This is a genomic window from Sphaerotilus natans (assembly GCF_900156335.1).
Classification (GTDB): Bacteria; Pseudomonadota; Gammaproteobacteria; order Burkholderiales; family Burkholderiaceae_C; genus Sphaerotilus; species Sphaerotilus natans.
This window is the reverse complement of record NZ_FTMZ01000001.1, coordinates 166039-221305: the sequence shown is the minus strand read 5'-3', so window position 1 is coordinate 221305 and position 55267 is coordinate 166039. Positions and strand designations below refer to the sequence as shown.

The following is a 55267-nucleotide window of genomic DNA, read 5'->3' as shown; positions in this document are numbered from 1 at the left end:
ATCAGCGTGACGCCCTGCGTGGCACGGCCCATCTCGCGGATCTCGGACACGCGGGTGCGCACCAGCACGCCGCGGTCGGTGATCAGCATGATCTCGTCCTCGGCGCGCACCAGCGTGGCGGCGACCACCCGGCCGTTGCGCTCGGACTGCTGGATGGCGATCATGCCCTTGGTGCCGCGGCCGTGGCGGGTGTGCTCGGCGATCGCGGTGCGCTTGCCGTAGCCGTTCTCGGTGGCGGTCAGCACGCTCTGCGACTCGTCCTCGGCCACCAGCATCGCGATGACGTTCTGGCCGTCTTCGAGCGACATGCCGCGCACGCCGCGGGCGTTGCGGCCCATCGGGCGCACGTCGCCCTCGTGGAAGCGCACCGCCTTGCCGCCGTCGGAGAACAGCATCACGTCATGCTCGCCGTCGGTCAGCGCCGCGCCGATCAGGTGGTCGCCCTCGTCCAGATCGACCGCGATGATGCCGGCCTTGCGCGGATTGCTGAACTCGTCGAGCGCGGTCTTCTTGACCGTGCCCAGCGCGGTCGACATGAAGATGTAGTGGTCGGCGGGGAAGCTGCGGAACTCGCCCGTCAGCGGCAGCACCACGGTGATCTTCTCGCCCGGCTGCAGCGGGAACATGTTGACGATCGGCTTGCCGCGGCTGGCGCGCCCGCCCTGCGGCACCTCCCAGACCTTCAGCCAGTAGACGCGCCCGCGGTCGCTGAAGCACAGCATCCAGTCGTGCGTGTTGGCGATGAAGAGCTGGTCGACCCAGTCGTCTTCCTTGGTCTGCGTGGCCTGCTTGCCGCGGCCGCCGCGCTTCTGCGCGCGGTACTCGGCCAGCGGCTGGCTCTTGATGTAGCCGCCGTGGCTGAGGGTGACGACCATGTCGGTCGGGGTGATCAGGTCCTCGGTGCCGAGCTCCTGCACGTTGTGCTCGATGGTCGAGCGGCGCGCGCCCAGCTTGGTCTGGCCGAACTCGGCGCGCAGCGCGCCCAGCTCGTCGACGATGATCGCGGTCACCCGCTCGGGCCGCGCCAGGATGTCGAGCAGGTCGGCGATGGTCGCCATGATGTCGCGGTACTCGCCGACGATCTTGTCCTGCTCCAGCCCGGTCAGGCGCTGCAGGCGCATCTGCAGGATCTCGCCGGCCTGGTCGTCCGAGAGGCGGTAGAGCCCGTCGGCCTGCAGGCCGTACTGCGCCGGCAGCCCCTCGGGGCGGAAGGCCTCGCGGCCGCCCAGCGCGGCGCTGCCCGCGCGCTCGAGCATCTCGCGCACCAGCGCCGAGTCCCAGCCCTGCTCCATCAGCGCGGCGCGCGCCAGCGGCGGCGTGGGCGAGGTCTTGATGATGCGGATGAACTCGTCGATGTTGGCCAGCGCCACCGCCAGGCCTTCGAGCACATGGCCGCGCTCGCGCGCCTTGCGCAGCTCGTAGACGGTGCGGCGCGTCACCACCTCGCGGCGGTGCTCCAGGAAGATCTCCAGCAGCAGCTTCAGATTGCACAGGCGCGGCTGACCGTCGATCAGCGCGACCATGTTCATGCCGAAGCTGTCCTGCAGCTGCGTCTGCTTGTAGAGGTTGTTGAGCACCACCTCGGGGACTTCACCGCGCTTCAGCTCGATCACCACCCGCATGCCGGACTTGTCCGACTCGTCCTGGATGTGGCTGATGCCCTCGATCTTCTTCTCGTGGACGAGCTCGGCGATGCGCTCGAGCAGCGTCTTCTTGTTCACCTGGTACGGGATCTCATCGACGATGATCGCCTGGCGCGCGCCGCGGTCGATGTCCTCGAAATGGACCCGCGCGCGCATGACCACGCGCCCGCGCCCGGTGCGGTAGCCCTCGCGCACGCCGGCCACGCCGTAGATGATGCCGGCGGTGGGGAAGTCCGGTGCCGGGATGATCTCCATCAGCTCGTCGATGGTGGCGTCGGGCTGGCGCAGCAGGTGCAGGCAGGCGTCGACCACCTCGTTGAGGTTGTGCGGCGGGATGTTGGTGGCCATGCCCACCGCGATGCCGGCCGAGCCATTGACCAGCAGGTTGGGCAGCCGGGTCGGCAGCACCAGCGGCTCGCGCTCGCTGCCGTCGTAGTTCGGGCCGAAGTCGACGGTTTCCTTGCCGATGTCGGCCAGCATCTCGTGCGCGACCTTGCCCAGGCGGATCTCGGTGTAGCGCATCGCCGCGGCGTTGTCGCCGTCGATCGAGCCGAAGTTGCCCTGGCCATCGACCAGCATGTGGCGCAGGGAGAAGTCCTGGGCCATGCGCACGATGGTGTCGTAGACCGCGGTGTCGCCGTGCGGGTGGTATTTGCCGATGACGTCGCCGACGATGCGCGCGCTCTTCTTGTAAGGGCGGTTCCAGTCGTTGTTGAGCTCGTGCATCGCGTAGAGCACACGCCGATGCACCGGCTTCAGCCCGTCGCGCGCATCCGGCAGCGCCCGCCCGACGATCACGCTCATCGCGTAGTCGAGGTAGGAGCGGCGCATTTCCTCTTCGAGGCTGACGGGCAGGGTTTCTTTGGCGAATTGAGTCATGCGGTCGGGCCGTTGCACAGCGGGGACGCCCACAAAGACGCTGCAGCGCCGGGGCATCGAACCCGCCATTCTACGATCCGCGCAATGTCGTCATCGCGCAACAGCCCTGTCCTGGGGCGTCTTCCTGTGGCACAGGGCGACAAACCGCATATGGCACAATGAATTTGTCGGTCCCTGGTGCCGCGCTCTCATCGGCAAGCATGGGCCGCCGTCTTTTCTGCATTCTGCAGCCCGATCTGCGGCTTTTCTCGAGAGGAGAACCATGAACAAACTCAACAAGGTTGCACTGCTGTTCGCGTCGGCCGCTCTCGCCGCCTGTGCGACCGGTGGCTCGACCTCTGGCGCCGTCGACAACTGGCGCGCTGCCGATGGCACCGTGCTGAAGAACGGCACGAACGAACTGTGCTGGCGTGATGCCAACTGGACGCCGCAGACCGGCGTGCAGGGCTGCGACGGCGTTCCGGCTCCGAAGCCCGCTCCGGCTCCGGCCCCCGCTCCGGCCCCGGCTCCGGCCGTCGTCCCGGCAGCTCCGGCTCCGAAGCCCGCTCCGGTCCCCGTCCCGGCCGCTCCGGTCAGCGAGAAGGTCACCTTCGCCGCCGACGCGTTCTTCGACTTCGACAAGGCTGTCCTGAAGAAGGACGCCGGCGCCAAGCTCGACGACCTGGTCAGCAAGGTCAAGGGCGTGAACCTGGAAGTCATCATCGCCGTCGGTCACACCGACAGCCGTGGCTCTGACGCCTACAACCAGAAGCTGTCGCTGCGCCGCGCCGAAGCCGTCAAGAAGTATCTGGTCGGCAAGGGCATCGAAGCCAACCGCGTCTACACCGAAGGCAAGGGCGAGAAGCAGCCCGTCGCCGACAACAAGACCGACGAAGGCCGCGCGAAGAACCGCCGCGTGGAAATCGAGGTCGTCGGTACCCGCGCCAAGTAAGCAGCTCGCTGCTCGCTCCGAGAACCCCGCCCCGGCGGGGTTTTTTCTTGCCTGTCCGATTTCGCTACCATCGCCGGATGATGCAGAACGCCGACCCCAAGGAACTCGCCAAGTTCAGCGAGCTGGCCCACAAGTGGTGGGACCCGGAGAGCGAGTTTCGCCCGCTCCATCAGATCAACCCGCTGCGGCTCGAGTGGATCGAGCAGTGCGCAGGCTCGCTCGAAGGCCGTCAGGTCGTCGATGTCGGCTGCGGTGGCGGCATCCTCAGCGAGGCGATGGCCCGACGCGGCGCGCAGGTGCTGGGCGTCGATCTGGCTGAACGCTCGCTGAAGGTCGCCCAGCTGCACGCGATGGAGGCCGGCCTGCAGAACGTGCAGTACCGCGAGATCGCCGCCGAGGCCCTGGCCGCCGAGATGCCGAGGCGCTTCGATGTCGTGACCTGCATGGAGATGATCGAGCATGTGCCCGATCCCGGCGCGATCGTCGAGGCCTGCGCGAAGCTGGTGCGCCCGGGCGGCTGGGTCTTCCTGTCGACGCTGAACCGCAACCCGAAGTCCTTCCTGTTCGCGATCGTCGGCGCCGAGTACGTGCTGAACCTGCTGCCACGCGGCACCCACGAGTACGCCAAGTTCATCCGGCCCAGCGAGCTGGCCTCCTGGTGCCGCCACTGCGGCCTGGACCTGCAGCACACCCGCGGCCTGGAATACAACCCGCTGACCCGCCGCTACTGGCTCAGCGGCGACACCAGCGTCAACTACATGATCGCCTGCCGCAAGGAAGCACAGTGAGTCGCGGTCGTCCTGTCCATGCGGTCTTGTTCGATCTTGACGGCACCCTGGTCGACAGTGCACTGGATCTCGGCGGCGCGGGCAATGATCTGCGCGCGCGCCGCGGTCTGCCGCCGCTGCCGCTGGAGGTCTTCCGGCCGCTGACTGGCACCGGTGCCCGCGGCATGCTGCGGGTGGCGCTGGGCACCGCGCAGGAGGATGCGGACTTCGAGGCGCTGAAGGACGAGTATCTGGCGATCTACGCCACCCGTCTGACCCGGCTGACACGGGTGTTCGACGCGATGGCGCCAGTGCTCGATGCGCTGGACGCCGCCGCCCTGCCCTGGGGCATCGTCACCAACAAGCACAGCCGCTTCGCCGAGCCGGTCGTCGCCGGCACCGGTCTGGCCACGCGCAGCCGGGTGCTGGTCTGCGGCGACACCACCGCACGCGCCAAGCCCTTCCCCGATCCGCTGCTGGAGGCCGCGCGCCGTCTGTCGGTCGATCCGGCGCACTGCCTTTATGTCGGCGACGATCTGCGCGACATCCAGGCCGGCCAGGCCGCAGGCATGGGCACGGTGGCCGCTGCCTGGGGCTATCTGGGCGACGGCGAGCCGATCGAGGCCTGGGGCGCGGACCATCTCGCCCGCACGCCGGCCAGGCTGATCGAGGCGCTTCAGCTCGGCCACTGAGTAGATGATGCTAAGATGACGGGTTCAGGGGCCGACCTGGTTTCGACGTGGGTGCGGAATCGGAGCAGGGCATGCCGAGCACCAGTTCGCTCGTAAAACCACTGGAAACAAAGTAACTGCGAACGACGAACGTTTCGCCCTCGCCGCTTAACACCGGTGAGCCTCTCAACGGTTGGCCGATGGGCCGGGCCTGAGATCGCAAGGTCAAGGGCTGAGAGGTCATTCACATTGGCTGGATCTGAGCCGGGTCACACGGTTCAGGTCGAGATCTCGTGACTGGCGTGTCCAAGAGGGTGTTCCTGCCCGCTTGGCGCGCGAGACTCAAATCAGAGAACTACGCATGTAGAACTGCCTGAGGATGGCTTGCGGACGGGGGTTCAATTCCCCCCGGCTCCACCAGCTGCAACGACAAGGGCCCGGACAACCTCCGGGCCCTTTGTTCTTTTGCGCTCGCAGAAGCCCGAACTCAGTTCGCCGCGACGTGTTCCAGCGACGAGTGATGCACGACGATGCGCAGGCGGCCGGCGTCGTCCTTGACGAACTTCCAGGTCTTGTCGACGGTGGTGACCTTGCCGTCCTTGCCGGTGATGTGGACCTTGCCCATGGTGGTGGCGCTGTCGCCGGCGATGAAGACCGCGGCATTGACCGGCTCGCAGCGGGTCCAGCCCTTCAGCGCGAAGCCGCTGTCCTTCGGGAAAGCGGTGTCGCCGCCGACAAAGTAGGCCAGCGCGCCGGCACGGGTGGTGCGGAAGGTCTGCGGATTGACCGTCAGCGTCGGCTTGAACAGCACCGCGCCCATCTGGTAGCCGTAGGCGGCGTCGATCACCTTCTCGGCCAGCGCCTTGGCGGCCGGCTGGCCGTCGCGGGCATGGGTGCTGCTGATGTCGACCAGCGCCTGGCACCAGGCCTTCTGGGCCGAGAGCACCTCGGCTTCGGTGATGGCCTGGTTGACCACGACAGCCTGGGCGCTCGCCGCCAGCGGAATGCTGCCCATCGTCAGGACGGCCAGGGAGGCGGTCAGGGCGGAAATGATCTTCATGGTCGGTTCTCCGTGTCTCGCGCTCATCGCGACAGTGGCAATGCAGCCATTGCATCGGAACGCCCTGAACCTGCCGTGATCGCGGCATGAGCAGCCCCTGACCGAAAGATGAACGCCAGATGAACCGCAGCACCCCTGGGCCGGCGCGGAGACAATCGGCCGATGTTCCGTCGTCGCATCACCCTGGTCCTGGCTCTGTTCGCGCTGGTGATGGCGCTGGCTGCGCTGCTGGCCGCCGCCTCGCTGGCCGTCACCGAACGCCAGGTGCTGCGCGGACGGGTGGCCAGCGACATCGCCACCGGCTTCATCCAGCTCTCGGCGCAGAAGCAGCGCCTGCGCACCTGGGTCGCGCAGATGCAGCAGGGGGCGCATGCCGACAGCGGCGCACGGGCCGAGCTGCTCGCGGCCATGCAGGGCACGCTGCAGCGGCTGAAGGTGCTGACGCAGCAGGCCATCGAGCTCGACGGCAGCGCCGAGGCCCGCGAGGAGCACCTGCGCCGGCGCGAGACGCTGGTGGTGCTGGAACGCAGCCTGGCCGCCCTGGCGCAGGCGGTCGACCGGGTGCGTCCGCTGGAGCCGGGCGCAGACGCCCCGCAGGCCTGGGCGGCGCTGTCCCGGGTGTTCGACATGCCCCAGGGCCATGACGTGCGACGGCTGATCGCCGAGAACATCGCCCGCGAGACCGCCGCCGTGCAACGCGAGCGGGCGGCCGCCGACGTCACGCTGGCCTGGGTCCGCTGGCTGTGGCTGGGCGCCGCGGCGATTGTCTCGGTCAGCGCGATGGCCGTGGCCCTGCATTTCGGCCGTGCGCTGCACCGCCCGCTGCAGCAGCTCAGCGAAGGCGCACGGGCGCTGCAGGCAGGCCGGCTCGGCCACCGCATCGCGCTGACCGGCCAGGACGAGTTCGCCGAGGTGGCCGGCAGCGTCAATGCGCTGGCGGCCGAGCTCGAGCAGCACCGCGAGCGCGAGTCGGCGCAGCGCCAGCGACTCGAGGTGCAGGTCGACACCCGCACCCGCGAGCTGGCCGATGCGCTGGCCTCGCTGCACCAGGCCGACGCGCAGCGCCGCCGGCTCTTCGCCGACATCAGCCACGAGCTGCGCACGCCCACCACCGTCATTCGCGGCGAAGCCGAGATCACCCTGCGCGGACGAGACAAGCCCGCCAGCGAATACAAGGAGGCGCTGTCGCGCATCGTCAGCACCGCGCGCCAGCTCGGTGCGGTCATCGACGACCTGCTGGCGATGGCGCGCAGCGACATCGACTCGCTCTCGCTGGTGCGCGAGCCGGTCGATCTGGACGAGCTCGCCGCCGAGGCACTCGCCCAGGCCGGCGTGCTCGCGGCCCGTCAGGGCGTGCGGCTGGGCGAGCCGCCAGAGCGCACCGGCCACCATCTGGTCGCGGGCGATCCGCTGCGGCTGCGCCAGCTGCTGGGCGTGCTGCTGGACAACGCCACACGCTACTCGCGCGCCGGCGACCGGGTCGACATCACCCTCGAGGCCGAACCGACCGATCTGCGGGTGACCGTGCACGACCAGGGCATCGGCATTCCGGTGCATGAGCTGCCGCAGGTGTTCGACCGCCATTTCCGCGGTGCGCAGGCGCGCAGGCACAGCCCCGACGGCAGCGGCCTGGGGCTGTCGATCGCGCGCGCGCTGGCACGCGCGCACGGCGGACAGCTCGAGCTTCACAGCAATGACGCCGGCACCCGTGCGGTGCTGACACTGCCCCGCCTTGCAGCACAGCCCCAGGACACCGCATGAACATCCTGATCATCGAGGACGATCCGCGCATCGCCGACTTCCTGGGTCGCGGCCTGCGCGCCGAGGGCCACCGGGTCGAGCTGGCCAGCACCGGGCCGCAGGGCCTGGAGGCCGCCCGCCAGGCCGCACGCGAAGTGGCCGCCGGCGGCGCGCCGGTGGTACTGATCCTGGACCTGATGCTGCCGGGCATCGGCGGGCTGGAGATCTGCCAGACACTGCGCGCGCAAGGCGCGGCGCTGCCGATCCTGATGCTGTCGGCGCTCGGCGCGGTCGAGGACCGGGTCGCCGGGCTGCGGCTCGGCGCCGACGACTACCTGGCCAAGCCCTTCGACTTCGAGGAGCTGCTGGCGCGGCTGGAATCGCTGGCGCGGCGCGGCCGCGACTGGACGCCGGCGATGCCGAGCCAGCTGGTGGTGGCCGACCTGGTGTTCGACCGCGAACGCATGCAGGCCAGCCGCGCCGGTCAGCCTCTGGCGCTGACCGCGCGTGAACTGGCGCTGCTGGAGCTGATGATGAGCGCGCCGGGGCGGCTGTTCAGCCGCGAGCGCATCCTCGCCAATGTCTGGGGCGCCAGCGAGGATCCGCTGACGAATGTCGTCGACGTCTACATCCGCCGACTGCGCGCCAAGATCGACGAGGGCCACGCCCAGGCGCTGATCCACACGGTGCGCGGCCTGGGCTACCGGCTGGAGGCGCCGGCCTGAGGCGCGGCGCGCCTGAAGGTCAGAAGGTCAGCGTGCGCACGCCTTCCGACGTGCCGAGCAGGCAGACGCTGGCCTTGTTGCGGGCGAAGATGCCCACCGTGACCACGCCCGGCCACTGGCTGACGTCGGCCTCCATCGCGGCCGGATCGGTGATCTTCAGGCCGCGCACGTCCAGGATGTGGCAGCCGTTGTCGGTGACGCAGCCCGCACGCAGCGTGGCGTCGCCGCCGTACTGGGCCTTCAGGCGGCGTGCGACCTGCGCCGCGGCCATCGGGATCACCTCGACCGGCAGCGGGAAGTTGCCCATCACCTCGACCAGCTTGCTCTCGTCGGCGATGCAGATGAAGCGCTCGGCCAGGTCGGCGACGATCTTCTCGCGCGTCAGCGCCGCGCCGCCGCCCTTGATCATGTTGCCGGCAGCGTCGATCTCGTCGGCGCCGTCGATGTAGACCGGCAGCGACTCGACCTCCGAGGCCTCCAGCACCGGGATGCCCAGCGCCTTCAGGCGCTCGGTCGACGCCACCGAGCTCGACACCGCACCGCGGATCTGGTCCTTGATGGAGGCCAGCGCGTCGATGAACTTGTTGACGGTCGAGCCGGTGCCGACGCCGACGATGGCGCCCGCGGGCACATGCTGCACGGCCGCCTGGCCGACGAGGGTCTTGAGTTCGTCCTGGGTCATGGGAGGAATCTTCGAGGAGAGAGAGGTTGCGATCGGGGACAATTCACGATTATGGCCCTCGTCCCCTACGCCCTCACCCGCCCCTTCCTGTTCGGCCTCGACCCGGAGGCTGCCCACGAACTGACGCTCGACGCGATCGCGCGCTTCCAGAACACGCCGCTGCAGTGCCTGTGGGCCCATTCGCGCGTCAGCGACCCGGTCAGCGTCGCCGGCCTGAAGTTCCCGAACCGCATCGGCCTGGCCGCTGGTCTCGACAAGAACGGCCGCTGCATCGACGGCCTGGGCGCGATGGGCTTCGGCTTCATCGAGGTCGGCACCGTCACGCCGAAGGGCCAGCCCGGCAACCCCAAGCCGCGCATGTTCCGCCTGCCCGAGGCCGACGCGCTGATCAACCGCCTGGGCTTCAACAACGAGGGCCTCGACAGCTTCCTGGACAACGTCAGGCGCGCGACGAGCTTCCGCCGCAACGGCGGCATCCTCGGCCTGAACATCGGCAAGAACGCGGCGACACCGATCGAGAACGCGGTCGACGACTACCTGATCGCGCTCGACGGCGTCTATCCGCACGCCGACTACGTGACGGTCAACATCTCCAGCCCGAACACCAAGAACCTGCGCGCGCTGCAGAGCGACGAGGCGCTCGACGCGCTGCTGTCGCGGCTGCAGGAACGCCGGCAGCAGCTCGCGCGCCAGCACGGCCGCAACGCGCCGATGTTCGTCAAGATCGCGCCCGACCTGGACGAGGCGCAGGTCAAGGTCATCGCCGCGACGCTGAAGAACAACGGCATCGACGGCGTGATCGCCACCAACACCACCATCGGCCGCGACGCGGTCAAGGGCCTCAAGCACGCCGAGGAGACCGGCGGCCTGTCGGGGCGGCCGGTGTTCGAGTCCAGCAACCGGGTGATCGCGCAGCTGCGCGCCGAGCTGGGCGCGGGCTATCCGATCATCGGCGTCGGCGGCGTGCTGAGCGGCGCCGACGCGCAGGCCAAGCTGCGCGCCGGCGCCGATCTGGTGCAGGTCTACACCGGCCTCATCTACCGCGGCCCGGCGCTGGCGGGCGAATGCGCCCGGGCGATGCGCAGCCGCTGAAAGGCAGGGAACCGGCGCGCCTGGAATCGCTCCAATCCGACCATGAACACACCCTCCGAAGCCCTCGGCCGCCTGTTCCGCCTTGTCGTGCGACTGTTCCTGGTCGCCGCCGGGGCGGTGTTCTTCTTCAGCCTGCTGCTGGCCGGGGCGATCGCCGCGCTCGGCTTCACGCTCTGGAGCCTGCTGCGTGGACGCCGGCCGCTGGTGGCCGACATCTGGCGGGTGCAGCGCCAGATGCGCGAACGCGCCCAGGCCCGCGGCTTCGCCGGCGGCTGGTCGGCGCGATCCTCGCAGGGCCCGGCGGCGGCGGCCCCCGAGGACATCGTCGAGGTTCAGGCCCGGGAAGTCGTTGCGGGTCAGGGTCGCATCGGTCCTCAGTCCTGAGCGCGGGCGGACGCCCGTCCGCCACCATCCACCGACCAGCGCCCCGGCCCCCACAGCACCAGCCCGGCCAGCAGGCTGCCCCAGAACACATGCAGCATGAAGGCGGGCTCGGGCATCTCCGGCACGCTCAGCACCGCCACGACATTCACCACCGACAGCCCCAACGCCGCCACCCGTCCGCCCAGCCCGAGCACCAGCAGCACCGGCAGCAGCACCTCGCCGGCGGTGCCCAGCACCGCAGCGACCGCGGGCGACAGCAGCGGCACGCGGTATTCCTCGGTGAACAGCAGCAGCGTCGTCTCCCAGTCGCGCAGCTTGGTCAGGCCGGCCAGAAAGAACACCTGCGCGACGAACAGCCGTGCGGCGAGCTGCGCCAGCGGCTGCAGCGCCTCGGCCAGCGTGACGAAGGCGGCATGGGCACGCCGCAGCGGCGCGGGCAGCAGGGCATCGGGTCGGATCATCTCGGTCACTCCGGAAATTCAGGGAAACTCAGGAACAGGGCCGCGCAGATCCAGCCGCAGCACCAGGCCGTCGGCCACCGCCGGCGCCAGCCAGGCGGCGAAATCGAAGGCATCGCCCGCACGCTCCAGCGCCTCGGCCAGCGGCCGGGCCTCAAGCAAGGCGGATCGGACGAAGGCGGCCACGGCCGGCGCGACGACCGCCACCCGCACCGCCCAGCCCTGGCGCCAGACGATCACCGCCTCGCCGCGGCCTTCGGCCAGCGCCGCGCGGGCCTCGGCCCAGGCATCGGACTGGCCGTGCACCGCCGGTGCCTGGTGCGCCCGCCAGATCGAGCCGGCCGGATGGCGGCCCTCCAGCAGCGCCAGCCCGGGCGCCGCGCGCAGCACCAGCTGCTGCGCGTCGGTGTCGGCCAGGCGCAGCAGCGTGTCGGGCCGGGGCGCGTCGGCATCGGCGGCCGCCGCGGCCTGCGCCACCGCATCGTCCAGCCGAGCCACCTCGGCCAGATACGGCAGATCGACCAGCCGCTCGTCGTCGGCCAGCGCCGCCGGCAGCCGTTCGCCCCAGCGCGCCAGATCGCCGCAGGACGACGGCGCCTCGCGCCAGTGGCGCGCCGCGACCTGCGCGAAGGTGTCCTCGCCGAGCAGCGCCTGCACCGTCGGGTAGCGCGCCGCCAGCGCCCGCGCGGCGTGCTCGTCCGCATTGGCGGCATAGGCGACCAGCCCGCGTGCGGCGTTCGCGCGCGCCAGCGGCCGCAGCCAGCCGGCCACGCCGCGCACATCGCGCCGGCGCAGCGCATCCATCAGCAGCATCTGGCGCAGCCGCTCGCGGCGGATGGCCTCGTCGTCGGCCGGATTCATGCCAGCACCTCCTGCATCGCCGCATCCGCCCGCGCCGCCTCGTCCAGCAGCACGTCGAGCGCCGGCAGGTCGGTGTCCCATTCGATCAGCGTCGGCACGGCGCCAAAGTGCCGGATCGCGTGGCGGTAGACCGGCCAGACCGGCGCATGCACGCGGCTGCCGTGGTCGTCGACGACCAGGCCGTCGTCGTCCACCGTGTAGCCGGCCAGATGGATCTCGCCGACCGCACCGGCCGGGGCGGCGCCGGCCAGGCGGTCGATCCAGACGCAGGCCCGGCGGCTGGCCTCGGCATCGGCCGCTGCCGCCGGCGTGCCTGCCGGCTGCGCGTTCAGCGCGTTGACCACCAGGTTGTTGACATCGAGCAGCAGGCCGCAGCCGCTGCACCGCGCCAGCTCGGCGAGAAAGTCGGCCTCGGCCATCGTGTCGTCGGCCCAGGCCAGGCAGGCGCTCAGGTTCTCGACCAGCAGCGGCCGGCCGAGCCGCTCCTGCACGCGCTGCACATTGGCGACCATCACCGCCAGCGCCCCCCGCGTGAAGGCCACCGGCAGCAGGTCCGCGCCATGCCAGACCGGCCGGCCACGCCCCGGATCGACCCGGGCGAAGCTGGCGTGATCCGACACCCGCACCGGCTCGACCGCCGCCACCAGCGCCGCCAGGCGCTCCAGATGCTCGGCGTCCAGCCCGGTGGCGCTGCCCAGCGACAGACCGATGCCGTGCAGGCTGATCGCCTGGTCGGCGCGCAGGCCCAGCAGCGCGGCGCGCGCCGCACCACCCTCGGCGAAGAAATTCTCGCTGTGGACTTCGAGAAAGCCGAGCTCAGGCTGGCGGGTCCGCACCTCGGCAAGGTGCGGGGCACGCAGACCGATGCCGGCGGCGGGGGGCGATGCGGTGCGCGTCATCGGGCTTACTTCTTCATCGCCATCGCGGCCCGGGCCTCGTCGGCCGTCATGCCCTTGAGGTCCTTGCAGGTGCCCTTGGCGACGTACTTCCATTCGTCGGGCGCGTTGTCCATCTTGCTCTGGCCGGCGCAGGAGTGCGTGCCGGAGAGATTGCCGCAGTCGTTCTGGCCGGCCTTGGCGATGCCGTAGCACTTCTCCTTGGACTGCGCCGCGGCAGGCGCGACCAGGCCGGCGGCCATCACGGAGGCCAGGGCGGACGACAGGATCAGGCGGGTGGTGGTGCTCATGAAGGACTCCTCGAAAGGCTCAAAGATGCTCGGAAGGGTGAAACGTCGGGATCGACCTGACTCTGTCGCGCCAGGGGCTGCGGTCCTTACACTGCGCCCATCTTTTTTTCGGTGCCCCCTTCGATGAGCGATCTCATGAGCGACTTCGCCACCCGAGTCCAGGGCCTGCGCCCCGAGCTGCTGCGCTATGCCCGCCACCAGCTGCGCCAGGACATCTGGGCGGAGGACGCGGTGTCCGAGACGGTGCTGGCGGCGCTGGAGCGGCCGCAGGCCTTCCAGGGCGGCTCGCAGCTCAAGACCTGGCTGGTGGGCATCCTCAAGCACAAGGTCATCGACCAGATCCGCCGCCACCGCCGCGAGTTCGCCCTGCCCTCGCGCGATGATGCGGACGAATCGCAGGACCTCGACGAGCTGCTCTTCCACCCGGACGGCCACTGGCGCGAGATGCCCGCCGACTGGGGCCAGCCCGGCCCGGCGCTGCAGCAGCGCCAGTTCCTGACGGTGCTCGACGCCTGCATCGAGCGTCTGCCCGGCCAGCAGGGCCGAATCTTCCTGATGCGCGAGTGGCTGGAACTCGAGACCGAAGAAATCTGCAAGGAAACCGGCGTCAGCGCGACCAATCTGTTCGTGCTGCTGCACCGCGCGCGGCTGCGGCTGCGCGAGTGCCTGCAGATCCACTGGTTCGCGCCCGCAGCCGGACGCTGAGCCCCTTTTCCCTGACGGACACCCTCATGCGCAAGATGCCGCTGCTGCCCGACTGCAAGGAAACCACCCGCCTGGTGCTCGAGGGCGAGGACCGCCAGCTCCGGCTGCTCGAGCGCGCCGGGGTGCGGCTGCACTGGCGGATGTGCGCCGGTTGCGCCCGCTTCGGCCGCCAGGTCGAGCTGATGCGCGAGGCCATGGGCAGCTGGCGCCGCCATGCCGAGCCTCAGGAGAGCAAGCCGGCTGAATGAGGCCGCAGCACCGAAAGAAGCCCCCTGTTCACCCCTCTTTTGCACGGGACGGCACGCCCGCGACACGGCGCAATCACGGCACCACCCGGCTAGGGCGGATGTCATTCGCCACGAATTCCCATTGACCGCGCCCCGCCCTGAGATGGCCGCTCAAGTTGCCCGCGATGCTGTCCGACATCCTCCCCATGCCCGCCCGGCACCATCGCGTCCGCAGCCCTGCGCCCTGTCAGGCGATGCCACCGACGTGCACACGAGGAGTCGATTCCGAATGAGCCAGAACCTGATGCCCGACGAAACCCGCCAGCAGCTCGGCGGCATCGTCCGACAGCTCCATGACGCCCTGCAGGCACTCGGCTATGACGCCGTTCTGCACGAGGTCACCCAGGAAATCCCTGACGCACGCGAGCGACTGGCCTATGTCGGCGCCATGACCGAGCAGGCGGCAGACCGGGTGCTGACCCTGGTCGACATGGCCAAGCCGGAATGCACCTCGCTGGTGGAGCAGGGGCGCGCGCTGCTGACTGCCAATCCGCCGCCCGACCAGCTCAAGGCGTTTGCCGAGCGCTCGGTCGAGGTGGCCAGCCTCCAGCAGGACGCGCTCAACGACATCATGATGGCGCAGGACTTCCAGGACCTGTCCGGTCAGGTGATCAACAAGGTCATCAAGATCATCACCCGCACCGAGAAGCAGCTGCTGGAGCTGCTGGTCAGCCACACCCCGCCACCGAAGGTCGAGCCTGCAGCCAAGCTCGAGGGCCCGCAGACGCCCGACAAGGCGATGAAGCAGGACGACGTGGACGACCTGCTGGCCTCGCTGGGCTTCTGAGCCCGCCTACGTTCCCGCTTTCTCTCGTTTTCTCCCTGTCGTCTCCGACTTGACGCCGGCCCTTCTTCAGGAGGGCTGGCGTCTGTTTTGCATGCCCAAACAACAAGGGCGCTCCCCTTCGGGAGCGCCCTGGCATGCGCAGAGAGGCAACTCGCGCAATCAATACCCGAGGAAATCCACCTCGAACACCAGCGTCGCGTTCGGCGGGATGACGCCGCCGGCGCCGCGGGCGCCATAGCCCAGGTTCGGCGGGATCACCAGCACGCGGGTGCCGCCGACCTTCATGCCCTGCACGCCCTCGTCCCAGCCCTGGATGACCATGCCGGCGCCCAGGCCGAAGCGGAAGGGCTGGCCACGGTCCTTGCTGGAGTCGAACTTGCGACCGCGGCCGTTCGGCTGCGCCGGATCGTGCAGCCAGCCGGTGTAGTGGACGCTGACCTGGCGGCCGGCGACCGCCAGCTCGCCGTTGCCCTCGACGGTGTCTTCGTACTGCAGACCGGAAGCGGTGGTGATCATGAGATCAGCCTTTCTTGTGTGTGGGGGGTGAACTGATAGAAAAGGCCGCGATGATGCCACCAGCCGCGGCCGGCCGCATCCGCATCACTCCCGCTCCAGCCGCAGGCGCCACTGCCGAAGCGCCTCGGCGCGCACCGCGTCGGCGCTCAGTCCCTCGGCCAGATCCAGACCCAGCGCACGCGCGGCGGCGGTCAGCACCTCGGCCGGACGGCCGGTGTCGACCGGCGCGGCGCCGTTCTGCTTCGACAACTTCTGGCCGTCGGCGGCCAGCACCAGCGGCGTGTGCAGGTGGCGCGGCTGCGGCAGGCCGAGATGGCGGCGCAGCAGGATCTGGCGCGGCGTGTTGTCGGCCAGATCCTCGCCGCGAACGATGTCGGTCACGCCCTGCGCCGCATCGTCGACCACCACCGCGAGCTGGTAGGCCCACAGCCCGTCGGCGCGGCGCAGCACGAAGTCGCCGACCTCCCGGCTGACGTTCTGGCGCTGTCGCCCCAGGCGACGGTCCTGCCAGTCGATGACGGTGTCGCACCCATCGTCGGCGCAGGTCAGCAGCCGCACCGCCCGGGCCTCAAGCCACGGCACCGGCTGCGGCCCGCCGGGCCGGCAGGTGCCGGGATAGACCAGATCGCCGTGGCGCTCGCGGTCCAGGCCGCGCGCCTGCAGCGCCTGCGCGATCTCGCGTCGCGTGCAGCGGCAGCCGTAGGCCAGGCCGGCCGCCTGCAGCCGCTCCAGCGCCTGCGCGTAGAGCGCGCCGCAATCGGACTGGCGCAGCGGCGGCGCATCAGGATGCAGCCCGCAGTCGGCGAGCTGGCGCAGGATCGCGTCTTCGGCGCCGGCGATGCAGCGCGGGCCGTCCACATCCTCGATGCGCACCAGCCAGCGCCCGCCATGCGCGCGCGCGTCCAGCCACGAGGCCAGCGCCGCGACCATCGAGCCGGCATGCAGCCAGCCGGTCGGCGATGGCGCAAAACGGCCGACATAGAGCTCGCCGGGGCGCACGCTCACAGGATCAGCCCCGCATGCTGCTCCAGCAGCGCCCGGCGCGTGATGTCGCTGCCGAGCTGCTCGAGCCACCAGCCGAGCGCGCGGCCCCGGCCCGGCGCATCGCGCCAGACATAGTGCAGCTCGACCACCGTGGGCGGCGACTCGGTGTGCTTGACCACCAGCCGCCCGGCCTCGACATGCGGGCGCAGCAGCGGCTCGGGCAGCCGCCCGCAGCCCAGGCCGCGGATCTGCGCCTCCAGCTTGGCCACCAGCGAGGGCACCGTCAGCACGTCCTGCCCGGGCAGGATGCCGGTGGTGAGCCGGTCCATGCGCTGGGCGGTGTCGGCGATGGCGATGACGCGGTGCTGCGCCAGCGTCTGCGCCGACAGCGGCTCGCTCGCCTCGGCCAGCGGATGGTGCGGCGCCACCGCCATCAGCATCGGCAGCCGGCCGATCAGCTCGGAGCGCAGGCCTTGCGGCAGGCCGCCCGTCACCGGCACGCCGATGGCCAGATCGGCCTGGCCGCTGGAGAGCGCCTCCAGCGTGCCGGTCATCACCTCGGTGCGCAGCTTCAGTCGGGTGGGCAGCGGGCCGGCCTCGGCCTGATCGGAGCAGCGCAGCGACAGGAAGGCCTCGATCAGGTCGAACACCGCACGCGGCGCCAGGATGTTGTCGACCGCGATCGTCAGCGAGGGCTCCCAGCCGGTGGCCACGCGCTGCACCCGGTGCGCCACCGCGTCGATCTGCTGCAGCAGCCGCCGGCCCTCGCGCAGCAGCTCCTCGCCGGCGGCGGTGAGCTGCGCCTGGCGCGAGCTGCGGTCGAACAGCAGCACGTCGAGCGACTCCTCGAGCTGGCGCACGCTGTAGGTCAGCGCCGAGGGCACCTTGCCCAGCTCGCGCGCAGCCGCGGCGAAGCTGCCGGTGCGGGCGATGGTGTCCATCATCTCGAGGGCATCAGGGGTCAGGGCGCGGCGGCGCTCGGGCATGGGGTGGGCTCCCGGAAGTTCAATTCAATCTATTTGAATGATGCCATCATCGCCACGCCACCCACAGACGCCGCGGCCGGGCGACCATGAGGGCACAGAAAGAGAGTTCGCCATGATCGAGTTCCGCCCCTCCGCCAAGCGCGGCCACGCCCACCACGGCTGGCTGGAGAGCTACCACAGCTTCTCCTTCGCCGACTACTTCGACCCGAGCCGCATGGGTTGGGGCAATCTGCGCGTCATCAACGAGGACTGGGTGGCCGGTCACCGCGGCTTCGGCACGCACGGCCACCGCGACATGGAAATCTTCACCTGGATGCTCGGCGGCGAGCTCAGCCACCGCGACAGCCTGGGCAACGGCGCGACCCTCCGTCCCGGCGAGGCCCAGCGCATGAGCGCCGGCACCGGCGTGCGCCACAGCGAGATGAACCACGGCATCGAGGTCGCGCACCTGCTGCAGATCTGGATGCTGCCGAGCCAGGCCGGGCTGCCGCCGAGCTACGACCAGCACACGATCGACGACGCCGAGCTGCGCGGGCGGCTGCGCCTGGTCGGCGCCCCGGCCGGCAGCGCCGAGGCCGCGCAGGCGGCCGTCGCCCTCAACGCCGACGTGCGGCTGCACATCGGCCGCTTCGACGGCCCGGCCGAGCGCGCCGAGCTGACGCTCGACCCGGCCCGCAAGGCCTATGTGCACCTGGCACGCGGCCGGCTGACGGCAAGCGGCCAGGCGCTGAACACCGGCGACGCGCTGGCGATCGACGGCGAGACCGTGCTGAGCCTGCACGACGGCCAGGACGCCGAGGTGCTGGTGTTCGAACTGCAGCCCTGAACCGCCCCGGTCCCTTTGTCTTTTCTTCTCCCCCACCCCGTTCCCCTCTCTGAAAGGAACCCCGCCATGAGCAAGAAGATCGTCATCGTCCACCACAGCGGCTACGGCCACACCGCCAAGGTCGCCGCCGCCGTCGCCGAAGGGGCTGGCGCGGGCGCGAGCCTGCTGGCCATCGACGCCGAGGGCAACCTGCCCGAGGGCGGCTGGGAGCAGCTCGACGCCGCCGACGCCATCGTGTTCGGCTCGCCGACCTACATGGGCATGGTCAGCTGGCAGTTCAAGAAGTTCGCCGATGCCTCGAGCAAGGCCTGGTTCACCCGCAAGTGGCAGGACAAGCTGGCTGCCGGCTTCACCAACTCGGCCTCGCTGTACGGCGACAAGCACACCACGATGTCCTACCTGACCACGCTGGCGATGCAGCACGGCATGCTGTGGGTGGGCGCCGGCATGATGCCCGCCAACACCAAGGCCTCGACCCGCGACGACCTGAACAACCTGGGCATGTCCGCCGGCCTGATGACCGCCACCCCGTCGGACGCCAGCGTCGACGAGATGGTGCCGGGCGACCTGGCCACCGCGCGAGCCTTCGGCGCACGCGTCGCTGCCGCTGCCGCCCGCCTGGCCTGATGCCCGACCGGCTGGCGGCGCGCCTGGGCGCCGCAGCCGGTAAAGTCGCGCCATGGATTTCCTGCTGCGCGTGATTCAGGTGCTGCCGCTGGCCGACTGGCTGGCGCTGGGGGTGTTCTTCGCCGGCTGGGTGGGCTATGTGCGGTTCGCCAAGGCCCGCGCGGTGCGCCGCCCCTCGGTGCTGGCCAGCACCAATCGCATCCGCCAGGAGTGGATGCTGCAGACCACCTTCCGCGACAACCGCATCGTCGATGCAGCCGTGTCGCAGAGCATGGCCACCAGCCCGAGCTTCTTCGCCTCGACCACCATCTTCATCATCGGCGGTCTGATCGCGGCGGTGGGCGCCACCGACAAGACGGCGGAAATGGTGCAGGAGCTGCCCTTCGCCGCGCGCACCTCGATGCTGGTGCTTGACCTGAAGCTGCTGGTGCTGACCGGCATCTTCGTGCATGCTTTCTTCCGCTTCACCTGGTCGATGCGCCAGTACAGCTTCGGCGCGCTGCTGATCGGCTCGGCGCCCTCGCCCAAGGATTTCGAGCGTGCCGAGGACACCCAGCTGCGCCGGCGCTATGCCGAGCGCGCCGGCCGGGTCATGGGCCTGGGCGCCGAGACCTTCAACGACGGCCTGCGCGCGGTCTACATGAGCTTCGCCGCGGTGCTGTGGTTCCTGTCGCCGCTGGCGATGGTGGTGGGCACGCTGGCGGTGATCTGGGTGCTCTACCGCCGCGAGTTCCACTCCGACGTGCTGTCGCTGCTCAACGAGCCGATGTGATCCCCGCTCGCGGCCTCATGGCGCGACCGTGACCGACGCCACCACCTTCGGACGCTCCAGCCCCCGCCGGATCGTGTCCGCCAGCGTGTCGGCCACCAGCGTGGCCATGCGCTGCGCGCCTGCGTCCGTGAAGTGGACAAAGTCGGCGAAATTCTCGGCGCCCCCCGGCATCTTGGCCGAGGCATCGACCAGCGGCAGCTGGCGTGCCTGTGCCAGCGCCCGCATGCCTTCGGCGGCCCTGCGCTCCATGTCGAGCAGCCCCTCTTCGCGCAGCTCCGGATAGAAGGAGCGCCAGTTCGTCAGCATCAGGCCATCGCCTCGCTCGAAGCCGGGACCGAAGCGGGTCGCGTGCGTGACCAGCAGCGGCCGCGCGCCCATCGATTCGGCCACCCGCGCGGTGCAGGACAGGTCGGAGAGGAAGCGGTCCAGCTGCGCGTCGGGCAGCCGATCCATCACCTCGCCACGCGCCTCGAAGCGCTGGATCGACAGCTGCTTCAGCGCCACCGTCATCTGCAGCGGCATCAGCGGCTTGGCGATGTCCGTGAGCTTGCCGGCCAGGCGCAGATGCAGCTTGGGCGGCAGCGGGGCCATCTGCTCGGGTGACGGCGTCATCCTCACCGCGCGGGTCGAGCCCCCCTCCCGGCACAGCGTGTTCTCCGCCCCGATGTAGTTGGCCGGAGACGGATACAGCAACACCCACTGCGGCTGCAGCCGAGCGATCGCCTCGCGCAGATAGTCGGCGTGGCCGATGCGGATGCCTGGCAGCGCGATGTTGATCACCTCGGCATTCGACAGGCCGCGACGCTGCAGTTCGCGCTCGAGCTGGCGCGGATATTCGTTGCCCGCACTCTCGTAGAGCCCGAAGGTCTCGGAGGCCCCGAAGGTCAGGATGCGCACGCTGCTGTCGGGGCGAGGCTCGGGACTGCGGTAGCCCAGCGAGTTCATCGACCACTTGGCAAAGCGGGCTCCGGGCCGGCCCTGGCGGCCCTCCGGGCTGTCATGGAAGACCGAGTCGATGCTGTGCGGGCGGTTCATCGGCGCCTGCTGGCGAAGCTTGTCCTCCAGACGGGCACAGCACTCCAGGGTCAGCAGCGCCAGCAGCGCATAGGCGGTCCAGCGGACCGGACGATGCTTGAGCAGGGTCGTCATCATCAGCAGGTCTCCACGAGATCGGAGGTGGAATCAGAAGTGGAAGTAGGCGAAGGACTGCGGCTGGCCGCCCAGGAACAGGCACAGATAGGCCATGACGGCGTAGCCCGTCACCCGCAGCGGCGCGCCTCGCAGACGCCCGCCCCAGAGCAGCCGGGAGAAGTACAGCTCGCCCGTGCGCCACTGCACCCACTGCACCAGCAGCAGCGGCGCGACCAGCTTCAGCACCTCGCCCAGCGGCGCCCAGTCGAAGCCGCCCTGCGGCACCAGCAGCAGATGCGTCATCGAGGCGATCTGCTCCAGCGAGGTGGCGCGAAACAGCAGCCAGCCGTAGCAGGTCATGAGGAACATCGTCGCGATGCGGAGCGTCAGCCACAGGCTCGGCATCGCCTCGAATCGCTGGCCGATGCGCTCGAGCGCCGGCTGCGCCAGGCGGTGCAGCACCAGGATCAGGCCGTGGTAGAAGCCCCAGAGCACGAAATTCCACGCCGCGCCGTGCCACAGGCCGCCCAGCAGCATCGTGATCATCAGGTTGCGGCAGGTCATCCAGCGCGAGCCGCGGTTGCCGCCCAGCGGCTTGTACAGGTAGTCGGCCAGCCAGCTCGACAGGCTGATGTGCCAGCGCCGCCAGAAGTCCGACGGGTTGGTGGCGAAGTACGGCAGACGGAAGTTCAGCGTGAACTCGAAGCCCATCAGCCGCGCCACGCCGCGCGCGATGTCGGTGTAGCCCGAGAAGTCGCAGTAGATCTGGAAGGTGAAGGCCAGCACGCCGGTCACCACCGTCGCGGTGTCGGGCGTGGCGCCGGCGCGGAAGGCCGCGTCGACCCAGGGCGTCAGGTTGTCGGCGATGTAGACCTTCTTGAAGTAGCCCCACAGCATCAGGTGCAGGCCCTCGATCACCACGTCGCGCTGCATCGTGCGCGGGCGGATCACCTGCGGCAGCAGCGTCGAGGCGCGCTGGATCGGACCGGCCACCAGATGCGGGAAGTACAGCACCGCCAGGAAGAAGTCCCAGAACGAGTCGCAGGGATGCAGCTCGCCCCGGTAGACGTCGATCGTGTAGGACATCGCCTGGAAGGTGTAGAACGAGATCGCCACCGGCAGCACGATCTCCATCACCGGCAGCGACCAGTCCAGCCCGAGCAACCGGCCGGCATCGACCGCCGACTGGGCGAAGAAGTTGGCGTACTTGAAGAAGCCCAGCAGGCCCAGGTTCAGCGCGATGCTCAGCTGCATCCAGCGCTTGCGCACCTGCTGGGGCTCGCCGCGGCGCACCGACTCGGCCAGCTTCAGCGAGATCTGGTAGTCGACCCCGGTGGTGAACAGCAGCGGCAGCAGGAAGCGCCAGTCCCAGCTGGCATAGAACACGCAGCTGGCCAGCACCAGAAAGATGTTCTGTCCACGGTGCGGCAGCGCGTGATAGATCACCAGCACCACCGGCAGGAACAGCAGGATGAATTCCGCCGAGTTGAAAAGCATGACCCCCCCGAACAGGATGGAGGGGGCCGCGAGGTCGCCCGATTGCGCCCCGTTTTCTTGGCTTGTGACCCGGATCTTGTGCTGACCCGCCCCCTTAAATGAAAATAATCATAAAGAGATTTACAATGTAAAAGCGTGATTCATTAGCCCTTACCCCCTAGGCAGGCGGTGTAAAGAGATCACGACCGGAGCAGAGATCGCGCAGGATGCCCCGTCATGAGGCCGATGCAGCCGCCGAGGCCCCCACCGGGGTGGCACCCTCCGCTGCCCCCTCCCCGGCCCGCCCCGGTCCAGGCGAGCAGCGGAAGGGCGGCGGCTGGCGCAGCGGCGTCTCGCTGATCCAGATCTCGGCACGACGCTCCATCGTGGCCACCGGCGTCGCGTCCAGCCCGGCCGGACCGAGGCGACCGATGCCGCGCACCACATCGACCTTCACCCCGAGCTCGCCCAGCACCCGGGCGACCTCCGCAGCTCGTCGCTCCGACAGCGTGCGGTTGCCGCAGAAGCCGCCAGGATCGTTGGCGCTGGCCAGCACCAGAATCGCCGCGCCACGCGGAATCTGGCCGGCCGCCAGCAGACGGCCGAGCCGCTCGGTCTCGGCACGCGCCACCGCATCGAGCGTGTCGGCGCCGGCCTCGAAGCCGATGCGCCCCCCCAGCAGCCGCGCCTGGCGGATCAGCGCGGTCTGGTCACGCGGCAGGCGCGGTGCCGGCAGGGTCTCGGCGGTGGCGGGCTGACCGGCCGCCAGCAGCTGCGGCACCGCCGGCACCGCCAGCCGGGAGGCCAGGCGCTGCTGCGCCGCCGGCCCGGCCAGATAGCTGGCCAGGCGCTGCAGCCGTGCGTCCGAGCCCGCCGGCAGGTGCATGACCACCCGGTGCGTCAGCGGATAGCGCTCGGCGGCCAGGGTCTGCGCGTCGGGCATCCAGGCCGCCCCCGAGGCATCGGCCACCGGCAGCACCCGCGCGGTGCCGACCTCGGCCAGCGGCACCAGGCCGATGGCCTCAGGATCGGCCGCCACCGCCTTCAGCAGCTCACGGCTGTCGGCATGGGCGGGCAGCGCGGTGGGCAGGCCCTCGCCAGCGAGCAGCTGGCGCGACACCAGCGCCTGCAGTGCGGGATCGGCCGGCAGGTGCACCGCATCCGCCCGGCCGGCGCGGCCGAGCAGGCGCTGGCGCAGCTGCCCCGGCGTCAGCGAGCGCAGCGGGCTGTCCGGATGGACCACCACCGCCAGCGCGTCCAGGCCGAGGGTGATGTCGTCGACGCCGATGTCGTCACCCAGCACCGAGACCCGCCGCAGCCCGGCAGCACCCGAGACCGAGAGCGCCGGATCGAGCCGGAACTCGAGCCGTGCGCCGGCGGAGGTGCGCGCCACCAGCAGCGGCACGGTCGGGTCCGGCCGGCGCGCATCGTTCAGACCGTCGGCGCGCAGGAAAGCCTGGACCAGCTCGGCCATCAGGTCCGGGCCCAGCAGCGCGGCGCCATGCAGCGTCAGGGTCGCGGGCAGGCCGGCGGCAGGCGGCTGACCTTCGAGCGTCGCGCCCGCCTGGGTGACCAGCCCGGCGCCCGCCCCGGCCCGCACGCCGGACTCCGAAGCCGACTTGCCACCCAGCCCCGACAGGAAGAAGCCCGCCGTGGCCACCAGCACGACGCCGACGACCGGGACCAGCCAGCGCGCTGCGCCGGCCGGCGAGGCCTCGACCGCCGCATCGATCGGCAGCAGCGCGGCGCCGCATTCCGGGCAGCGATCGTCCGGTGACTTCAGCGGCAGCAGCGCACGGGAAGCCGCCTTGCTGCAGGCGGCGGGCAGATTGGTGCAGACAGCACGGCTCATCGGGGGCATTCCTGACGGATCAGCTTCATCGCCTCGCGGGCGGCTTCGTTCCAGTCGCGACTGATGGTGTCCCACTGGGTGGGCGGCGACTGCCGGCGCAGCATCTCGATGCGGTCGCGCATGCGGTCGCGCAAGCCGGCGATCGCCTCGGGCGAGCCGTGGCGACCGGACTGCAGCTCGGCGCAGACCTCATCAAAAAGATCATGCAGCACCCGCTCGCGGGCCTGGTCGACCGCCTCGAGCGGATCGCGACCGAGCCGCACCCGGGCGATCTCGAAGCCGTCGGCATCGAGGCTGACATGCACCAGCACCGGCGCGCCGGTCAGCGGCTCGGGCTCGTGGCGCAGCAGGCCCAGCGCCTCGGCCAGCAGCACGACGGTGCGCGCACGCGCCTGCTGCGCCTGCACGTCGACCGCCAGCAGCTCGGGCAGGCAGGCCGCCTCGTCGAGCTGCAGCCACAGCGCCGCGCGCCCCGCCTGCAGCCGATGCGCCTCATGCAGCCGGTGCAGTTCCTGCACCGGGCGCAGCGCCTGCAGCGGCAGGCCGCGCACCAGGCGTATCAGCACCAGCGCGCCCTCGCCTTCGGCGCGCATCTGCAGCGTCGGCGCGGTGCCGGCGCCGCCGGGCCGGCGCAGCAGCCGGGCCAGGTCCGCTGGCTGCAGCGTCGGCACGGCCCGCGCCGCGATGCCGCCGCCGCCCTCGTCCTCGTCGACATCGGCGCTCACTGCGTCACCGGGCTCCGGCAGCGCCGGCACCCTCAGGCATTCCTGGATGCTGGCGCCGGGCGCCTGCTCAGACGACCACAGCAGCGAGACCGCCGCCTGCGCGCGCAGCGCCGCCTGCTCGCGCGCCAGCCGCTCGGGCTCTGCCTGCAGCCCGGCCAGCCAGGCGTCCCAGGCCCCCGCGACCACCGGCTGAAGCTGCGCCGGCGGCAGGCGCTGCGCACAGGCCGCCAGCAGCGCGTCGCAGGTGGCCGCCTCGCCGATGCGCTGCGCGAAGATGCGGAAGCTCGCCTGCTCGCCGAGCCGGGCGAACAGGCCGGCGCGCAGCACCCGCAGATGCTCGCGCTGCATGGTCTCGCGGGTGATGAGCTGCTGGCGCCAGGGGTTGAGCAGCTCGCGCGTGTCCAGCCGGGACTCGCCGGCCTCCGGCCGGGCCGGCGGCAGCGCGGCGGCGGCGGCCGCATCGGTGGTCTCGACCAGCGCGGCCAGCTCCATCTCGCCCGCGTCGATCATGCCCTGCAGCGTGGTGAGCTGCGCCTCGATCTCGGCAACCAGCCGCAGCGTCAGCGTGACCGCCGCCGAGCGGGTGCGCGCCAGCGCGTACTCGCGCAGCAGCTCGATCAGCGCCTCGACATCGACCTGCGCGGTCTGGCCCCGCAGCCGCGCCAGCATGCCCGGACGCACCGCGGCGGCCTGCTCGGCCGCCTCGATCTGCTGCCACAGCAGCGCGGCCTGGGTCTCCAGCCCGTGCTGCTCCTGGCGCAGCGGCTCGACACGGTCAGCCAGATCGGCCAGCACCGCCGCCAGCAGCTGACCGCACTCATGCAGCGCGCGCCGACCCTCGCGCCAGTCCTCCCACAGCGTCGACTCGACCCGCTGGCGCACCACCACCGCGCGGCGGCGCAGCGCATGGTCGGGCAGATCGAAGGCTGCATCGATGCCTTGGCCGCGGAAGCGCTCCTCCAGCCCCTGCTCGAACAGGCGCCGCAGCTCGGTGGCGCGCCGGGCCGGCGCGACCAGATCGATCAGCTGCCGGTAGTGCGCCTCCAGCGCCTGCCATTCCTGCTCGATCGGCGTGCCCGGCGGACTGTCGCCGTCGATCTCGGACAGCGGTGCGGCCAGCTGCAGATGCGCCTCGCTCAGGCCCCAGCCGGCCAGCAGCGCCTCCATCGATTCCATCGCCTCGACCGGCACCGGGCGCGGATGGGTGACAAAGCCCAGGCCCGGGCGCCAGTGGTTGTAGCGCAGCTGGGCCAGCAGCCGCAGCAGCAGCTCATGGCTCAGATGGCTACGCAGCGCGACCCGGTCGGCCGTGCGCTCGGCCAGGCCGAAGGCGGCGAACTCGCCCCGGCGGGCGGCCTGGCCCGCGGCGCGCGGCGGCGTCAGCCACTCCGGCTCGCCGCTGACCCGCTGGAAGATCCAGTCGGCCAGGCGCTGCTCGCGTCCGGCCGCGTCCAGCGGCTGCAGGCCGCGCTCGTCGGTGCGCGCCGACAGCAGGCACAGCTCGAACAGACCCTCCTGCGCGGCGGCCTGCAGCTCGCGCAGCACCGCATAGGCCTGGACCTCGGCCAGCGGCGCGGGCCGGCCGGCGGCGGTGTCGTCCTGCGGCAGCAGCGCATGCAGATGCACGCTGCAGCGGGTGGCTGGCGGATGCTGGCGCAGCAGCTGCAGCAGGTCGATCAGCAGACCCGCGCCGGTGGCCCCGCCGAGCTGGACCACCAGATGCAGCGTCAGCGACGGATGCGTGTGGCGGGCCTGCAGCGCCTGCGAGACCGCATCGAGCGCCAGCCGCACCCGCCCTTGGCCGTGCGCCAGCAGCAGCCGGCCGAGCCGGCGCGAGGGCCAGCCCGGCAGCCGGGCCGCCACCTGCGACAGCGGCGCATCGAAGGCACCGAGCTCGAGCAGCCGCGCCTCCCAGTCGAGGCCCTCGAGCGCCAGACAGGCGCGCAGCTCAGGCCGAGCGCGCAGCAGCGCATGCAGCTCGGCGGCGCTGGCGCCCAGCAGCAGCCGCTGCGGGGCCGGCGGCACCAGACTGCTGCCAAGATGGCGCCAGCCGGGCGCATCGTCCCGGAACTCCTTCGGATCGGTGTCGATCAGCAGCGGCTCCAGCACCGCGCGGCGACCGGCGGGCTCGATGCGGCAGGCCAGCCTGCGGCACAGAGCCTGCCATACCCGGACACCGGCCCCCCCGAGCCCGAGATACAGATGATTCATGTCAGCGTCGTATCCAGCAATGTCGTCATGCCGGTTGCGGCAGCACTGCCGCCCGGCGGTCGCTATGGTCCCGGCAAACCGCCGGCCCCCCGCCGCCGGATCGCCCCGCATGGCCCCCGGAATTACGGGGTAATCGCGCGGCATTTTGCGTTATTTCCACTTCCAGTCCGGCACCCGAAGTTGCAGAGATCACGACATCTGACACGAGTTGCAACAGCCGCTGCCTACAATCCCGCGATGACTGCCCCGAAGAACTTCGTCCACCTGCGCTCCCACACCGAATTTTCCGTGGTCGACGGCACGCTGCGGATCGACGACGCGGTCGATGCCGCCGCGAAGGACGGCCAGGCCGCGATGGCCATCACCGACCTGTCCAACCTGTTCGGCGGCATCAAGTTCTACAACGCCGCGCGCAAGAAAGGCGTGCAGCCGATCATCGGCGTCGACATCTGGCTCGAGCCCGACGGCCCGGCCACCGCGGGTGACGCCCGCCCCGCCACCCGGCTGCTGCTGCTGGTGCAGGACCGCCAGGGCTATCTGAACCTGTCGGAGATCCTGTCGCGCGCGTGGATCACCAATGTGCAGCGCGGCAACCAGGCCTGGGTGAAGTGGGCGTGGCTGGAGGAGCTCGGCGGCGGGCTGATCGCGCTCTCCGGCGGCCTGATGGGCGCGGTCGGCCAGGCGCTGGCGATGGGGGACACGGCGCGCGCGCGCGATGTCGCGCAGCGGCTGGCGGCGGTCTTTCCGGGCCGCTTCTATCTGGAACTGCAGCGCGCGCAGCTGAGCGGCCACGAGGCCAATGTGCGCGCCACCGTGCCGCTGGCGGCCCGGCTCGGCCTGCCGGTGGTGGCCACCCACCCGATCCAGTTCCTGGAGCCCGACGACTTCGAGGCCCACGAGGCGCGGGTCTGCGTGGCCGACGGCGACACGCTGGCCAATCCGAAGCGCATCCGCCGCTTCAGCCGCGACCAGCATTTCAAGACACAGGCCGAGATGGCCGCGCTCTTCGCCGACATTCCCAGCGCGATCGCCAACACCGTCGAGATCGCGCGGCGCTGCAGCCTGACGCTGGTGCTGGGCAAGCCGCAGCTGCCCAACTTCCCCACGCCGCTGCTGGCCGACGGCTCGCCGATGCCGATGGCCGACTACTTCCGCCAGCTCTCCTTCGAGGGCCTGGAAGATCGCCTGAAGCTGCTCTTCCCCGACACCACGAAGCGCGACGCCGAGCGCCCGCGCTATGTCGAGCGGCTGGAGTTCGAGCTGACGACCATCCTGAAGATGGGCTTTCCCGGCTACTTCCTGATCGTGTCGGACTTCATCCGCTGGGCCAAGGCCAATGGCTGCCCGGTGGGCCCGGGCCGGGGCTCGGGCGCGGGCTCGCTGGTGGCCTACGTGCTGTCGATCACCGACCTGGACCCGCTGCAGTACAACCTGCTGTTCGAGCGCTTCCTCAACCCCGAGCGGGTCTCGATGCCCGACTTCGACATCGACTTCTGCCAGGGCAACCGCGACCGCGTCATCGACTACGTCAAGGACCGCTACGGCCGCCCGGCGGTGAGCCAGATCGCCACCTTCGGCACGATGGCGGCCAAGGCGGCGCTGCGCGACATCGGCCGCGTGCTGGGCATGGGCTACGGCCATGTGGACTCCATCGCCAAGCTGATCCCGGCCCCGCCGGGCAAGACGGTGACGCTGGCACCGCTGCCCGACAACTTCGACCCGGCCAAGTCCAAGCTGATCTACGCCCGCCACGAGGCGCCGGAAATCGAGACGCGAGAGAAGAACGACGAGGAAGTGGCCGAGTTGCTCAAGCTCGCCACCCGCGTGGAAGGCATGGTGCGCAACATCGGCATGCACGCCGGCGGCGTGCTGATCGCGCCGGGCAAGATCACCGACTTCTGCCCGCAGTACCAGCAGCCCGGCAGCGACTCGGCCGTCAGCCAGTACGACAAGGACGACGTCGAGGCCATCGGCCTGGTGAAGTTCGACTTCCTGGGCCTGGCGACGCTGACCATCCTGGAGCTGGCCAAGGAGTTCATCGTCGCGCGCCATGCGCACCGCCAGGACTTCGCCTTCGAGACGATTCCGCTCGATGACGCGCGCGTCTACAAGCTCTTCTCCGACGGCCTGACCGAGGCGGTGTTCCAGTTCGAATCGGGCGGCATGCAGCGCATGCTGCGCGACGCCAAGCCCAGCCGGCTCGAAGACCTGATCGCGCTGAACGCGCTCTACCGCCCGGGCCCGATGGACCTGATCCCCAGCTTCGTGGCGCGCAAGCACGGCCGCGAGGTGGTCGAGTACCCGCACCCGCTGGTCGAGCCGGTGCTGGCCGAGACCTACGGCATCATGGTCTATCAGGAGCAGGTGATGCAGACCGCCCAGGTGCTGGGCGGCTACAGCCTCGGCGGCGCCGACATGCTGCGCCGCGCGATGGGCAAGAAGAAGCCCGAGGAGATGGCGCAGCACCGCCTGCTGTTCCGCGAGGGCGCCGCCAAGAAGGGCATCGACCAGGACAAGGCCGACGAGGTCTTCGACCTGATGGAGAAGTTCGCCGGCTACGGCTTCAACAAGTCGCACGCCGCCGCCTATTCGCTCTTGGCCTATCACACCGGCTGGATCAAGGTCCACCACGCCGCCGAGTTCTTCGCGGCGAACATGACCATCGAGCTCGACGACACCGACAAGCTCAAGATCCTGCGCGACGACGCCACCCAGCACTTCGGCATCGCCTTCGAGGCGCCGGACGTCAACGTCGGCGTCTACCGCTTCGAGCCGGCGCCGGGCAAGGCGGGCGACCGGCTCATCCGCTACGGCCTGGGGGCGATCAAGGGCACCGGCCAGGGCGCGATCGAGGCCATCCTGCGCGCGCGCGCCGAGGGCGGCCCCTTCCACTCGATCTTCGACTTCGCGCACCGCGTCGACCGCAAGAGCCTGAACAAGCGCGTGGTCGAGGCGCTGATCAAGGCCGGCGCCTTCGACAAGCTGCATCCGCTGGGGCTGGACGGACGCGCACAGCTGCTGGCCAGCGTCGGCCTGGCCTTCGAGTACGCCGACAACCAGGCCGCACACGCCGACCAGGGCGGCCTGTTCGACTTCGGCGACGCCGACGCGCACGGCAGCTCCACCCGCGAGCCCGACTATCCGGCCGTCGAGCCCTGGGACGTGAAGACGCGCCTGGCGCACGAGAAGGTCGCCATCGGCTACTTCCTGTCGGGTCACCTGTTCGACCAGAGCGCGCCGGAGGTGCGCCAGTTCGTGCGCCGCGAGATCGCCGATCTGCAGGACAGCCGCGAGCCGCAGACGGTGGCCGGCATCGTCACCGACCTGCGCGTCGTCAACGGCCAGCGCGGCCGCGCGGCGATCTTCAAGCTCGACGACAAGAGCGGCGCGATCGAGGCGGTGGTGGCCGAGGAGCTGCTCAACGCCAACACCGAGCGGCTCAAGGACGACGAGCTGCTGATCCTGACCGGCAAGGTCCAGCCCGACCGCTTCAGCGGCGGCCTGCGCTTCAACGTGCAGCAGATCTCGGATCTGGCCGAGGCGCGCTGCCGCCATGCGCGCTTTTTGCGCGTGGTGGTCGGGCGCACGCTGCCGCCGCTCGACGCAGTGCTGGCCGCGCATCCGCCGAAGCAGGAAGACACCGAATTCGGCGAGACGCTGACGCGCGGCGTGCCGGTGCGCCTGCGCATCGTGCGCGAGCAGGCGGTGGGCGATGTCGACCTGGGCGAGCGCTCGCGCTTCTGGCCCAGCGACGAGGCGCTGGCGCAGTGGGCCGCGCAGTGCGGCGCGCAGAGCCAGCTCGTCTACACCGACGACAGCGCCGGCTGAGCCGAGGGCCGGGAACGCCAGGGAAGTGCGCAGGCCTTCACGCCGCCCCTTGTCCTCGGGAGACCGATCCGGAAAAGCGGGCTCGGCGTCAGGGATTCACGCTGCTAACCTTCATCCCAGGTTGACGAGTTCCTGCAGGCCGGCCTACTCAACCGGCCTGATCGTCACACCTGAACCCTTGATGAGCGCATGAAGCATGAAGGGCCGGACCTGCTCCCGGGGCCGGCCAGGGACGCCCCCGCGAGGGGGCGTCTTTTTTTGTTCAGGCCAGCGAGCTCGCGGGCGAATCGCGCCGCAGCGAGGCCAGTGCCTGACGCAGTCCAGCCTCCTGCTCGCGCAGGGCCATCGTCGCAGCGCCCAGCTGCTCGACGAAAGCAGCGTTCTGCTGCATGGTGCTGTCGATGTCCCGAAGGGACTGGCTCAGGGCTTCCAGCCGGGGCTGACCCTGCCTGGTCGCCTGCGCAGTCTGGTGCATCAGAGCCTGGGCGCGGGAAATCAGTCCCTCCATTTCGCCCAGCGCCTGGCCGGTGCCACGAGCGATCTGGTTGCCCTCGCCGACACTCGCCACCGCGGCCTGGATCAGGTCTCGCACGTCGCGGGCTGCAGCCGCGCTGCGCTGAGCCAGCGAGCGCACCTCGTTGGCCACCACCGCAAAGCCCCGCCCCTGCTCGCCAGCCCGGGCAGCCTCCACCGCCGCATTGAGGGCCAGAATGTTGGTCTGGAAGGCAATGCCGTCGATGGCCGAGATGATCTCGGACATGCGCCTGCTGTTGGCATCGATCTGCTGCATCGTGCTCAGCAACTGGTGCGTCGACGCCAGCACCGTCGAGACGGCCGCTGCCAGACGGTGATTGCTCTGCTCGGCTTCCATCGTGACCTTGAGCGTGTCACGTGACTGATCCACCACGGCCTCGATCTCGACCGAAGTGGACTGGGTGCGCGCCGCACTGGCTTCGGTGCGGGCAGCCAGATCGGCGGATCCGCAGGCGATCTCCTGAAGAGCTGAGCTGAGGTTGGCAGCGGCGCCATCGACCTGGCGCATCATCATGCCCAGTCGCGCCTGCATGCCCACCATCGCGGCGATCATTGGCGCATCAGCGCCGGCCGGCGGCGCGGACTCGAATCGACCCTCACTGATCGCACTGGCCATCGCGTTCACCTGGAAGGACCCCTGCACCAGATTCCGCAGCATGACGGCCAAGTAGGACAGCGCCAGAGCCTGGACCGTGCCGACGCCCGCATGAACCCAGAAATGGCTCCAGCCGCTGCGCTGGCTGTTCCACACGATCGCGCCAGACTCCATCTGTTGCAGCACCGTGAAACTACCGTGATGCAGGGCAATCAGGCCGAGCGCGAACACGATGGGCCGCCAGTCGCAGTAGACCACCAGCACCGACATCAGCACGAAAAAGCTGAAGTGTGCCTCCATGTCACCACCGGTCTGCTGGATGATCAGGGCGGTGAAGATCATGAAACCCGTGGCCATCGCCAGACGTGACAGCAGAGATGCCGGATCACGGTGTGCGAACCAAGCCGGAATCAGCAAGGCTGGCAGTCCGACCACCAGCGCCAGCATCAGCGTGGACGTCACCAGGCCCAGGCCCAGACACAGCAGCAGGTGGGCACTGGCACAGATGATCGCCACGCGGTGGGCCCGGCGATGAAACTGCCGGTTCTGAAGATCGACACTATCCAAGACCATCTCCTGCAGCAGCATCGGCAGACGCTGCGAATCAGCGCACGCGACAGATATCCGGGGACACGGACTCAGGACGCAGATGCCACAGCGCTGCACCGGAGAGGCCGATCCAGAGCAGCAGCATCAGCACCAGCAAGGCTGGCGATCTCGACGGTGAGGACGAGGTCATCGTCGGTGCAGCGACAGGCATGGTGCAGACGACATCATGAGCAAGGCCCTCCTATCGACGCTGGCCGGCAAGACTTGAGATCGTCCAGGACAAACCGGCTCAATTGCAACCATCAGCCAACGCGCGGGAGCGAACGCCACGCCATCGCCCCCTGCCCCGCCGCCCGGCCGCTGGCCAGACAGGCCGTCAGCAGATAGCCGCCGGTCGGCGCTTCCCAGTCGATCATCTCGCCGGCACAGAACACGCCCGGCAGCGCCGAGAGCATCAGCCGCGCGTCCATCGCCTCGAAGCGCACGCCGCCGGCGCTGCTGATGGCCTCGTCGATCGGGCGCGCGGCCAGCAGCCGCAGCGGCAGCGCCTTGATGCGCGCGGCCAGTGCCACCGGATCCGCGCACAGCGCCTGCCAGGCCGGCGCGTCCAGCCCCTCGCGCAGCAGCGCCGCGCGCACGCCGTGAATGCCGGCCTGCTCCTTCAGGTGGTTGATCATCGAGCGTGCGCCACGGCCGCGGGCCAGCGCGGCGGCCAGCGTCGCCTCGTCCTTGGCCGGCAGCAGGTCGAGTGCGACGTCGGCGTGGCCGCAGGCGGCGATCTCGTCGCGCAGCAGCGCAGAGGCCGCGTAGACCAGATTGCCCTCCAGCCCGTGGGCGCCCAGCACCGCCTCGCCGAGGCGGTCGAACACCTGGCCGGTGCGATCGGTGAACTTCAGGCGCACATTCTTCAGCGGCGTGCCGGCATGGCGCTCGCGCAGGAAGTCGCTCCAGGCGATGTCAAAGCCGCAGTTGGATGGCGCCAGCGGCGCCACGTCGACGCCCTGCCCGGCCAGCCACGGCTGCCAGGCGCCGTCCGAACCCAGCCGCGCCCAGCTCGCGCCGCCCAGCGCCAGCACGATCGCGTCATGCGTGCTGGCCTGCGGCCCGTGCGGCGTGTCGAAGCCCAACGTCCAGCCGCCGCCCTCGCCCTGCGCGGCCTCGATCCGTCCGCTCCAGCGGTGGCGCGCATGCAGCGCCAGCCCGGCCGCGCGCAGCCGGTGCAGCCAGGCGCGCAGCAGCGGCGCGGCCTTCATGCCCTCGGGGAAAACCTTGCCGGAACTGCCAACGAAGGTCGAAATGCCCTGCGCATGCACCCAGGCGCGCAGCGCCTCGGGCCCGAAGTCGTCGAGCCAGCGGCCCACCTCGGTGACGCGCTCGCGGTAGCGGCCACGAAAGGCCGCCTCGGGCTCGGCATGGGTGATGTTCAGCCCGCCCTTGCCGGCGAGCAGGAACTTGCGCCCGACCGAGGGCATGGCATCGAAGAGATCGACCTGCGCACCGGCGGCGAGCAGGACATCGGCGGCCATCAGGCCGGCGGGGCCGCCGCCGACGACGGCGACGCGGAAAGAAAATGGGGCAGACATGCGGCGAGTCTAGGGGCTCGCCGAAGGGCCGCGCGCGCGACGCCCGACAGGCGTCTCGGTCCGCCAGCCAGGTCACCGTTACTTGCGAGAGGGCGCCACCGCGCCGGAGCTGGCGCCATAATGTTCATCACAGTTCACCACAGTTCAGTCGGGCTATGCAGCCACGACTCCGCCCATGACAAAGACCACCTCCTTGGCCCTGTCACTCGCACTGACCCTGGGTGGCTGCCTACAGACTGTGCCCTCGGCCAACGTGCGCATCTGCGACGACAAGGGCTGCTCCGACCGACCGCGAGACACCGCCACCTTCGACGCCACCAAGGACGACAACCCCGAGGAAACCCGTCGCTTGGCCACGCTGAAGGACATCGCCGCCAAGGATCCGCGAGCGGCCTACGACCTGGGCATCCGCCTGATGCGCGGCGATGGCGTGCGCATGGACAGCTACCAGGCCATCCAGTGGCTGCGCCAGGCCGGAGAGCGTGGCGACCTGCGCGCCCAGGCGGCGCTGGGTCGCATCTACCTCACCGGCCTGCAGGAAATGGGGTCCGATCCCGCCGAGGCCGAGCGCTGGCTGTCGGTCGCCGCAGAACGCGGCGACAACGAATCGGCAAGGCTGCTGCCCGAAGCCACCAAGGCAAAGCAGGATGAACAAGCACGCTACCGCTGGCGCGAGCACTACCGCAAGAACGGCATCGCCTGGTGGTACAGCGCCTACCCGTACTACTGGGCCTGGCGCGCCGGCGTCTGGGTTCTGTACTGACACCCTCTTCCCCGACCTTCACCCCCAACGCACATCACCATGAAGAATCTGGCAAGCCCCTTCCACTGGACAGCCTTGGCCTGCACGCTCGCACTGGCCGGATGCGTGACACCCGGCGGTGGCCTCGTCTCCACCGGCACCGCCGCCACCGAAGCCAAGGGCGGTGCCGCGGGAGGCACGAGCGTCGGAGCCAACAGCAACCTGCAGCGCTGCGATGCACCGCTGGGCACGCTGGCCGTCGACGACGGGCGTGGCAAGCCGTGGTACGCGAGCTTCGGCCAGGCCACGCAGGTGACGTCGATCGAGCCGCTGCTGCGGCTGGCGGTGCAGCAGTCCAACTGCTTCGTGATCACATCCATCGGCAACAACCGCATGGAAGAGAAGATCTCCTCCATCACGGACAAGCAGCGCAACTCCGGCGAGTTCCGCGCAGGCTCGCAACAGCAGAAGGGGCAGCGCGTCGCAGCCGACTACTTCCTCGACCCGCAGATCATCATCAACAACGATTCCACCGGCAAGATCGCCGGCGCGCTGGGTGGCCTGCTCGGACGTGGGCTGGGCACGGTCGCCGGTTCGATGGAGTCGAAGGCCTCTGTCGTGACGCTCACGCTCATGGACATCCGCTCGGGTGTCCAGATCGGCATCTCCGAGGGCAGCTCCACCGCCACCAACTTCGGCGCTGCGCTCGGCGCCTTTGGCGGCGGTGCGGCGGGCGGGTTGAGCGGCTTCTCGCGCACGCCCGAGGGCAAGGCCACCGTGGCAGCCTTCATGGACGCCTACAACAACATGGTGATCTCGCTGCGCAACTACAAGGCGCAAGAGGTCAAGGGCGGCCTGGGCAAGGGCGGCGTGCTGAAGGTCGGCAACTGACGCTGCGCGGCGTCCAGCGCCGCAGCAGAGCCGGTCGCGCCAATCGGGGAGGCGCGCAGGAGCCGCCTCAGATCGCCATCAGCTGCCGCACGCCCTCGGCTTCCATGTCACGGCCGCGGCCGCGCTGGATGATCTCGCCGCGCTCCATCACCAGATACTGGTCGGCCAGCTCCGCGGCGAAGTCGTAGAACTGCTCGACCAGCACGATGGCCATGTCGCCGCGGTCGGCCAGCATGCGGATGACGCGGCCGATGTCCTTGATGATGCTGGGCTGGATGCCCTCGGTCGGCTCGTCGAGGATCAGCAGCTTCGGCCCCGGCGCCAGCGCCCGGGCAATCGCCAGCTGCTGCTGCTGCCCGCCCGACAGGTCGCCGCCGCGGCGGTGCATGAACTGCTTGAGGATGGGGAACAGCTCGAACAGCTCGGCCGGGATCGGCGTGCGTGCCGGGCGGCTGGCCAGGCCCATGCGCAGGTTCTCCTCGACCGTCAGCCGGCCGAAGATCTCGCGGCCCTGCGGCACGTAGCCCAGCCCCTTGCGAACCCGGTCGTAGGAGGTGTCCTTCGAGATGTCGGCGCCGTCGAGCAGCACCGCGCCGCTGCGGATCGGCACCACGCCCATCAGGCTTTTCAGCAGCGTGGTCTTGCCCACGCCGTTGCGCCCCAGCACGACCGTCACCTCGCCGAGCTTGGCCTCGAAATCCAGCCCGCGCAGGATGTGCGAGCCGCCGTAATACTGGTGCAGACCGGAAACCTTCAGCATCTCATCCCCCTCATCGGCCCAGATAGACCTCGACGACCTTCTCGTTGGCCTGCACCTCGGCCAGCCGGCCCTCGGCCAGCACGCTGCCCTCGTGCAGCACGGTGACCTTCTTGCGCCCCTCGGTGAGCTGGTCGACGAACTTCATGTCGTGCTCGACCACCACCAGCGAATGCTGGCCCTCCAGGCTCAGGAACAGCTCGGCGGTGCGCTCGGTCTCCTCGTCGGTCATGCCGGCCACCGGCTCGTCGAGCAGCAGCAGCTTCGGATCCTGCATCAGCAGCATGCCGATCTCCAGCCACTGCTTCTGGCCGTGGCTGAGGAGACCCGCGGTGCGCTGCGCCTCGCCCTTGAGGTGGATGAGCTGCAGGATCTCGCCGATGCGGTCGAGCTGCTCGCCCGAGAGGCGGTGAAAGAGGCTGGCGCGCGCGCGCCGGTCGGCCTTGAGCGCCAGCTCCAGGTTCTCGAACACGCTGAGCTGCTCGTAGACGGTGGGCTTCTGGAACTTGCGGCCGATGCCGATCTGCGCGATCTCGTTCTCGCGCAGGCGCAGCAGGTCGATGGTCGAGCCGAAGGAGGCCTTGCCCGCGTCCGGCCGGGTCTTGCCGGTGATGACGTCCATCATCGTCGTCTTGCCGGCACCGTTCGGGCCGATGATGCAGCGCAGCTCGCCGACGTTGATCGCCAGGCTCAGCTTGTTCAGCGCCCGGAAGCCGTCGAAGCTGACGGTGATGTCGTCCAGATAGAGCGCCACGCCCTGGGTGAAGTCGGGCTGGCCGGCCTGCAGCAGGCGGCCGAAGGAGGCGTCGCCACCCGAGGCGCCGGCCTGCTGGGCGCGCGCCTCGTGGCGCTCGCGCACCTCGTGCATCGATTCCATCAGGTCGGGCGTCATGCGCGGGTCTCCTTCTTCTTGGACGAGAACTTGTCGAACAGGCCGACGATGCCCTGCGGCAGGAACAGCGTCACCGCGATGAACAGCGCGCCGAGGAAATACAGCCAGAACTCCGGGAAGACCTGGGTGAACCAGCTCTTGGCGCCGTTGACGAAGAAGGCGCCCAGGATCGGGCCGATCAGCGTCGCGCGCCCGCCCACCGCGGCCCAGATGGCGATCTCGATCGAGGCCGCGGCGCTCATCTCGCCGGGATTGATGATGCCGACCTGCGGCACGTAGAGCGCGCCGGCCACCGCGCACATCACCGCGCTGAGCGTCCAGATCGCCAGCTTGTAGGCCAGCGGGTCGTAGCCGGTGAACATCACCCGGCTCTCGGCGTCGCGGATGGCCTGCAGCACGCGGCCGAACTTGCTGTGCACGATCCAGCGCGCCATCAGATAGAAGCCGATCAGCGTCAGGCCGGTGAGCACGAACAGCACCATGCGGGTCTCGGGCAGCGCGATCGGCACGCCCAGGATGCGCTTGAAGTCGGTGAAGCCGTTGTTGCCGCCGAAGCCCGTCTCGTTGCGGAAGAACAGCAGCATCGCCGCGAAGGTCATCGCCTGCGTGATGATCGAGAAGTACACGCCCTTGATGCGGCTGCGGAAGGCGAAGAAGCCGAACACCAGCGCCAGCAGCCCCGGCACCAGCACCACCATCGCCATCTGGAACAGGAAGCTGTCGGAGAAGGTCCAGTGCCAGGGCAGCGCCTTCCAGTCCAGGAAGACCATGAAGTCGGGCAGATCGCTCTTGTAGTTGCCGTCGCGGCCGATCTGGCGCATCAGGTACATGCCCATGCCGTAGCCGCCCAGCGCGAAGAACAGGCCGTGGCCCAGGCTCAGGATGCCGGTGTAGCCCCAGATCAGGTCCATCGCCAGCGCGCAGATGGCGTAGCACATGATCTTGCCGATCAGCGCCACCGCGTAGTCGCTGAGATGGAAGGCGTGGCCTTCGGGCACCACCAGGTTGAGCAGCGGCGCCAGCACCGTCACGGTGACGGCGGCGGCCATCACCGCCGCCCAGCCCTTCGGGCCGAGCAGCAGGCCGCGGCGCGGCGTCAGGTTCAGGGAGGTCATCGGGATGGCACTCATGCTTCGGCACTCCGGCCCTTCATGGCAAACAGGCCTTGCGGACGCTTCTGGATAAAGACCACGATGCACACCAGCACCATGATCTTGGCCAGCACCGCGCCGGCGAAGCCTTCGAGGAACTTGTTGAGCACGCCCAGGCCCAGCGCGGCGTAGACCGTGCCGGCGAGCTGGCCGACGCCGCCGGTGACCACCACCATGAAGGCGTCGACGATGTAGCCCTGGCCCAGGTCGGGCCCGACGTTGCCGACCTGGCTGAGCGCGCAGCCCGCCAGCCCGGCAATGCCCGCACCCAGGCTGAAGGCGTAGGTGTCGATGCGCGCGGTCGGGATGCCGACGCAGGCGGCCATGCGGCGGTTCTGGGTGACGCCGCGCACGAACAGGCCCAGGCGCGTCCTGTTGATCATCAGCGTGACGGCGCCCAGCACCAGGAAGGCGAAGACGATGATGGCCAGCCGGTTGTAGGGCAGGATCAGGTTGGAGAGCACCTGCACGCCGCCCGACAGCCAGGCCGGGTTCTCTACCGCGACGTTCTGCGCGCCGAACAGGCTGCGCACGCCCTGCATCAGCACCAGCGAGATGCCCCAGGTGGCCAGCAGCGTCTCGAGCGGGCGGCCGTAGAGCCAGCGGATCACCGAACGCTCCAGCGCCGCGCCCACCAGCGCCGACACCAGGAAGGACACCGGGATTGCCAGCACGATGTACCAGTCGAAGGCGCCGGGCAGGTACTGCCGGAACAGGTTCTGCACCACGAAGGTGGCGTAGGCGCCGATCATCATCAGCTCGCCGTGGGCCATGTTGATCACGCCCATCAGGCCATAGGTGATCGCCAGCCCCAGCGCCACCAGCAGCAGGATCGAGCCCAGGCTGGCGCCGGTGAACAGCACGCCCAGGCGCTCGCCCCAGGCCAGCTTGCCCTCGACCGCATCCAGCGCCGTCGTCAGCGCGCCGCGCACCGCCGCGTCCGTCTCGACGCCCGGGGCCAGGCGCTCCTGCAGCAGGCTCTTCACGGCCGGCTCGCTGCTGGCGGACAAGGCCTGCGCCGCAGCCAGGCGCTTGGCGACATCGGACGACGAGATCAGGATCGTCGCGCGCATCAGTTCCAGCCGCGACTTCAGGCCCGCGTCGCTCTCGGCGGCCCAAGCCTTCTCGATCAGCGGCAGCTGCGACTCGTCCAGGGTCTGCTTGCGCAGCTCCTCGATCGCCTCGGCGCGCACCTTCGCCTCGGGCGAGACCAGCTTGAGCGCGCCCAGCGCGGCTTCGAGCGCACCGCGCATGCGGTTGTTGTTGACGACGTCCTCGGCGGCTTCCGGCAGCTCGACCGCCTGCGCGGTGCCGGCGACGACCACCTTGTCGCCCTGCATCTGGAACACCCGGCCGTCGAGCACCTTGACCTCGCCGTCGAGCAGCGCGCGCACGAAGCCCGGCAGCTGGGCGTCGCCCGCGGCGGCGGCCTGGTTGAGCGCCTCGATGCGGGCGTCGGTCTCGCCGCTGGCGATGGCGGCGGCCTGCTCGGGCGTGAGCGCATGGACGGCCGGAGCAAGGCAGGCCAGCGCGAAGGTCAGGGTTCGCAGAAGTTTCACGGCAGGGATCTCGTGTCGAGGCCCCCGGAGCGGTCAAGCCGCGGCGGGGGCCGTCAGGAAGGCGACCGGCGCGGGCCGTTCAGGCCCGCCGCCCGCTCACTTCTTCTCGGGCACGTTCTTCTTGCCCTTGTTCTCGGCGATGTAGTCGCTCCACGGATCGGCGACCACCGGGCCCGGGGTCTTCCAGACCACGTTGAACTGGCCGTCGGCCTTCACCTCGCCGATGAAGACCGGCTTGTGCAGGTGATGGTTTTCCTTGTCCATCGTGCTGGTGAAGCCGCCCGGCGCCTTGAAGGTCTGGCCGGCCATCGCCGCGATCACCTTGTCGGTGTCGGTCGACTTGGCCTTCTCGACCGCCTGCTTCCACATGTGGATGCCGATGTAGGTGGCTTCCATCGGGTCGTTGGTCAGCGGCTTGTCCTTGTGGCCGGCGATGCCCTTGGCCTTGGCGTAGTCGCTCCACTGCTTGATGAAGGCGGCGTTGGTCGGGTTCTTGATCGACATGAAGTAGTTCCACGCCGCCAGGTGGCCGACCAGCGGCTTGGTGTCGACGCCACGCAGTTCTTCCTCACCCACCGAGAAGGCCACCACCGGCACGTCGGTCGCCTTCAGGCCCTGGTTGCCGAGCTCCTTGTAGAAGGGCACGTTGGAGTCGCCGTTGATGGTCGAGACCACCGCGGTCTTCTTGCCTTCGCTGGAGAACTTCTTGATCTTGGCGATGATCGACTGGTAGTCGGAATGGCCGAAGGGGGTGTACTCCTCCATGATGTCCGCGTCGGCCACGCCCTTGGACTTCAGGAAGGCGCGCAGGATCTTGTTGGTGGTGCGCGGGTAGACGTAGTCGGTGCCCAGCAGCACGAAGCGCTTGGCCGAGCCGCCGTCCTTGCTCATCAGGTATTCGACCGCCGGAATGGCCTGCTGGTTGGGCGCAGCGCCGGTGTAGAACACGTTCTTGCTGAGTTCTTCGCCTTCGTACTGGACGGGATAGAACAGCAGCGAATTCTTTTCCTCGAAGACCGGCAGCACCGACTTGCGCGACACCGAGGTCCAGCAGCCGAAGACCACCGAGACCTTGTCCTGGTCGATCAGCTGCTTGGCCTTCTCGGCGAACAGCGGCCAGTTGGAGGCCGGATCGACCACGACCGGCTCGAGCTTCTTGCCCAGCACGCCGCCCTTGGCGTTGATCTCGTCGATCGTCATCAGCGCGACGTCCTTCAGGACGGTCTCGGAGATGGCCATCGTGCCCGACAGGCTGTGCAGGATGCCGACCTTGATGGTGTCGGCGGCCTGGGCCAGCATCGGCAGCGTGGTCACGGCCACGCCCAGGGCGACGGCGCTGAGCTTGGCGGCAAAGGAGCGACGGGAAGCTTGCATGACAGGGTTGACTCCGGGAAGAGGCTGACGGGTTGTGTTGACAGCGTTGGCAGCGCTGGAATGGAGTCAGTGTCGAAGTCGCGGCCGATTCGTGAAATACGCCGGATGGCGTAGTGTTTCTCCCCCCTGGATGTGCGCGACAGCGCGCAGCAGCCGGTCAACTTTCATGCAGGCCACCCGGCTCTGGTGCAGACTGCATGGCAGCAGTCTTCCTTTCCCTCTGCCTTTCCCCTCTGCCTTTTTCCTTTCTTCTGCAACGTCAAGCCAAGAGCACGGAGCGCACACGTGATGACGACCAAGATCACCAAGGCCATCTTTCCCGTGGCGGGTCTGGGAACCCGCTTCCTGCCGGCCACCAAGGCCCTGCCCAAGGAAATGCTGCCGGTGGTGGACAAGCCGCTGATCCAGTACGCGGTCGAGGAGGCCTACGCCGCCGGCATCCGCGAGATGATCTTCGTCAACGGCCGCAACAAGCGCGCCATTCCCGACCACTTCGACACCGCCTACGAGCTCGAGACCGAGATGGAGGCCGCCGGCAAGACCGAGCTGCTGGAAACGGTGCGCTCGATCAAGCCCGACGACATGCACTGCATCTACCTGCGCCAGCCCAAGGCGCTGGGCCTGGGCCATGCGGTGCTGTGCGCCGAGCCGGTGGTGCGCGAGGAGCCCTTCGCGGTGCTGCTGGCCGATGACCTGATGGTCGGCGAGCCGCCGGTGCTCAAGCAGATGGTCGAGCAGTTCAATGACTGGCGCACCTCGATCCTGGCGGTGCAGGAAGTGCCGGCCGAGCACACCAGGCGCTACGGCATCGTCTCCGGCCGCCCGGTGGGCGAGCGCATGCTCGACCTGACCGGCATCGTCGAGAAGCCCGCGCCTGAGGTGGCGCCCTCGCGCCTGGGCGTGGCCGGGCGCTACATCCTGACGCCGGGCATCTTCAAGGAGATCCGCAACCAGCCGCGCGGTGTCGGCGGCGAGATCCAGCTCACCGACGGCATCGCCGGCCTGCTGCGCCGCGAGAAGGTCTTCGCCTACACCTACCAGGGCCAGCGCTACGACTGCGGCAGCAAGGAAGGCTTCCTGCAGGCCAATGTCGAGCTGGCGCTGGCGCACCCGACGCTGGGCGCCGAGTTCAAGCGCTATCTCGACGCCCGCTACGGCGTGGCCTGAGAAAGATCGCCCGATGCTGTGGCTGAAGGCCTGGGGCGCGGCGCTGCTGGCCGTCGGCGTGCTCGACGCGCTGTGGCTGGGCTGGCTGGCACGCGGCTTCTATGTGCGCGAGCTGGGCGACCTGATGACGCCGCAGGTGCGCGCGCTGCCGGCGCTGCTGTTCTATGTCGGCTATCCGGCCGGGCTGGTGACGCTGCTGCTGTGGCCGCGGCCCGACGCGATGGGCGAGGCGGTGCTGCGCGCCGCGCTGATCGGCCTGCTGGTCTACGGCACCTACGACCTGACCAACATGGCGACGCTGCGCCACTGGAGCCTGCGCCTGGCGCTGGTCGACATCGCCTGGGGCACGCTGGTCAGCGCCGCCGCCGGCGCGGCCGCCTTCGCGGCCACACGCCCCTGATTCCAGCCAAAATCCGGCCAAAAAAAAGCCGCTCCCGGCACGGGAGCGGCATCAAGGGTACGGATTGAAGAGACAAAAGAGCAAGAACAAAGAGCGACGGTCGGCAGGGGGACCGACCGGAAGATCGATCAGGCGCGCGGGCGCGACCTGACACGAACCAGCACGCCGAGGCCCAGGGCCATCAGCGCGAAGGATGAGGGCTCCGGCACCGAGGCGACGGAGAAGTCGATGGCCGCCAGCGGCGCATTGCTGCCATCGATGCTGTAGTGATTGGTCAGCGTGAACTGCAGATGCTGGGTGCCGACCGGCAGCGCAAAAGGCAGCCAGCCCGAGTCGCCCGACCAGCCGGCATCCAGGATGTCGGATGCCCGCCAGACATCGGGATTGGCGGTGTCGCCGTCGTAGACCACGGAAATGCTGTCGTCGTAGGCAGGAATGCCCGGGCCGGCGTCCGAGTAGAAATAGTCCGCCGTCAGCAGGCGCAGGAAGAGCTTGTCGCCGGCCGCCGAGGGCAGATCGAGCGTGAACTCGGCCTGGCTGCCGTGGCTCACCGGCGTGGTGGATGCGGTCGCGGGCATCGGGCCCATCTGCAGCAGGCCGAAATAGCCGCCGCTCACCGGCGTGACGGTGGTGGTGTACGCAAACGACGGATCACGGTCATCGGTCAGCGTGACGGTGTAGCTGCCCTGTGCCGTGAGCTGCACGCCATCGGCGCTGACCGTCCAGCCCTGGGCATCGCCCGACTCGAAGCCGGCGGCGGCGGCATGCACCGGCTGCGCAACCAGGCTCGAGACCAGCACCAGCGCGGCGGGCATCCACAGTGACGACAGTGACTTCAACATCGGCTTCCTCCTGAAACTGCAGGTCCGTGAGATCGGATGCTCTGCAGTCTAGAAAAAATGCCCCCTGTCGATGGACCGAATACATCGCGTCGCCCGGCCAATTCAAGTTTCGTGCCGACGTGATTCCTTCATTTCAGGGGGCAGATCCTGCAGATTCCCGAGTGGCTCGGGCCGATGGAGCAGGAAACCCAAGGCCTGGCTCAGGACCCATGCGGCCGCATCGGCGCGCGGGCCAGCGCCAGCGACGCGGCGGCGGTGCGGGTCTCCACGCCGAGCTTCTCGTAGACATGCTCGAGGTGCTTCTTCACGGTGGCCGGGCTGCTGCCGAGGATGTCGCCGATGTCGCGGTTGGTCTTGCCGCGGGCGACCCAGTAGAGCACCTCGGCCTCGCGCGGGGTCAGGCCGAAGGCCAGCGACAGCGCCTCCAGCGCGGCCGCATCGTCGGCCTCGCGCAGCACCAGCAGCCACTGGCCGTCGCCGGCAGCCTCGTGCAGCGTGAAGCGCAGACGCCGCCCGCTCGATGCGGCATCGACCACCAGCGAGGGCGAGCCCGGCACCGGTCCCTCCTCCAGCCCGGCCAGCCGCGCCGTCTCGCGCTGCAACCAGGCCAGCACCGCCACCGGCGCGCGCCGGCCGTCGGAGGCGAAATGCTGCTCCAGCAGCTGCCGCGCCAGCGCGGTCTGCCAGACGATGCGTCCGTCGTGCATGCGCACCATCAGCGTGGCATGGCCGAAGGCATCGAGCGCGTTGCGCGCCTGCTGCTGCTCGCGCGCGGCCAGCGAGTGCGCGGTGATGCGCGCGATCACCTCGCGGGCGCGGATCGGCTTGGTCACATAGTCGGTGCCGCCGGCGGCGAAGGCGGCCACCACATGCTCGGTCTCGGTGAGTCCCGTCATGAAGATGATCGGGATGGCGGCGGTGCGCGCCTCGGCCTTGAGCCGGCGCGCCACCTCGAAGCCGTCCATGCCCGGCATCATCGCGTCGAGCAGGATCACGTCGGGCTGGGCGCGCAGGGCGCGCTCGAGCGCACTGGGGCCGTCGGTGGCCACCAGCACGGTGTAGCCCGACTCGTCGAGCGTGTCGTGCAGCACCGCGAGGTTGTCGGGCACGTCGTCGACGATCAGCACCACATCGGCGCGGCGGTCAGCGGAAGCGTTCATCGGTGTTGTCATGGCCATCGCGGGGGTCATCCTCATGCAGCGTCCTGCGCAGCAGTCCGTTCATCGCGTCGAGCTGGAACTGGCGCGCCAGCGCGCGCAGCCGCCCGACCAGCGCAGCGCTTTCGGGCTGCGCGGCCTCGATGCGGTCGAGCTCGCGCATCACGCCGCGCACATGCCCGATGCCGATCGCGTCCCGCAGCGCGCGCAGCCGCTCCGGGTCGATGCGCGGCGGCACCTCGGGTGTCTGCGGCCGGGTCGGGGCGCTGGGCGCGGACGGGGCCGGCTCCGCGGCATGCGCCTCGGTCTCGATCCACTGCAGCGCCAGGCGCCGGCCCAGCCAGTCGAGCAGCTCGCTCATGCGCACCGGCTTGACGAGGAAGTCGCCCGGCTCGATGCCCACATCGTTGTCCAGCCCCTTGTCGAAGGCGTTGGCCGAGACGATCGCCGCCGGCGTGCCCGCCGGCAGCAGGCCTTGCGCGCGGATGCGGCGCAGCGTCTCCCAGCCGTCGATGCCGGGCATGGCCAGGTCCATGAAGATCGCGTCGGGCAGCGCACCGTTGTCGCCGGCCGCCTGCAGCGCGCGCAGGCATTCCTCGCCGCTGGCAGCCTGGCGGATCGTGAAGCCCAGCGGCTGCAGCAGGCTGACGATCAGGCCGCGATCGACCTCCTCGTTGTCGACCACCCAGATGCAGCGGGGCGGCCCGAGCACGCCGATGCGCCGACGCACCGGTGCCGGCCGCCCGGCCGCACCGTCGTGCACCTCGGGCAGGAACAGGCGCAGCCGGAAGGTCGTGCCACGGCCGGGCTGGCTGTCCACCGTCAGCTCGCCGCCCATCAGGTCGGCGAGCATGCGGCTGATCGTCAGCCCCAGGCCGGCGCCGCCGCTGACGCTGCCGCCGGCAGCGGCCGAGCCGCGCTCGAAAGGCTCGAAGATGCGCGCCAGCTCCTCGGGCGTCATGCCCGGGCCGGTGTCGGCGATCTCGAAGCGGGCGATCTCGCGGGCGTAGTTCAGCCGCAGCACCACCTCGCCCTCGCGGGTGAACTTGATCGCGTTGCCGACGATGTTGATCAGGATCTGGCGCAGGCGCTTGTCGTCGGCACGCACGCAGGCCGGCGCGCCGGCGATCTCGCTGCGGAAGACCAGGCCCTTGGCGGCGGCCTGCAGCTCCAGCAGCCGGGCGATCTCGTCCAGCGTCTCGGCGAAGCGCATCGGGCGCACGTCCAGGCGCAGCCGGCCGCTCTCGATGCGCGCCAGGTCCAGCGTGCCCTCGATCAGCGACAGCAGGTGGTCGCCGCCGCGGCGGATGACGCTCACCGCCTGACGGCGCTGTGGCGGCATCGTCTCGTCCTCCTCCAGCAGCTGCGCATAGCCGAGGATGGAGTTCAGCGGCGTGCGCAGCTCGTGGCTGATCGTGGTGATGTAGCGGCTCTTGGCCAGATTGGCCGACTCGGCCACCTGCTTGGCCTGCTGCAGCGCCAGATCGGTCTGGCGGTGCGACTCGATCTCGCGGCGCAGCGCCAGCGTCTGCGCGTGCAGCGCCTGGGTCTGGCGGTTGGCCTCCTCCTGCGCCACCTGGCGGCTCTTGTGCGCCAGCACCAGCCACCAGGCGATCACGCCCGACACCAGCGCCAGCGTCGGCAGCACCAGCTCGCGGCGCATGCCGGCCAAGAGCAGCAGCAGCGGCAGCAGCACCGCCATCATCAGCAGATAGTGGCCGAGACCGCGCTCCAGATAAGGCCAGACCGCACGCGGCAGCAGCCGCCTCAGCATCGCCACCCACTGGACCGACAGATGCGCCTGCGGCAGCTTGCACAGGTCATGGCAGCGCACGTCGAGCGTGCAGCACAGCGAGCAGATCGCACCGCGGTAGGCGGGGCAGTGCGTCATGTCCTCGCCCTCGTACTCGCGCTCGCAGACGGTGCAGCGCTGCGGCGCGGCGTAGCGTCGGTAGGTGCCGGCGTGCTCGCCCGCCTCGCCCACGCGCGGCGCCAGGTAGAAGCGCCCGCGCGTGGCCCAGGCCAGCAGCGGCGAGACAATGAGCGCCGTCACCAGCGCGATCGGTGCCGACCAGGCCTGCGCCATCGCGCCAAAGACGCCCAGATAGGCCGCCACCGACACCAGCGAGGCCGCCCCCATCGCGCCGACACCCACCGGGTTGATGTCGTAGAGATGCGCGCGGCGGAACTCGATGCCCTTCGGGCTCAGGCCCAGCGGCTTGTTGATGACCAGGTCGGCCACCACCGCCATCATCCAGCTGATGGCGATGTTGGAGTAGAGGCTCAGCACCCCACCCAGCGCCTGGAAGACCTCCATCTCCATCAGCATCAGCGCGATGCCGGTGTTGAACACCACCCAGACGACGCGCCCCGGATGGCTGTGAGTGATGCGCGAGAAGAAGTTCGACCAGGCCAGCGAGCCGGCGTAGGCGTTGGTGACGTTGATCTTCAGCTGCGAGATCACCACGAACAGCGCGGTGGCCGCGACCGCCCAGCCGTAGTGCGGGAAGACGTACTCGTAGGCGGCCAGATACATCTGGTTCGGGTCGACCGCGCGCTCGATCGGCACCATGTGGCCGATCGCCAGCGAGGCCAGCAGCGCGCCGCCCAGCATCTTCAGCACGCCGAACACCACCCAGCCGGGGCCGCCGGTGACCACGCCGACCCACCAGCGCAGCCGGTTGTCACGGGTGCGCTCGGGCATGAAGCGCAGGTAGTCGGCCTGCTCGCCCATCTGCGTGAACAGCGCGATGCCCACCGTCATCGCCGCGCCGAAGGCCTGCGGGTCGAAGCCGGTCAGGTCGGACTCGCCGCCGTAGGCCACGAGCGCATCGATCACGCCCGGGTTCTCGTGCAGCACGAAGGCATAGGGCAGCACCAGCATCAGCGCCCACAGCGGCTGGGTCCAGACCTGCAGCCGGCTGATCACCGTCACCCCGTGCGTGACCAGCGGCAGCACGACGCCCGCGCAGATCAGATAGCCCCAGGCCGGCGGAATGTCGAAGGCCAGCTCCAGCGCGTAGGCCATGACCGCCGCCTCGAGCGCGAAGAAGATGAAGGTGAAGCTGGCGTAGATCAGCGAGGTCAGCGTCGAGCCGATGTAGCCGAAGCCCGCGCCGCGCGTGAGCAGATCCATGTCGACGCCGTGGCGTGCGGCGTAGACGCTGATCGGCAGACCGGCCAGGAAGATGATCAGCCCGGTGGCCAGGATGGCCAGCGCGGCATTGACGAAGCCGTGCTGCACCAGCAGCGTCGCGCCCACCGCCTCCAGCACCAGGAAGGCGCCCGCACCGCCCAGCGAGGTCACCGCCACCCGGCCGATGCTCCAGCGCCGGCTGCTGCGCGGCGCGAAGCGCAGCGCGTAGTCCTCCAGCGTCTCGCTGGCGACCCAGTCGTTGTAGTCGCGGCGAATCTTGATGACGCGCTGCACCGGCTCGCCAGCCTCGGGCAGGCCGAAGGCTGGCCCGATTTCTGCCTGCAGGGCACTGGTCCCTGTGTCTCCGTCCGTGCGCATGCGGGCGGGACACACAAGAAACGCACCAGCCCGGCCGCGCAGCGCGTCGGGCCGGCCAATCTCATGTCCGCCCCTGCATCATGGAACTCACGCCCCGCGAGAAGGACAAGCTCCTGATCTTCACCGCCGCGCTGCTGGCCGAGCGCCGCAAGGCCCGTGGCCTGAAGCTCAACTACCCCGAGGCGATCGCGCTGATCACCGCCGCGATCATGGAAGGCGCGCGCGACGGCAAGTCGGTCGCCGCGCTGATGAGCGAGGGCAAGACCGTGCTCTCGCGCGCCGACGTGATGGAGGGCATCGCCGAGATGATCCCCGAGATCCAGGTCGAGGCCACCTTCCCCGACGGCACCAAGCTGGTGACCGTGCACCAGCCGATTGCATGAACCACACCGGTGCGCACCAGTGTGGCGCATCGATGATTCTTCCCCCTGCCTGCTTCCGACCATGAAGAAGACCGCCTCCCTGCTGTCCGCCGCGCTGCTGAGTCTCGGCGTCACGCTGCCTGCGTTTGCCCACGAGGGCCACGGCCTGCCTGGCAGCGCGCATTGGCACTCGACCGACGTGATCGGCTACCTGCTCGCCGCGGGCATCGTCGCGCTGCTGTGGTTCAACCGCCGCAAGTGATCCGGGCTGAACACCACCGATCGGCCATCACCCACGGAGACGCCGCATGATTCCCGGAGAACTCTTCACCGACGCGGGCGAGCACCCGCTCAACCCCGGCCGGCGCACGCTGACGCTGGTGGTCGAGAACGCCAGCGACCGCCCGATCCAGGTCGGCTCGCACTATCACTTCGCCGAGACCAATGCCGGCCTGCGCTTCGACCGCGCGGCCGCGCACGGCATGCGGCTGAACATCGCCAGCGGTCTGGCGGTGCGTTTCGAGCCCGGCCAGCAGCGCACCGTCGAGCTGTGCGATTTCGCCGGAGACCGGCAGGTGTGGGGCTTTCGCGGCCTGGTGCAGGGAGCGCTCTGACATGACGACATCGAAAGCCACCTTCCCCCGCCGCGCCTATGCCGAGATGTTCGGCCCGACGGTGGGCGACCGCCTGCGCCTGGCCGACACCGACCTGATCATCGAGGTCGAGCAGGACCTGACCCTGCGCGCCGGCGGCTACGGCGAGGAGGTCAAGTTCGGCGGCGGCAAGACCATCCGCGACGGCATGGGCCAGAGCCAGCGCCCCAACGGCCCCGGCCCCGGCGACGCGGTGGACTGCGTCATCACCAACGCGCTGATCCTCGACCACTGGGGCATCGTCAAGGCCGACATCGGCCTGCGGGGCTCGCGCATCGCCGCCATCGGCAAGGCCGGCAACCCGGACGTGCAGCCGGGCATCGACATCGTCATCGGCCCCGGCACCGAGGTCATCGCCGGCGAGGGCCTGATCGTCACCGCCGGCGGCATCGACACGCACATCCACTGGATCTGCCCGCAGCAGATCGAGGAGGCGCTGACCTCAGGCGTGACCACGATGATCGGCGGCGGCACCGGCCCGGCCACCGGCACCTTCGCCACCACCTGCACGCCCGGCCCCGAGAACCTCGCGCGCATGCTGCAGGCGGCCGACGCCTTCGCGATGAACATCGGCTTCCTCGGCAAGGGCAACGCCAGCCGCCCCGAGGCCCTGCGCCAGCAGGCCGAGGCCGGCGCCATCGGCCTCAAATTGCACGAGGACTGGGGCACGACGCCCGCGGCGATCGACAACTGCCTGAGCGTGGCCGAGGACACCGACATCCAGGTCGCGATCCACACCGACACGCTCAACGAATCAGGCTTCGTCGAGGACACGGTGGCCGCCTTCAAGGGCCGCACCATCCACAGCTTCCACACCGAAGGCGCCGGCGGCGGCCACGCGCCCGACATCATGAAGGTGGTGGGCGAGGCCAACGTGCTGCCCTCGTCCACCAACCCGACGCGCCCGTACACCGTCAACACGCTCGACGAGCACCTCGACATGCTGATGGTGTGCCATCACCTCGACGCGTCGCTCGCCGAGGACCTGGCCTTCGCCGAGTCGCGCATCCGCCGCGAGACCATCGCCGCCGAGGACATCCTGCATGACCTGGGCGCGATCAGCATGTTCTCCAGCGACAGCCAGGCCATGGGCCGCGTCGGCGAGGTGATCATTCGCTGCTGGCAGACCGCGCACAAGATGAAGACGCAGCGCGGCAAGCTGCCCGGCGACACCGATCGCCACGACAACGCCCGCGTCAAGCGCTACCTGGCCAAGCTGACCATCAACCCGGCCATCACCCACGGCATCAGCCACGAGGTCGGCTCGGTCGAGGTGGGCAAGTGGGCGGACCTGGTGTTCTGGCGACCGGCCTTCTTCGGCGTCAAGCCCAGCCTGGTGCTCAAGGGCGGCTTCATCGCGATGGCGGCGATGGGCGACCCGAACGCCTCGATCCCGACGCCGCAGCCGGTGCACTACCGGCCGATGTTCGGCTCGTTCGGCGGCGCGCTCTCGCGCACCTCGCTCACCTTCCTGTCGCAGGCCGCGCAGGCCGGCGGCGTGCCCGAGCGGCTGGGCCTGCGCAAGCAGACCGCCACGGTCAAGGGCTGCCGCACGGTGAAGAAGGCCGACATGGTCCACAACGGCTACACGCCGGTGATGGAGATCGACGCCCAGACCTACTCGGTGCGCGCCGACGGCCTGCTGCTGACCTGCGAGCCCGCCACCAGCCTGCCGATGGCGCAGCGCTACTTCCTGTTCTGAGCCAGGAGGCTGCTTGCCGCCGAAAGCCCCCGTCGGCGGCAAAGATCCTCACTATTCCAGCGTCAGACTGGCGTCAGCTTCGTTATCGTGCGAAGCATGGCTGCCCTCCCCCACCCCCGCACTCCGTCGCCTGCCGTGGTCCACGTCGGCGAGTTCGTCGACACGCTGGCGACGCTGCGGCGCGGCCATGTCATCGTCGTGATGGATCCGGACAAGCGCACCTGCATCCTCGACGGCATGGGGCTGCAGTGGTCCTTCCGCTCGCTCGACGCCTATGGCCTGATCGAGGAGTTCGACAACCCGGACGGCTTCGAGGGCCTGCACTACTACCGGCTGACGCCGGACGGCGCGCAGTTCGCCGACCGTGCGCTGGCGGCCTGGCGCGAGCGCCCCTGGCACCAGCGCCTGATGCTGCGCCTGCGCGGCTGAACGCGCCCCGCCGGGCGCAGCGTGCGGGCACGCGACTTGCCTCACAATGCGCCGATCATGCTGACCGTCAACAAACTCCTGCCCCAGGGCCGTGGCCTGGCCCGCGTGCTGCTGAACCGTGCGACGACCGTCGAACTCGACTGGGACGTGCGCCAGAAAAGCCGTTTCGACGCCACGGACAGCGGCGGCCGCCACCTCGGCGTCTTCCTGCCGCGCGGCACACTGGTGCGCGGCGGCGATGTGCTGGTGGCCGAGGACGGCTCGATGGTGAAGGTCGTCGCCGCCGCCCAGCCGGTGCTGGAGGTGCGCACCTGCGCCGCGCACGGCACGCCCTTCGACCTGCTGCGCGCGGCCTATCACCTCGGAAACCGCCACGTGCAGCTGGAGCTGCAGCCCGACCACCTCAAGCTCGAGCCCGATCATGTGCTGGCCGACATGCTGCGCCAGATGCACCTGATCGTCACCGAGACACAGGCAGCCTTCGAGCCCGAGGGCGGCGCCTATGCGGCCGGCGGCCACGGCCACGCGCATGAACATGCGCATGGACATGCGCACGACCATTCGCACGATCACGGCCATTCGCACGCGCCAGCGCCGAGCGCCCCGGCCCGAGGCCGCCCGATCGGCATCGCGGTGCGTTCCGAGGCCGCGCCGCATGTGCACGGCCCCGGCTGCGGCCACGATCACTGAGCCGAGACCCCGTTTCCGATGCCGAAGGTGATCTCCCGGCCGGCGCCGCTGACGGCGACCGCGCTGCTGCAGCTGATGTGGCTGGCCTCGCCGGCGCTGCCGGTGGGCGGCTTCAGCTATTCCGAAGGGCTGGAGGCGGCGGTCGACACCGGCCGCGTCCATGACGAGGCCTCGGCCGGCGCCTGGATCGTCGACCAGCTGCACCTGACGCTGGCGCGCGCCGACCTAGCGGTGGTGGCCGGCGCGCACCGTGCCTGGTCGCGCGGCGACAGCACGCGCATCGCCGAGCTCAACGACTGGGTCCGGCTGACCCGCGAGACGATGGAGCTGCGGCTGCAGACCGAGCAGATGGGCCGCTCGCTGGTCGAGTGGCTGCGCACGGTGGACGCCGCTGCCGTGGCCGACGGCAGCGAGCCCGACGGCCGCATCGCGCAGCTGGCGGCGCTGCGGCCCGCGCCGACCTGGCCGGTGGCCTTCGCGCTGGCGGTGCACCGCACCGGCGCACCGCTGCGCGAGGCGCTGCTCTCGCACGCCTTCGGCTGGGCCGAGAACATGGTCCAGGCGGCGATCAAGGCGGTACCGCTCGGCCAGAGCGCCGGCCAGCGCATGCTCGCCGCGCTGATCGCGACGATGCCGCAGGCGGTCGATCAGGCCATCGCGCTGCCGGATGCCGAGCGCCAGGCGCATGCGCCGATGCTGGCCATCCTGTCGGCCCGACACGAGACGCAGTATTCGCGGCTGTTCCGCTCATGAACCTGAAGACCGAGCGCACCGCCGCGACCTCCGGCGGCGTGCGCGCGCTGCTGGCGCGCCCCGCCTACGCCTGCTACTGGCTGACCCGCGTGCTGACCCAGATGGCCTCGCAGATGATGATGGTCGCGCTGGGCTGGCAGATGTACGACCTGACCGGCAGCGCCTGGGACCTGGGCCTGGTCGGACTGGTGCAGTTCCTGCCCGCGCTGCTGCTGACACTGCCGGCCGGCCACATCGCCGACCGCCATCACCGCGGCCGCGTGATGATGGCCGCCACCGCGCTGCAGGCGCTGGCGGCGCTGCTGCTGGCCGCTGGCACGCAGGGCGGCTGGATGGACCGCACGCTGATCCTGGCGATCTCGGCGCTGCTGGGCATCGGCAAGGCCTTCCAGATGCCGGCCTCGCAGGCGCTGCCGGCGCTGCTGGTGCGCGCACCGCTGCTGGCGCAGGCGGTGGCCTTCGGCTCGAGCGGCATGCAGGTGGCGATCATCGGCGGCCCCGCGCTGGGCGGTCTGCTCTATGTGCAGGGCGCCGCCACCGTGCACGCCTGCGGCGCGGCGCTGCTGCTCGTCGGCTGCGTGCTGGCCGCCGCGGTGCGCTACGACCGCCCGCCCGCACCGAAGGAGCCGGCGAGCTGGCGCAGCGTGCTGGCCGGCATCGGCTTCCTGCGTGGCCAGCCGGTGATGCTGGGCGCGATCTCGCTGGACCTGTTCGCGGTGCTGCTGGGCGGCGCGACCGCGCTGCTGCCGATGTTCGCCAAGGACATCCTGCATGTCGGCCCGTGGGGCCTGGGCCTGCTGCGCGCAGCACCGGCCGTGGGCGCGCTGCTGCTGTCGGTCTGGCTGGCCCAGCATCCGCTCGAGCGTCGGGTCGGGCGCACGCTGATCGGCGCGGTGGCGGTCTTCGGCGTGGCGATGCTGGTGTTCGCGCTGTCGTCCTCGTTCTGGCTGTCGCTGATCGCGCTGGCGGTCTCGGGGGCTGCGGACATGGTCAGCGTGGTGATCCGCCAGACGCTGGTGCAGCTGGAGACGCCCGACGCGATGCGCGGCCGGGTCAGCGCGGTCAACTCGGTCTTCATCGGCGCGAGCAACCAGCTCGGCGAATTCGAGTCGGGCGCCACCGCCGCGCTGCTCGGGCCGGTGGGCTCGGTGCTGCTGGGCGGCGTGGGCGTACTGCTGGTGGCCGGGCTGTGGACCCGGCTCTTTCCGGCGCTGTGGGCTCGCGACCGGCTGCATGCCGGTCCGGGCTGAGCTTCAGGAGGCGCTCTTCGGGCGCGAGATGTCGGCCGGATCGGCCTCGTAGTCGGCCGAGGCGTCCGGGCAGACCAGCTCGGCGCTGCGCGCCCAGGGCTTGTCGATGTAGAGCTGCCAGTCGACCGGATTGGCGGCGTAGTTCTCCAGACCGGTCGGATCACCGCAGGTCTGCGCCGACACCGACTGGCCCGGACCGACGACGACGATGGAGCCGGCCTTGAGCGTGCATTTCGCGACCCAGGTCAGCTCGTTCCAGCCGTTGCAGATCTCGTAGGCGGCGCGGTACTGCTGCACCGTGCCCTTGGGCGGGTCATAGGACCACCAGCCGCCCATGCGGTTGGTGTTGCCGCGCGCATCCAACTTGGCCGGACCGTTCCACATGCGCCAGACCGGAATGTCCTGCACGATGCGAATCACCATGCCCTCGGACACCCCGCCCTGCCCGGCCGGCTTGACCGCCGAGCCGATCACCGCGCGCTCGTAGCCGGCGTCGCCGGGCTGCAGCACCTCGGCGCTGGCGGCGATCTGCGGCTGCAGGCCGCTGCTGCCGCTGCCCGCGCAGCCGGCCAAGACCAGCGCGAACAGCAGCGCCGGAAGCGCCGGTCGGACCCGCGGCGCCTTCATCATCGTCATCATCGTCGTCTCCTGGGAAAAAGCACGCCTCAGGCCTGCAGCGTCAGCGCCGGCAGCCCCTGGATCTCGAAATGGCCGGTACCGCGCGGCGTGGCCAGACCATAGTGGCGGCCATCCGCATCCGGCCAGGCCTCATGGCCGTCGAAACCGAGACGGGCCGCCCGCTCGAAGGTCAGCCCATGCGCAGACACGGTCAGGCCGATCGGCCGGTCCAGCGACAGCAGTGCCGGCAGCGGCAGACCGGCCATGTCGCGCAGCCCCAGCAGCAGCGTGCTGCCTTCACGCTCGATCGA

At 69.9% G+C, this 55267-nt stretch carries 52 protein-coding genes and 1 other RNA gene (2 of these 53 running past the window's edge); 27 read left to right on the top strand and 26 right to left on the bottom strand.

Annotated features, from left to right (window positions below; all coding sequences use genetic code 11):
- A protein-coding gene (gyrA, locus tag BW996_RS01060) for a DNA gyrase subunit A (RefSeq protein ID WP_037479132.1) crosses the window boundary here: on the bottom strand, nucleotides 1-2522 show its 5' portion. 148 nt of this gene lie to the left of the window's left edge; 2522 of the gene's 2670 nt are visible here — the first part of the coding sequence; the start codon lies at nucleotides 2520-2522; the stop codon falls past the left edge of the window.
- A gap of 262 nt (nucleotides 2523-2784) precedes the next feature.
- Here gyrA and ompA point away from each other — a divergent pair, with 262 nt between their 5' ends.
- From ompA to ssrA, 4 genes are all read left to right on the top strand, one after another.
- Nucleotides 2785-3453 (top strand): outer membrane protein OmpA, encoded by a 669-nt coding sequence (gene ompA / locus BW996_RS01055; RefSeq protein WP_037479135.1) that lies wholly within the window; start codon nucleotides 2785-2787, stop codon nucleotides 3451-3453.
- Nucleotides 3454-3533: 80 nt separating this feature from the next.
- Nucleotides 3534-4241 (top strand): bifunctional 2-polyprenyl-6-hydroxyphenol methylase/3-demethylubiquinol 3-O-methyltransferase UbiG, encoded by a 708-nt coding sequence (ubiG, locus tag BW996_RS01050; protein ID WP_081837992.1) that lies wholly within the window; start codon nucleotides 3534-3536, stop codon nucleotides 4239-4241.
- A gap of 26 nt (nucleotides 4242-4267) precedes the next feature.
- Nucleotides 4268-4912, top strand: a complete 645-nt coding sequence (locus BW996_RS01045) for an HAD family hydrolase (RefSeq protein WP_241461848.1) — start codon at nucleotides 4268-4270, stop codon at nucleotides 4910-4912.
- A 27-nt stretch (nucleotides 4913-4939) separates the two neighbouring features.
- Nucleotides 4940-5311, top strand: a transfer-messenger RNA (tmRNA) gene (ssrA, locus tag BW996_RS01040).
- 67 nt (nucleotides 5312-5378) lie between these two features.
- Here the strand turns inward: ssrA and BW996_RS01035 are convergent.
- Nucleotides 5379-5951, bottom strand: a complete 573-nt coding sequence (locus tag BW996_RS01035) for a metal-independent carbonic anhydrase family protein (protein ID WP_037479144.1) — start codon at nucleotides 5949-5951, stop codon at nucleotides 5379-5381.
- Nucleotides 5952-6113: 162 nt separating this feature from the next.
- Here BW996_RS01035 and BW996_RS01030 point away from each other — a divergent pair, with 162 nt between their 5' ends.
- The gene (locus tag BW996_RS01030) at nucleotides 6114-7712 is read left to right on the top strand and encodes a sensor histidine kinase (RefSeq protein WP_037479148.1); all 1599 of its coding nucleotides are present in this window, start codon (nucleotides 6114-6116) and stop codon (nucleotides 7710-7712) included.
- Nucleotides 7709-8416, top strand: a complete 708-nt coding sequence (locus BW996_RS01025; RefSeq protein WP_037479151.1) for a response regulator transcription factor — start codon at nucleotides 7709-7711, stop codon at nucleotides 8414-8416. The genes BW996_RS01030 and BW996_RS01025 overlap by 4 nt, the downstream gene beginning before the upstream one ends.
- A 19-nt stretch (nucleotides 8417-8435) precedes the next feature.
- Here the strand turns inward: BW996_RS01025 and rpiA are convergent, their stop codons facing one another.
- The gene (rpiA, locus tag BW996_RS01020) at nucleotides 8436-9098 is read right to left on the bottom strand and encodes a ribose-5-phosphate isomerase RpiA (RefSeq protein ID WP_037479153.1); all 663 of its coding nucleotides are present in this window, start codon (nucleotides 9096-9098) and stop codon (nucleotides 8436-8438) included.
- 51 nt (nucleotides 9099-9149) lie between these two features.
- Here rpiA and BW996_RS01015 point away from each other — a divergent pair, with 51 nt between their 5' ends.
- Nucleotides 9150-10190: a quinone-dependent dihydroorotate dehydrogenase gene (locus BW996_RS01015; RefSeq protein WP_037479156.1), complete on the top strand. Its 1041-nt coding sequence runs from the start codon at nucleotides 9150-9152 to the stop codon at nucleotides 10188-10190.
- 42 nt (nucleotides 10191-10232) lie between these two features.
- A complete protein-coding gene (locus tag BW996_RS01010; RefSeq protein ID WP_037479159.1) occupies nucleotides 10233-10574 on the top strand; it encodes a hypothetical protein in 342 nt (113 codons plus the stop codon).
- Here BW996_RS01010 and BW996_RS01005 read toward each other — a convergent pair.
- From BW996_RS01005 to BW996_RS00990, 4 genes are read right to left on the bottom strand one after another with little or no spacing between them, the layout of a single operon-like run.
- Nucleotides 10565-11035 (bottom strand): DoxX family membrane protein, encoded by a 471-nt coding sequence (locus tag BW996_RS01005; RefSeq protein WP_051631666.1) that lies wholly within the window; start codon nucleotides 11033-11035, stop codon nucleotides 10565-10567. The two genes, BW996_RS01010 and BW996_RS01005, sit on opposite strands and share 10 nt — an antisense overlap.
- A gap of 18 nt (nucleotides 11036-11053) precedes the next feature.
- Nucleotides 11054-11893 carry an HvfC/BufC N-terminal domain-containing protein gene (locus tag BW996_RS01000; protein ID WP_037479162.1) on the bottom strand — a complete coding sequence of 280 codons (840 nt, stop codon included), beginning with the start codon at nucleotides 11891-11893 and terminating at the stop codon, nucleotides 11054-11056.
- Nucleotides 11890-12792, bottom strand: a complete 903-nt coding sequence (locus tag BW996_RS00995) for an MbnB/TglH/ChrH family RiPP precursor modification enzyme (protein WP_037479165.1) — start codon at nucleotides 12790-12792, stop codon at nucleotides 11890-11892. The genes BW996_RS01000 and BW996_RS00995 overlap by 4 nt, the downstream gene beginning before the upstream one ends.
- A 5-nt stretch (nucleotides 12793-12797) precedes the next feature.
- Nucleotides 12798-13079: a BufA1 family periplasmic bufferin-type metallophore gene (locus BW996_RS00990; RefSeq protein WP_037479168.1), complete on the bottom strand. Its 282-nt coding sequence runs from the start codon at nucleotides 13077-13079 to the stop codon at nucleotides 12798-12800.
- A 135-nt stretch (nucleotides 13080-13214) separates the two neighbouring features.
- On the opposite strand from BW996_RS00990, the gene BW996_RS00985 reads away from it, so the two are divergent.
- The 3 genes from BW996_RS00985 (at nucleotide 13215) to BW996_RS21565 (ending at nucleotide 14858) form a co-directional block, all read left to right on the top strand.
- Nucleotides 13215-13784, top strand: a complete 570-nt coding sequence (locus tag BW996_RS00985) for a sigma-70 family RNA polymerase sigma factor (protein ID WP_037479171.1) — start codon at nucleotides 13215-13217, stop codon at nucleotides 13782-13784.
- Nucleotides 13785-13810: 26 nt separating this feature from the next.
- Nucleotides 13811-14032, top strand: coding sequence for an anti-sigma factor family protein (locus BW996_RS00980; protein ID WP_037479174.1), 222 nt, complete (start codon nucleotides 13811-13813; stop codon nucleotides 14030-14032).
- 268 nt (nucleotides 14033-14300) lie between these two features.
- Nucleotides 14301-14858 carry a protein phosphatase CheZ gene (locus BW996_RS21565; RefSeq protein WP_051631653.1) on the top strand — a complete coding sequence of 186 codons (558 nt, stop codon included), beginning with the start codon at nucleotides 14301-14303 and terminating at the stop codon, nucleotides 14856-14858.
- 159 nt (nucleotides 14859-15017) lie between these two features.
- Here the strand turns inward: BW996_RS21565 and BW996_RS00970 are convergent, their stop codons facing one another.
- The 3 genes from BW996_RS00970 to BW996_RS00960 all read right to left on the bottom strand — a co-directional run bounded on the left by BW996_RS00970 (nucleotide 15018) and on the right by BW996_RS00960 (nucleotide 17344).
- Nucleotides 15018-15374, bottom strand: a complete 357-nt coding sequence (locus BW996_RS00970) for an FKBP-type peptidyl-prolyl cis-trans isomerase (RefSeq protein ID WP_037479177.1) — start codon at nucleotides 15372-15374, stop codon at nucleotides 15018-15020.
- Between the two features lie 84 nt (nucleotides 15375-15458).
- Nucleotides 15459-16379: a tRNA glutamyl-Q(34) synthetase GluQRS gene (gene gluQRS / locus BW996_RS00965; protein WP_037479180.1), complete on the bottom strand. Its 921-nt coding sequence runs from the start codon at nucleotides 16377-16379 to the stop codon at nucleotides 15459-15461.
- Complete coding sequence (locus tag BW996_RS00960; protein WP_037479183.1) at nucleotides 16376-17344, bottom strand: LysR substrate-binding domain-containing protein; 969 nt, start codon at nucleotides 17342-17344, stop codon at nucleotides 16376-16378. The genes gluQRS and BW996_RS00960 overlap by 4 nt, the downstream gene beginning before the upstream one ends.
- 112 nt (nucleotides 17345-17456) lie before the next feature.
- Between BW996_RS00960 and BW996_RS00955 the strand changes: the two genes are divergently transcribed.
- The 3 genes from BW996_RS00955 to BW996_RS00945 all read left to right on the top strand — a co-directional run bounded on the left by BW996_RS00955 (nucleotide 17457) and on the right by BW996_RS00945 (nucleotide 19569).
- Nucleotides 17457-18170 carry a pirin family protein gene (locus BW996_RS00955; RefSeq protein ID WP_037479186.1) on the top strand — a complete coding sequence of 238 codons (714 nt, stop codon included), beginning with the start codon at nucleotides 17457-17459 and terminating at the stop codon, nucleotides 18168-18170.
- Between the two features lie 66 nt (nucleotides 18171-18236).
- Nucleotides 18237-18797, top strand: coding sequence for a flavodoxin family protein (locus BW996_RS00950; RefSeq protein WP_037479188.1), 561 nt, complete (start codon nucleotides 18237-18239; stop codon nucleotides 18795-18797).
- 52 nt (nucleotides 18798-18849) lie between these two features.
- The gene (locus BW996_RS00945; protein WP_037479191.1) at nucleotides 18850-19569 is read left to right on the top strand and encodes a DUF599 domain-containing protein; all 720 of its coding nucleotides are present in this window, start codon (nucleotides 18850-18852) and stop codon (nucleotides 19567-19569) included.
- A 15-nt stretch (nucleotides 19570-19584) separates the two neighbouring features.
- On the opposite strand, the gene BW996_RS00940 is transcribed toward BW996_RS00945, so the two are convergent.
- The 4 genes from BW996_RS00940 to BW996_RS00925 all read right to left on the bottom strand — a co-directional run bounded on the left by BW996_RS00940 (nucleotide 19585) and on the right by BW996_RS00925 (nucleotide 26964).
- Entirely contained in the window at nucleotides 19585-20721 is a 1137-nt protein-coding gene (locus tag BW996_RS00940) for an SGNH/GDSL hydrolase family protein (RefSeq protein ID WP_037479194.1), read from the bottom strand.
- Between the two features lie 30 nt (nucleotides 20722-20751).
- Entirely contained in the window at nucleotides 20752-22197 is a 1446-nt protein-coding gene (locus tag BW996_RS00935) for an MBOAT family O-acyltransferase (RefSeq protein ID WP_037479197.1), read from the bottom strand.
- 214 nt (nucleotides 22198-22411) lie between these two features.
- Nucleotides 22412-24028: a hypothetical protein gene (locus tag BW996_RS00930; protein WP_037479200.1), complete on the bottom strand. Its 1617-nt coding sequence runs from the start codon at nucleotides 24026-24028 to the stop codon at nucleotides 22412-22414.
- Entirely contained in the window at nucleotides 24025-26964 is a 2940-nt protein-coding gene (locus BW996_RS00925; protein ID WP_037479202.1) for a tubulin-like doman-containing protein, read from the bottom strand. Before BW996_RS00925 ends, BW996_RS00930 begins: the two co-directional genes overlap by 4 nt.
- 237 nt (nucleotides 26965-27201) lie before the next feature.
- On the opposite strand from BW996_RS00925, the gene dnaE reads away from it, so the two are divergent.
- Nucleotides 27202-30792: a DNA polymerase III subunit alpha gene (dnaE, locus tag BW996_RS00920; protein WP_037479205.1), complete on the top strand. Its 3591-nt coding sequence runs from the start codon at nucleotides 27202-27204 to the stop codon at nucleotides 30790-30792.
- Between the two features lie 262 nt (nucleotides 30793-31054).
- Here the strand turns inward: dnaE and BW996_RS00915 are convergent, their stop codons facing one another.
- Together BW996_RS00915 and BW996_RS00910 are read right to left on the bottom strand one after the other, a co-directional pair.
- Entirely contained in the window at nucleotides 31055-32509 is a 1455-nt protein-coding gene (locus BW996_RS00915; protein WP_051631654.1) for a methyl-accepting chemotaxis protein, read from the bottom strand.
- Between the two features lie 263 nt (nucleotides 32510-32772).
- A complete protein-coding gene (locus BW996_RS00910) occupies nucleotides 32773-34053 on the bottom strand; it encodes a TIGR03862 family flavoprotein (protein ID WP_037479208.1) in 1281 nt (426 codons plus the stop codon).
- A 175-nt stretch (nucleotides 34054-34228) separates the two neighbouring features.
- Here BW996_RS00910 and BW996_RS00905 point away from each other — a divergent pair, with 175 nt between their 5' ends.
- Together BW996_RS00905 and BW996_RS00900 are read left to right on the top strand one after the other, a co-directional pair.
- Nucleotides 34229-34816, top strand: coding sequence for a tetratricopeptide repeat protein (locus tag BW996_RS00905; RefSeq protein WP_037479211.1), 588 nt, complete (start codon nucleotides 34229-34231; stop codon nucleotides 34814-34816).
- A 39-nt stretch (nucleotides 34817-34855) separates the two neighbouring features.
- Complete coding sequence (locus BW996_RS00900; RefSeq protein WP_037479214.1) at nucleotides 34856-35686, top strand: hypothetical protein; 831 nt, start codon at nucleotides 34856-34858, stop codon at nucleotides 35684-35686.
- A gap of 67 nt (nucleotides 35687-35753) precedes the next feature.
- On the opposite strand, the gene urtE is transcribed toward BW996_RS00900, so the two are convergent.
- From urtE to urtA, 5 genes are all read right to left on the bottom strand, one after another.
- Complete coding sequence (urtE, locus tag BW996_RS00895) at nucleotides 35754-36446, bottom strand: urea ABC transporter ATP-binding subunit UrtE (RefSeq protein ID WP_037479217.1); 693 nt, start codon at nucleotides 36444-36446, stop codon at nucleotides 35754-35756.
- A gap of 10 nt (nucleotides 36447-36456) precedes the next feature.
- Complete coding sequence (gene urtD, locus BW996_RS00890) at nucleotides 36457-37335, bottom strand: urea ABC transporter ATP-binding protein UrtD (protein ID WP_037479219.1); 879 nt, start codon at nucleotides 37333-37335, stop codon at nucleotides 36457-36459.
- A complete protein-coding gene (gene urtC, locus BW996_RS00885; protein ID WP_037479222.1) occupies nucleotides 37332-38465 on the bottom strand; it encodes an urea ABC transporter permease subunit UrtC in 1134 nt (377 codons plus the stop codon). The genes urtD and urtC overlap by 4 nt, the downstream gene beginning before the upstream one ends.
- Nucleotides 38462-40045: an urea ABC transporter permease subunit UrtB gene (urtB, locus tag BW996_RS00880; protein ID WP_051631655.1), complete on the bottom strand. Its 1584-nt coding sequence runs from the start codon at nucleotides 40043-40045 to the stop codon at nucleotides 38462-38464. Before urtB ends, urtC begins: the two co-directional genes overlap by 4 nt.
- A 96-nt stretch (nucleotides 40046-40141) precedes the next feature.
- The gene (urtA, locus tag BW996_RS00875; RefSeq protein WP_037479225.1) at nucleotides 40142-41419 is read right to left on the bottom strand and encodes an urea ABC transporter substrate-binding protein; all 1278 of its coding nucleotides are present in this window, start codon (nucleotides 41417-41419) and stop codon (nucleotides 40142-40144) included.
- Between the two features lie 288 nt (nucleotides 41420-41707).
- Between urtA and galU the strand changes: the two genes are divergently transcribed.
- Both galU and BW996_RS00865 read left to right on the top strand, forming a co-directional pair.
- Complete coding sequence (gene galU, locus BW996_RS00870) at nucleotides 41708-42586, top strand: UTP--glucose-1-phosphate uridylyltransferase GalU (RefSeq protein WP_037479227.1); 879 nt, start codon at nucleotides 41708-41710, stop codon at nucleotides 42584-42586.
- Between the two features lie 13 nt (nucleotides 42587-42599).
- Nucleotides 42600-42986, top strand: coding sequence for a DUF2177 family protein (locus BW996_RS00865; RefSeq protein WP_037479230.1), 387 nt, complete (start codon nucleotides 42600-42602; stop codon nucleotides 42984-42986).
- Between the two features lie 128 nt (nucleotides 42987-43114).
- Here BW996_RS00865 and BW996_RS00860 read toward each other — a convergent pair whose 3' ends face one another.
- From BW996_RS00860 to BW996_RS00850, 3 genes are all read right to left on the bottom strand, one after another.
- Complete coding sequence (locus BW996_RS00860; protein WP_081837987.1) at nucleotides 43115-43828, bottom strand: PEP-CTERM sorting domain-containing protein; 714 nt, start codon at nucleotides 43826-43828, stop codon at nucleotides 43115-43117.
- A 200-nt stretch (nucleotides 43829-44028) separates the two neighbouring features.
- Nucleotides 44029-44988, bottom strand: coding sequence for a response regulator transcription factor (locus tag BW996_RS00855; RefSeq protein ID WP_037479236.1), 960 nt, complete (start codon nucleotides 44986-44988; stop codon nucleotides 44029-44031).
- Entirely contained in the window at nucleotides 44972-48499 is a 3528-nt protein-coding gene (locus tag BW996_RS00850; RefSeq protein WP_081837989.1) for an ATP-binding protein, read from the bottom strand. Before BW996_RS00850 ends, BW996_RS00855 begins: the two co-directional genes overlap by 17 nt.
- 80 nt (nucleotides 48500-48579) lie before the next feature.
- Between BW996_RS00850 and ureA the strand changes: the two genes are divergently transcribed.
- From ureA to BW996_RS00810, 8 genes are all read left to right on the top strand, one after another.
- On the top strand, nucleotides 48580-48882 hold the full coding sequence (gene ureA / locus BW996_RS00845; RefSeq protein ID WP_037479239.1) for an urease subunit gamma: 303 nt from the start codon (nucleotides 48580-48582) through the stop codon (nucleotides 48880-48882).
- Between the two features lie 61 nt (nucleotides 48883-48943).
- Nucleotides 48944-49123 (top strand): hypothetical protein, encoded by a 180-nt coding sequence (locus BW996_RS00840; protein WP_037479242.1) that lies wholly within the window; start codon nucleotides 48944-48946, stop codon nucleotides 49121-49123.
- A gap of 46 nt (nucleotides 49124-49169) precedes the next feature.
- Nucleotides 49170-49475 (top strand): urease subunit beta, encoded by a 306-nt coding sequence (locus BW996_RS00835; RefSeq protein ID WP_037479245.1) that lies wholly within the window; start codon nucleotides 49170-49172, stop codon nucleotides 49473-49475.
- Between the two features lies 1 nt (nucleotide 49476).
- On the top strand, nucleotides 49477-51216 hold the full coding sequence (ureC, locus tag BW996_RS00830) for an urease subunit alpha (RefSeq protein WP_037479247.1): 1740 nt from the start codon (nucleotides 49477-49479) through the stop codon (nucleotides 51214-51216).
- A 135-nt stretch (nucleotides 51217-51351) separates the two neighbouring features.
- On the top strand, nucleotides 51352-51645 hold the full coding sequence (locus BW996_RS00825) for a hypothetical protein (RefSeq protein ID WP_037479250.1): 294 nt from the start codon (nucleotides 51352-51354) through the stop codon (nucleotides 51643-51645).
- A 57-nt stretch (nucleotides 51646-51702) separates the two neighbouring features.
- Nucleotides 51703-52335 carry an urease accessory protein UreE gene (ureE, locus tag BW996_RS00820; RefSeq protein WP_037479381.1) on the top strand — a complete coding sequence of 211 codons (633 nt, stop codon included), beginning with the start codon at nucleotides 51703-51705 and terminating at the stop codon, nucleotides 52333-52335.
- A gap of 18 nt (nucleotides 52336-52353) precedes the next feature.
- On the top strand, nucleotides 52354-53088 hold the full coding sequence (locus BW996_RS00815) for an urease accessory protein UreF (protein ID WP_037479253.1): 735 nt from the start codon (nucleotides 52354-52356) through the stop codon (nucleotides 53086-53088).
- Nucleotides 53085-54338, top strand: coding sequence for an MFS transporter (locus BW996_RS00810; protein ID WP_037479256.1), 1254 nt, complete (start codon nucleotides 53085-53087; stop codon nucleotides 54336-54338). The genes BW996_RS00815 and BW996_RS00810 overlap by 4 nt, the downstream gene beginning before the upstream one ends.
- 3 nt (nucleotides 54339-54341) lie before the next feature.
- On the opposite strand, the gene BW996_RS00805 is transcribed toward BW996_RS00810, so the two are convergent.
- A complete protein-coding gene (locus BW996_RS00805) occupies nucleotides 54342-54977 on the bottom strand; it encodes a hypothetical protein (RefSeq protein ID WP_051631656.1) in 636 nt (211 codons plus the stop codon).
- A 26-nt stretch (nucleotides 54978-55003) separates the two neighbouring features.
- Nucleotides 55004-55267, bottom strand: the 3' portion of a protein-coding gene (locus BW996_RS00800; protein WP_037479259.1) for a hypothetical protein. 126 nt of this gene lie beyond the right edge of the window; the window shows 264 of its 390 coding nt (coding positions 127-390); the start codon falls outside the window, past its right edge — the gene reads right to left on this strand; it ends in the stop codon at nucleotides 55004-55006.

Bases quoted from the DNA above. Each gene is read 5' to 3' on its own strand.
- ompA (WP_037479135.1), top strand. From the start codon at position 2,785: ATGAACAAACTCAACAAGGTTGCACTGCTGTTCGCGTCGGCCGCTCTC.
- ubiG (WP_081837992.1), top strand. From the start codon at position 3,534: ATGCAGAACGCCGACCCCAAGGAACTCGCCAAGTTCAGCGAGCTGGCC.
- BW996_RS01035 (WP_037479144.1), bottom strand. From the start codon at position 5,951: ATGAAGATCATTTCCGCCCTGACCGCCTCCCTGGCCGTCCTGACGATG.
- BW996_RS01030 (WP_037479148.1), top strand. From the start codon at position 6,114: ATGTTCCGTCGTCGCATCACCCTGGTCCTGGCTCTGTTCGCGCTGGTG.
- BW996_RS01025 (WP_037479151.1), top strand. From the start codon at position 7,709: ATGAACATCCTGATCATCGAGGACGATCCGCGCATCGCCGACTTCCTG.
- rpiA (WP_037479153.1), bottom strand. From the start codon at position 9,098: ATGACCCAGGACGAACTCAAGACCCTCGTCGGCCAGGCGGCCGTGCAG.
- BW996_RS01015 (WP_037479156.1), top strand. From the start codon at position 9,150: ATGGCCCTCGTCCCCTACGCCCTCACCCGCCCCTTCCTGTTCGGCCTC.
- BW996_RS01010 (WP_037479159.1), top strand. From the start codon at position 10,233: ATGAACACACCCTCCGAAGCCCTCGGCCGCCTGTTCCGCCTTGTCGTG.
- BW996_RS01005 (WP_051631666.1), bottom strand. From the start codon at position 11,035: ATGATCCGACCCGATGCCCTGCTGCCCGCGCCGCTGCGGCGTGCCCAT.
- BW996_RS01000 (WP_037479162.1), bottom strand. From the start codon at position 11,893: ATGAATCCGGCCGACGACGAGGCCATCCGCCGCGAGCGGCTGCGCCAG.
- BW996_RS00995 (WP_037479165.1), bottom strand. From the start codon at position 12,792: ATGACGCGCACCGCATCGCCCCCCGCCGCCGGCATCGGTCTGCGTGCC.
- BW996_RS00990 (WP_037479168.1), bottom strand. From the start codon at position 13,079: ATGAGCACCACCACCCGCCTGATCCTGTCGTCCGCCCTGGCCTCCGTG.
- BW996_RS00985 (WP_037479171.1), top strand. From the start codon at position 13,215: ATGAGCGACTTCGCCACCCGAGTCCAGGGCCTGCGCCCCGAGCTGCTG.
- BW996_RS00980 (WP_037479174.1), top strand. From the start codon at position 13,811: ATGCGCAAGATGCCGCTGCTGCCCGACTGCAAGGAAACCACCCGCCTG.
- BW996_RS21565 (WP_051631653.1), top strand. From the start codon at position 14,301: ATGAGCCAGAACCTGATGCCCGACGAAACCCGCCAGCAGCTCGGCGGC.
- BW996_RS00970 (WP_037479177.1), bottom strand. From the start codon at position 15,374: ATGATCACCACCGCTTCCGGTCTGCAGTACGAAGACACCGTCGAGGGC.
- BW996_RS00960 (WP_037479183.1), bottom strand. From the start codon at position 17,344: ATGCCCGAGCGCCGCCGCGCCCTGACCCCTGATGCCCTCGAGATGATG.
- BW996_RS00955 (WP_037479186.1), top strand. From the start codon at position 17,457: ATGATCGAGTTCCGCCCCTCCGCCAAGCGCGGCCACGCCCACCACGGC.
- BW996_RS00950 (WP_037479188.1), top strand. From the start codon at position 18,237: ATGAGCAAGAAGATCGTCATCGTCCACCACAGCGGCTACGGCCACACC.
- BW996_RS00945 (WP_037479191.1), top strand. From the start codon at position 18,850: ATGGATTTCCTGCTGCGCGTGATTCAGGTGCTGCCGCTGGCCGACTGG.
- BW996_RS00940 (WP_037479194.1), bottom strand. From the start codon at position 20,721: ATGATGACGACCCTGCTCAAGCATCGTCCGGTCCGCTGGACCGCCTAT.
- BW996_RS00935 (WP_037479197.1), bottom strand. From the start codon at position 22,197: ATGCTTTTCAACTCGGCGGAATTCATCCTGCTGTTCCTGCCGGTGGTG.
- BW996_RS00930 (WP_037479200.1), bottom strand. From the start codon at position 24,028: ATGAGCCGTGCTGTCTGCACCAATCTGCCCGCCGCCTGCAGCAAGGCG.
- BW996_RS00925 (WP_037479202.1), bottom strand. From the start codon at position 26,964: ATGAATCATCTGTATCTCGGGCTCGGGGGGGCCGGTGTCCGGGTATGG.
- dnaE (WP_037479205.1), top strand. From the start codon at position 27,202: ATGACTGCCCCGAAGAACTTCGTCCACCTGCGCTCCCACACCGAATTT.
- BW996_RS00915 (WP_051631654.1), bottom strand. From the start codon at position 32,509: ATGCTGCTGCAGGAGATGGTCTTGGATAGTGTCGATCTTCAGAACCGG.
- BW996_RS00910 (WP_037479208.1), bottom strand. From the start codon at position 34,053: ATGTCTGCCCCATTTTCTTTCCGCGTCGCCGTCGTCGGCGGCGGCCCC.
- BW996_RS00905 (WP_037479211.1), top strand. From the start codon at position 34,229: ATGACAAAGACCACCTCCTTGGCCCTGTCACTCGCACTGACCCTGGGT.
- BW996_RS00900 (WP_037479214.1), top strand. From the start codon at position 34,856: ATGAAGAATCTGGCAAGCCCCTTCCACTGGACAGCCTTGGCCTGCACG.
- urtE (WP_037479217.1), bottom strand. From the start codon at position 36,446: ATGCTGAAGGTTTCCGGTCTGCACCAGTATTACGGCGGCTCGCACATC.
- urtD (WP_037479219.1), bottom strand. From the start codon at position 37,335: ATGACGCCCGACCTGATGGAATCGATGCACGAGGTGCGCGAGCGCCAC.
- urtC (WP_037479222.1), bottom strand. From the start codon at position 38,465: ATGAGTGCCATCCCGATGACCTCCCTGAACCTGACGCCGCGCCGCGGC.
- urtA (WP_037479225.1), bottom strand. From the start codon at position 41,419: ATGCAAGCTTCCCGTCGCTCCTTTGCCGCCAAGCTCAGCGCCGTCGCC.
- galU (WP_037479227.1), top strand. From the start codon at position 41,708: ATGACGACCAAGATCACCAAGGCCATCTTTCCCGTGGCGGGTCTGGGA.
- BW996_RS00865 (WP_037479230.1), top strand. From the start codon at position 42,600: ATGCTGTGGCTGAAGGCCTGGGGCGCGGCGCTGCTGGCCGTCGGCGTG.
- BW996_RS00860 (WP_081837987.1), bottom strand. From the start codon at position 43,828: ATGTTGAAGTCACTGTCGTCACTGTGGATGCCCGCCGCGCTGGTGCTG.
- BW996_RS00855 (WP_037479236.1), bottom strand. From the start codon at position 44,988: ATGAACGCTTCCGCTGACCGCCGCGCCGATGTGGTGCTGATCGTCGAC.
- BW996_RS00850 (WP_081837989.1), bottom strand. From the start codon at position 48,499: ATGCGCACGGACGGAGACACAGGGACCAGTGCCCTGCAGGCAGAAATC.
- ureA (WP_037479239.1), top strand. From the start codon at position 48,580: ATGGAACTCACGCCCCGCGAGAAGGACAAGCTCCTGATCTTCACCGCC.
- BW996_RS00840 (WP_037479242.1), top strand. From the start codon at position 48,944: ATGAAGAAGACCGCCTCCCTGCTGTCCGCCGCGCTGCTGAGTCTCGGC.
- BW996_RS00835 (WP_037479245.1), top strand. From the start codon at position 49,170: ATGATTCCCGGAGAACTCTTCACCGACGCGGGCGAGCACCCGCTCAAC.
- ureC (WP_037479247.1), top strand. From the start codon at position 49,477: ATGACGACATCGAAAGCCACCTTCCCCCGCCGCGCCTATGCCGAGATG.
- ureE (WP_037479381.1), top strand. From the start codon at position 51,703: ATGCTGACCGTCAACAAACTCCTGCCCCAGGGCCGTGGCCTGGCCCGC.
- BW996_RS00815 (WP_037479253.1), top strand. From the start codon at position 52,354: ATGCCGAAGGTGATCTCCCGGCCGGCGCCGCTGACGGCGACCGCGCTG.
- BW996_RS00810 (WP_037479256.1), top strand. From the start codon at position 53,085: ATGAACCTGAAGACCGAGCGCACCGCCGCGACCTCCGGCGGCGTGCGC.
- BW996_RS00805 (WP_051631656.1), bottom strand. From the start codon at position 54,977: ATGATGACGATGATGAAGGCGCCGCGGGTCCGACCGGCGCTTCCGGCG.